General features: G+C 38.7%; 49 protein-coding genes (1 of these 49 running past the window's edge). 25 read left to right on the plus strand and 24 right to left on the minus strand.

The window, feature by feature from the left end; translation table 11 throughout:
• Window positions 1-194: 194 nt before the first annotated feature.
• Window positions 195-890 (minus strand): hypothetical protein, encoded by a 696-nt coding sequence (locus OOZ15_RS12555; protein ID WP_265956766.1) that lies wholly within the window; start codon window positions 888-890, stop codon window positions 195-197.
• Between the two features lie 96 nt (window positions 891-986).
• A complete protein-coding gene (locus OOZ15_RS12560; RefSeq protein WP_265956767.1) occupies window positions 987-1,193 on the minus strand; it encodes a hypothetical protein in 207 nt (68 codons plus the stop codon).
• Between the two features lie 281 nt (window positions 1,194-1,474).
• On the opposite strand from OOZ15_RS12560, the gene pheT reads away from it, so the two are divergent.
• Both pheT and lpdA read left to right on the plus strand, forming a co-directional pair.
• Entirely contained in the window at window positions 1,475-3,901 is a 2,427-nt protein-coding gene (gene pheT, locus OOZ15_RS12565) for a phenylalanine--tRNA ligase subunit beta (protein WP_265956768.1), read from the plus strand.
• A gap of 168 nt (window positions 3,902-4,069) precedes the next feature.
• A complete protein-coding gene (gene lpdA, locus OOZ15_RS12570) occupies window positions 4,070-5,461 on the plus strand; it encodes a dihydrolipoyl dehydrogenase (protein WP_265956769.1) in 1,392 nt (463 codons plus the stop codon).
• Between the two features lie 102 nt (window positions 5,462-5,563).
• On the opposite strand, the gene OOZ15_RS12575 is transcribed toward lpdA, so the two are convergent.
• The 12 genes from OOZ15_RS12575 to OOZ15_RS12630 form a co-directional block, all read right to left on the minus strand.
• A complete protein-coding gene (locus OOZ15_RS12575) occupies window positions 5,564-6,379 on the minus strand; it encodes a prohibitin family protein (RefSeq protein ID WP_265956770.1) in 816 nt (271 codons plus the stop codon).
• Between the two features lie 16 nt (window positions 6,380-6,395).
• Complete coding sequence (locus tag OOZ15_RS12580) at window positions 6,396-8,450, minus strand: VWA domain-containing protein (RefSeq protein ID WP_265956771.1); 2,055 nt, start codon at window positions 8,448-8,450, stop codon at window positions 6,396-6,398.
• 196 nt (window positions 8,451-8,646) lie between these two features.
• Window positions 8,647-9,393, minus strand: a complete 747-nt coding sequence (fabG, locus tag OOZ15_RS12585; protein ID WP_265956772.1) for a 3-oxoacyl-[acyl-carrier-protein] reductase — start codon at window positions 9,391-9,393, stop codon at window positions 8,647-8,649.
• Between the two features lie 272 nt (window positions 9,394-9,665).
• Window positions 9,666-12,629: a M16 family metallopeptidase gene (locus OOZ15_RS12590; protein WP_265956773.1), complete on the minus strand. Its 2,964-nt coding sequence runs from the start codon at window positions 12,627-12,629 to the stop codon at window positions 9,666-9,668.
• 95 nt (window positions 12,630-12,724) lie between these two features.
• Window positions 12,725-13,597: a succinate--CoA ligase subunit alpha gene (sucD, locus tag OOZ15_RS12595; protein WP_265956774.1), complete on the minus strand. Its 873-nt coding sequence runs from the start codon at window positions 13,595-13,597 to the stop codon at window positions 12,725-12,727.
• Between the two features lie 95 nt (window positions 13,598-13,692).
• The gene (locus tag OOZ15_RS12600; RefSeq protein WP_265956775.1) at window positions 13,693-14,112 is read right to left on the minus strand and encodes a nuclear transport factor 2 family protein; all 420 of its coding nucleotides are present in this window, start codon (window positions 14,110-14,112) and stop codon (window positions 13,693-13,695) included.
• 4 nt (window positions 14,113-14,116) lie between these two features.
• Entirely contained in the window at window positions 14,117-15,046 is a 930-nt protein-coding gene (locus tag OOZ15_RS12605) for a UDP-3-O-(3-hydroxymyristoyl)glucosamine N-acyltransferase (protein ID WP_265956776.1), read from the minus strand.
• Between the two features lie 87 nt (window positions 15,047-15,133).
• Window positions 15,134-15,700: an elongation factor P gene (gene efp, locus OOZ15_RS12610; RefSeq protein WP_265956777.1), complete on the minus strand. Its 567-nt coding sequence runs from the start codon at window positions 15,698-15,700 to the stop codon at window positions 15,134-15,136.
• Between the two features lie 9 nt (window positions 15,701-15,709).
• A complete protein-coding gene (lpxA, locus tag OOZ15_RS12615; protein WP_265956778.1) occupies window positions 15,710-16,498 on the minus strand; it encodes an acyl-ACP--UDP-N-acetylglucosamine O-acyltransferase in 789 nt (262 codons plus the stop codon).
• A gap of 4 nt (window positions 16,499-16,502) precedes the next feature.
• Complete coding sequence (locus tag OOZ15_RS12620) at window positions 16,503-17,915, minus strand: bifunctional UDP-3-O-[3-hydroxymyristoyl] N-acetylglucosamine deacetylase/3-hydroxyacyl-ACP dehydratase (protein WP_265956779.1); 1,413 nt, start codon at window positions 17,913-17,915, stop codon at window positions 16,503-16,505.
• Window positions 17,916-18,037: 122 nt separating this feature from the next.
• Complete coding sequence (gene lpxD, locus OOZ15_RS12625) at window positions 18,038-19,057, minus strand: UDP-3-O-(3-hydroxymyristoyl)glucosamine N-acyltransferase (protein WP_265956780.1); 1,020 nt, start codon at window positions 19,055-19,057, stop codon at window positions 18,038-18,040.
• Window positions 19,058-19,087: 30 nt separating this feature from the next.
• Complete coding sequence (locus OOZ15_RS12630) at window positions 19,088-20,311, minus strand: HD domain-containing protein (protein ID WP_265956781.1); 1,224 nt, start codon at window positions 20,309-20,311, stop codon at window positions 19,088-19,090.
• Between the two features lie 44 nt (window positions 20,312-20,355).
• Between OOZ15_RS12630 and porX the strand changes: the two genes are divergently transcribed.
• From porX to OOZ15_RS12665, 7 genes are all read left to right on the plus strand, one after another.
• A complete protein-coding gene (gene porX, locus OOZ15_RS12635) occupies window positions 20,356-21,903 on the plus strand; it encodes a T9SS response regulator signal transducer PorX (RefSeq protein WP_265956782.1) in 1,548 nt (515 codons plus the stop codon).
• Window positions 21,904-22,307: 404 nt separating this feature from the next.
• Window positions 22,308-22,703, plus strand: a complete 396-nt coding sequence (locus tag OOZ15_RS12640) for a hypothetical protein (RefSeq protein ID WP_265956783.1) — start codon at window positions 22,308-22,310, stop codon at window positions 22,701-22,703.
• A gap of 139 nt (window positions 22,704-22,842) precedes the next feature.
• On the plus strand, window positions 22,843-23,250 hold the full coding sequence (gene tsaE / locus OOZ15_RS12645; RefSeq protein WP_265956784.1) for a tRNA (adenosine(37)-N6)-threonylcarbamoyltransferase complex ATPase subunit type 1 TsaE: 408 nt from the start codon (window positions 22,843-22,845) through the stop codon (window positions 23,248-23,250).
• A gap of 149 nt (window positions 23,251-23,399) precedes the next feature.
• On the plus strand, window positions 23,400-23,558 hold the full coding sequence (locus OOZ15_RS12650) for a hypothetical protein (protein WP_265956785.1): 159 nt from the start codon (window positions 23,400-23,402) through the stop codon (window positions 23,556-23,558).
• 299 nt (window positions 23,559-23,857) lie between these two features.
• Complete coding sequence (locus tag OOZ15_RS12655; protein WP_265956786.1) at window positions 23,858-24,346, plus strand: hypothetical protein; 489 nt, start codon at window positions 23,858-23,860, stop codon at window positions 24,344-24,346.
• A gap of 58 nt (window positions 24,347-24,404) precedes the next feature.
• The gene (locus tag OOZ15_RS12660; RefSeq protein WP_265956787.1) at window positions 24,405-25,604 is read left to right on the plus strand and encodes an alanine dehydrogenase; all 1,200 of its coding nucleotides are present in this window, start codon (window positions 24,405-24,407) and stop codon (window positions 25,602-25,604) included.
• A 6-nt stretch (window positions 25,605-25,610) separates the two neighbouring features.
• Window positions 25,611-26,003, plus strand: a complete 393-nt coding sequence (locus OOZ15_RS12665) for a DUF4258 domain-containing protein (protein WP_265956788.1) — start codon at window positions 25,611-25,613, stop codon at window positions 26,001-26,003.
• 7 nt (window positions 26,004-26,010) lie between these two features.
• Here the strand turns inward: OOZ15_RS12665 and OOZ15_RS12670 are convergent, their stop codons facing one another.
• Window positions 26,011-27,177, minus strand: a complete 1,167-nt coding sequence (locus OOZ15_RS12670; protein WP_265956789.1) for a proline dehydrogenase family protein — start codon at window positions 27,175-27,177, stop codon at window positions 26,011-26,013.
• Between the two features lie 108 nt (window positions 27,178-27,285).
• Between OOZ15_RS12670 and aroB the strand changes: the two genes are divergently transcribed.
• The 5 genes from aroB to OOZ15_RS12695 all read left to right on the plus strand — a co-directional run bounded on the left by aroB (window position 27,286) and on the right by OOZ15_RS12695 (window position 32,525).
• Complete coding sequence (gene aroB / locus OOZ15_RS12675; protein ID WP_265956790.1) at window positions 27,286-28,356, plus strand: 3-dehydroquinate synthase; 1,071 nt, start codon at window positions 27,286-27,288, stop codon at window positions 28,354-28,356.
• 293 nt (window positions 28,357-28,649) lie between these two features.
• Window positions 28,650-30,086 (plus strand): type III PLP-dependent enzyme domain-containing protein, encoded by a 1,437-nt coding sequence (locus OOZ15_RS12680; RefSeq protein WP_265956791.1) that lies wholly within the window; start codon window positions 28,650-28,652, stop codon window positions 30,084-30,086.
• A 55-nt stretch (window positions 30,087-30,141) separates the two neighbouring features.
• Complete coding sequence (speB, locus tag OOZ15_RS12685) at window positions 30,142-31,029, plus strand: agmatinase (protein WP_265956792.1); 888 nt, start codon at window positions 30,142-30,144, stop codon at window positions 31,027-31,029.
• Window positions 31,016-31,993, plus strand: coding sequence for a deoxyhypusine synthase family protein (locus OOZ15_RS12690; RefSeq protein ID WP_265956793.1), 978 nt, complete (start codon window positions 31,016-31,018; stop codon window positions 31,991-31,993). The genes speB and OOZ15_RS12690 overlap by 14 nt, the downstream gene beginning before the upstream one ends.
• 235 nt (window positions 31,994-32,228) lie before the next feature.
• Window positions 32,229-32,525 (plus strand): hypothetical protein, encoded by a 297-nt coding sequence (locus OOZ15_RS12695; RefSeq protein WP_265956794.1) that lies wholly within the window; start codon window positions 32,229-32,231, stop codon window positions 32,523-32,525.
• Between the two features lie 37 nt (window positions 32,526-32,562).
• Here OOZ15_RS12695 and OOZ15_RS12700 read toward each other — a convergent pair whose 3' ends face one another.
• Complete coding sequence (locus tag OOZ15_RS12700; protein WP_265956795.1) at window positions 32,563-33,084, minus strand: DinB family protein; 522 nt, start codon at window positions 33,082-33,084, stop codon at window positions 32,563-32,565.
• A 169-nt stretch (window positions 33,085-33,253) separates the two neighbouring features.
• Between OOZ15_RS12700 and OOZ15_RS12705 the strand changes: the two genes are divergently transcribed.
• The 4 genes from OOZ15_RS12705 (at window position 33,254) to OOZ15_RS12720 (ending at window position 40,382) form a co-directional block, all read left to right on the plus strand.
• Complete coding sequence (locus OOZ15_RS12705) at window positions 33,254-36,082, plus strand: gluzincin family metallopeptidase (RefSeq protein ID WP_265956796.1); 2,829 nt, start codon at window positions 33,254-33,256, stop codon at window positions 36,080-36,082.
• A 212-nt stretch (window positions 36,083-36,294) separates the two neighbouring features.
• The gene (locus OOZ15_RS12710) at window positions 36,295-38,706 is read left to right on the plus strand and encodes an alpha-ketoacid dehydrogenase subunit alpha/beta (protein ID WP_265956797.1); all 2,412 of its coding nucleotides are present in this window, start codon (window positions 36,295-36,297) and stop codon (window positions 38,704-38,706) included.
• Between the two features lie 215 nt (window positions 38,707-38,921).
• Complete coding sequence (locus tag OOZ15_RS12715; RefSeq protein ID WP_265956798.1) at window positions 38,922-39,959, plus strand: GMP reductase; 1,038 nt, start codon at window positions 38,922-38,924, stop codon at window positions 39,957-39,959.
• 63 nt (window positions 39,960-40,022) lie between these two features.
• Window positions 40,023-40,382, plus strand: a complete 360-nt coding sequence (locus OOZ15_RS12720; RefSeq protein WP_265956799.1) for an MmcQ/YjbR family DNA-binding protein — start codon at window positions 40,023-40,025, stop codon at window positions 40,380-40,382.
• Window positions 40,383-40,418: 36 nt separating this feature from the next.
• Here OOZ15_RS12720 and holA read toward each other — a convergent pair whose 3' ends face one another.
• Window positions 40,419-41,423, minus strand: coding sequence for a DNA polymerase III subunit delta (holA, locus tag OOZ15_RS12725; RefSeq protein ID WP_265956800.1), 1,005 nt, complete (start codon window positions 41,421-41,423; stop codon window positions 40,419-40,421).
• 59 nt (window positions 41,424-41,482) lie between these two features.
• Here holA and OOZ15_RS12730 point away from each other — a divergent pair, with 59 nt between their 5' ends.
• The 4 genes from OOZ15_RS12730 to OOZ15_RS12745 all read left to right on the plus strand — a co-directional run bounded on the left by OOZ15_RS12730 (window position 41,483) and on the right by OOZ15_RS12745 (window position 44,336).
• Entirely contained in the window at window positions 41,483-41,929 is a 447-nt protein-coding gene (locus OOZ15_RS12730; RefSeq protein ID WP_265956801.1) for a type I restriction enzyme HsdR N-terminal domain-containing protein, read from the plus strand.
• 104 nt (window positions 41,930-42,033) lie between these two features.
• Window positions 42,034-43,032, plus strand: coding sequence for a glycosyltransferase family 2 protein (locus tag OOZ15_RS12735; RefSeq protein WP_265956802.1), 999 nt, complete (start codon window positions 42,034-42,036; stop codon window positions 43,030-43,032).
• A 127-nt stretch (window positions 43,033-43,159) separates the two neighbouring features.
• Window positions 43,160-43,999, plus strand: a complete 840-nt coding sequence (locus tag OOZ15_RS12740) for an OmpA/MotB family protein (protein ID WP_265956803.1) — start codon at window positions 43,160-43,162, stop codon at window positions 43,997-43,999.
• Window positions 44,000-44,126: 127 nt separating this feature from the next.
• Window positions 44,127-44,336, plus strand: coding sequence for a (4Fe-4S)-binding protein (locus OOZ15_RS12745; protein ID WP_265956804.1), 210 nt, complete (start codon window positions 44,127-44,129; stop codon window positions 44,334-44,336).
• Between the two features lie 52 nt (window positions 44,337-44,388).
• Here the strand turns inward: OOZ15_RS12745 and glyA are convergent, their stop codons facing one another.
• Window positions 44,389-45,663, minus strand: a complete 1,275-nt coding sequence (gene glyA / locus OOZ15_RS12750; RefSeq protein ID WP_265956805.1) for a serine hydroxymethyltransferase — start codon at window positions 45,661-45,663, stop codon at window positions 44,389-44,391.
• A gap of 110 nt (window positions 45,664-45,773) precedes the next feature.
• Here glyA and fahA point away from each other — a divergent pair, with 110 nt between their 5' ends.
• Window positions 45,774-47,069, plus strand: a complete 1,296-nt coding sequence (gene fahA, locus OOZ15_RS12755; protein ID WP_265956806.1) for a fumarylacetoacetase — start codon at window positions 45,774-45,776, stop codon at window positions 47,067-47,069.
• Between the two features lie 78 nt (window positions 47,070-47,147).
• Here the strand turns inward: fahA and OOZ15_RS12760 are convergent, their stop codons facing one another.
• The 3 genes from OOZ15_RS12760 to ytxJ form a co-directional block, all read right to left on the minus strand.
• Window positions 47,148-49,655: a bifunctional glycoside hydrolase family 9 protein/polysaccharide deacetylase gene (locus OOZ15_RS12760; protein ID WP_265956807.1), complete on the minus strand. Its 2,508-nt coding sequence runs from the start codon at window positions 49,653-49,655 to the stop codon at window positions 47,148-47,150.
• 68 nt (window positions 49,656-49,723) lie between these two features.
• On the minus strand, window positions 49,724-50,173 hold the full coding sequence (locus OOZ15_RS12765; protein ID WP_265956808.1) for a GNAT family N-acetyltransferase: 450 nt from the start codon (window positions 50,171-50,173) through the stop codon (window positions 49,724-49,726).
• An 8-nt stretch (window positions 50,174-50,181) separates the two neighbouring features.
• Complete coding sequence (gene ytxJ, locus OOZ15_RS12770) at window positions 50,182-50,568, minus strand: bacillithiol system redox-active protein YtxJ (protein ID WP_265956809.1); 387 nt, start codon at window positions 50,566-50,568, stop codon at window positions 50,182-50,184.
• A gap of 152 nt (window positions 50,569-50,720) precedes the next feature.
• On the opposite strand from ytxJ, the gene clpB reads away from it, so the two are divergent.
• Together clpB and OOZ15_RS12780 are read left to right on the plus strand one after the other, a co-directional pair.
• Entirely contained in the window at window positions 50,721-53,327 is a 2,607-nt protein-coding gene (clpB, locus tag OOZ15_RS12775; protein WP_265956810.1) for an ATP-dependent chaperone ClpB, read from the plus strand.
• A 438-nt stretch (window positions 53,328-53,765) separates the two neighbouring features.
• Complete coding sequence (locus tag OOZ15_RS12780) at window positions 53,766-54,446, plus strand: TetR/AcrR family transcriptional regulator (protein WP_265956811.1); 681 nt, start codon at window positions 53,766-53,768, stop codon at window positions 54,444-54,446.
• Here the strand turns inward: OOZ15_RS12780 and OOZ15_RS12785 are convergent.
• The 3 genes from OOZ15_RS12785 to OOZ15_RS12795 form a co-directional block, all read right to left on the minus strand.
• On the minus strand, window positions 54,439-55,746 hold the full coding sequence (locus tag OOZ15_RS12785) for an MFS transporter (RefSeq protein WP_265956812.1): 1,308 nt from the start codon (window positions 55,744-55,746) through the stop codon (window positions 54,439-54,441). The two genes, OOZ15_RS12780 and OOZ15_RS12785, sit on opposite strands and share 8 nt — an antisense overlap.
• A gap of 92 nt (window positions 55,747-55,838) precedes the next feature.
• A complete protein-coding gene (locus OOZ15_RS12790) occupies window positions 55,839-56,648 on the minus strand; it encodes a M48 family metallopeptidase (protein ID WP_265956813.1) in 810 nt (269 codons plus the stop codon).
• Window positions 56,649-56,729: 81 nt separating this feature from the next.
• Window positions 56,730-57,671: the 3' portion of a glycoside hydrolase family 31 protein gene (locus OOZ15_RS12795; protein WP_265956814.1), read on the minus strand. 1,458 nt of this gene lie beyond the right edge of the window; only the last 942 of its 2,400 coding nucleotides appear in the window; the start codon falls outside the window, past its right edge; the stop codon is at window positions 56,730-56,732.

The following is a 57,671-nucleotide window of genomic DNA, read 5'->3' on the forward strand; positions in this document are numbered from 1 at the left end:
ATATTTGGCCATGAGAGAGGCAACCAAAAAATGGTCCATGCCAGTTAGGAACTGGGGCATTATTTTAAATCAGTTCCTCACAATCTATGAAAAAAGGGTCAGAATCTAATTAAGAATCCAACCCTCGATATTTTTACTTACACACTTTTTGGGATAGTGTCTGTTTTTTCAATTTTGCGTTTTTTGAAGCTTATTTATTCTCCTTCTTCTGGAAGAACAACACTCTCAAGTCTTTCACGCTCCTGCTTTACTCGCTCACGACCTTTTCTGATAGTCCCTTCAAGCTCATCAAGCTTCTCTTCAGCCTTGCTGACTTTACCCTCGCGTACTTGAATTTCTTCTTCAGAATACTCTTTTTCTTCTTTGGCTTTATTAAGATGCTCTTTCGCCTCTTTTACTTTTTGCCTTCCATTTTTAAGCTGAGATTCCTTTTCTGCCAGCATTTTTTCGTGAGAATCCAATCTGTTTTTAGCATCCTCAGCACGAGCCTGTCCAAATTCCCTTCCGGTCATGTCACCTTTGTTTTGTCCAAAGGCATTTGCAGAAGCCTCATCCATTTTCTCTTTGGACTTCTCTTTTGCTTTTTCAGCTTCATCCTTAGCTTTCTCTTTACCTTTTTCTGCCTTGTCCTTAGCTTTTTCCTTGGCCTTTTCAGCTTTGTCTTTAACCTTGTCCTTTTCCTGTTTAGCCATTTCTTTCATCTCTTCGGTTTTAGCTTCAGCATCTTTTTCTGCCTTTTCAGCTTTAACCTGAGCATCTTTTTCTGCTTTTTCAACCTTGGCTTGTGCCTTTTCTTTCATTTCTTCAGATTTTTCCTGAGCCATAACAGACTGGCTTCCTAGGAATAATCCCAAAACGAATACCATTGTAATTAATTTGTATGCTTTCATGTGCTTTAAATTTTAGTTTTTAAATAATCATTTCACTATTGAGATGATATCTTTAATTGAAATAGAAATAAAGGTGAAGTAAAAATTGGCATTACTTTAGATACTATCCAATTCCTTTATTGCTGCTTTAGCATCTTCAGATACTTCTTCAACATTTTCTGCAGATTCGTTTATCGCCGTTTCAACAGAATCAATTGTCTTTACAGCTTTTTCAACTTGTTCTTGCTCTTTTTTGGTGTCTTTACAGCTAACGACAGCTAATAAAATAACTGCTACCATTGCTAAAAAATTGAATTTTTTCATTTTAAAAAATTTATATTCAAAAGTTATTTGTTCATTGTAATATACGTTACAGAACCTATTTTAGATGTTTTATCCCCTTAAAATAACATGGTTTGTTTGAGAACTACCGCCATTCATTTATCTTTGCGCCTTGTAAATTACCTCGGGAGATTCCGATAGCTATCAAGATCAAATCTCACTTAGTGAATAAAGCCTGCTATGGGTGGAATTTGTACATTTGCAGGAAAAACCGCGGGGATTTTTATCAAAAACGAAAACTACAAGATCATAATAAGCAATACATGAAAATATCATACAACTGGCTAAAGCAATTTATTCAACTTGATTGGGAAACAGATAAAACAGCCGAACTTTTAACCGACCTGGGGTTGGAAGTGGAAGGTGTAGAAAATTATGAATCGGTTAAAGGCGGACTCAAAGGTGTTGTGGTTGGTCATGTTCTTGAATGTGTAAAACACCCGAATGCAGATCGGTTGAAACTGACAAAAGTTGATATTGGAGAAGACGAACCTGCTCAGATTATTTGCGGGGCTCCAAATGTGGATCAAGGGCAAAAAGTACCGGTGGCAACCATTGGCACTACCCTATATGATGACAAAGGCGAGACTTGGAAAATCAAAAAAGGGAAAATAAGAGGTGAAACTTCTTTTGGAATGATCTGTGCCGAAGACGAACTCGGATTAGGGGAAAGTCACGACGGAATTATGATCCTCGACGATGCGTTAGTCCCCGGAACGCCTTGTTCTGAAGTTTTTGAGATAGAAACTGATGCCGTTTTTGAAATCGGACTTACGCCCAATCGCGCCGATGCCATGAGTCACCACGGTGTGGCCCGCGACCTCAAAGCCGGATTACTTCAAAAAGATATCAGTCTGGAACTCATCACACCATCAGTAAGTAGTTTTCACGTAGATAACAGAACCCTCCGTATGGAAGTGGATGTTGAAGATAAAGAACTTTGTCCGCGTTACTGCGGAGTGACTATTTCAGGGATAAAAGTGACCGAGTCTCCCGATTGGATAAAAAACAGGTTGAAATCCATCGGTTTGACGCCAAAAAACAATGTTGTCGATATCACCAACTATGTACTTCACGAATTGGGACAGCCGTTACATGCTTTTGATGCGGCCAAGATCAGCGGAAACAAGATCATTGTAAAAACACTGGAAAAAGGAACAAGATTCACTACGCTGGACGATGTTGAAAGGGAATTGCACGAAGATGATCTCATGATCTGTGATGCTGAAAAACCGCTTTGTATTGCCGGCGTTTTTGGCGGGGAAGGTTCCGGAGTCACCGAGTCTACTTCTCAGATTTTCCTTGAAAGTGCCTATTTCAATCCGGTTTCCGTAAGAAAAACAGCCAAGCGACATGCTTTGAATACTGATGCTTCGTTCAGGTTTGAACGCGGAATTGATATTAACAATACAAAATATGCGCTGCTACGTGCCGCCCTCTTGATCAAAGAAATTGCCGGCGGAACTATCTCCAGCGATCCGGAAGATTTTTATCCGAAGAAATTTGAAGACTTCCAAGTGTTCCTGACCTTCGAAAAGATAAATTCGCTTATCGGACAGAACATTTCAACAGATACTATCAAATCCATTTTAAGTTCGTTGGATATCAAGATCAATAATGTTACCGAAACCGGTATTGGACTGACTATTCCTTCTTACCGTGTGGATGTACAGCGGGAAGTGGACGTTATTGAAGAAATCTTACGTGTGTATGGATACAACAATATAGAATTCACACAAAAACTAAATGCTTCTATTGCCTCCGTTTCAAGATTTGAAGACTACAAACTTCAAAATGTCGTAGGAGAGCAACTGGCTGCCATAGGTTTTTATGAGATTTTAGCTAACTCCCTTACCACTCCAAAGTACATGGAATTGTCTGGTAAGCACAAGGAAGAACACAATGTAGAAATGTTAAACCCGTTGAGTAGCGAACTTTCTGTGATGCGCCAATCCATGCTTTTCAGCGGATTGGAAGCTTTGAGCTATAACATCAATCGAAAAAGTAGTAATCTTAAGTTCTTTGAATTCGGAAAAACGTATCACCACTATGAAAGCGGCAGGGTTGAAAATAAACACCTTAGCCTTTTAATTACCGGAGACCAAAATGCCGAAAGCTGGAGAGTCCGCACAGAAGAAAGTGATTTCTTCTATCTGAAAGGTGTTATCGACACCATTTTAGAGCGTTTGGGAATATCAACACCAAAGTCCGAACCAATTGATTCTGATGTTTTTTCTGAAGGGCTCCACTACAAGGTAGGAAAAAGTAAAATTGTTTCTTTTGGATTGATCAGCAAGCGTATTTTAAAGCACTTCGATATTAAACAAGAGGTTTTGTATGCTGATTTTGAATGGGATAAGGTCATTGAATTGGTTGAAAAACAGCAAATCTCCTTTACTCCGATTCCAAAATATCCTGAAGTTAAACGCGACCTCGCCTTGTTGATTGATGACAAAGTAAGTTTTGCAGACATCTACAACATTGCAAAGAACAGTGAGCGCAAGCTGTTGAAAGACATCAATTTGTTTGACGTTTATGAAGGGAAAAACCTTCCGAAAGGGAAAAAATCGTATGCAGTAAGTTTCACCTTATTGGATGAAAACAAAACCCTTACCGACAAACAAATTGATAAGGTGATGAAAAAACTTCAGGGAGGTTTTGAAAGACAATTAGGCGCTACTTTGCGGTAATAATAATCAACGAATTGGGAGTTAACACTATAGGTAGTGTGATAAATTCTTTTGCCAAATAAAAGATTGTGATACATGGTCTGAATCGGCAAAAAAATTTACCCTTTAGAAAGTTATTCCTTAACTTCGTATCCGCAAAAATTTATTGATAAATAAAAAAACTACGATATGAGTAAATATGACGTAATCGTTTTAGGAAGCGGCCCGGGCGGATATGTAACTGCCATCAGAGCGTCACAACTTGGTTTTAAAACTGCTGTTGTTGAAAAAGAAAGTCTTGGCGGTGTATGTTTGAACTGGGGATGTATTCCCACCAAAGCCTTGTTAAAATCGGCTCAGGTTTTTGAATACTTAAAACATGCCGGCGATTACGGCTTAACCGTGAAAGAATATGATAAAGATTTTGATGCCGTTGTAAAAAGAAGTCGTGGTGTTGCTGATGGAATGAGCAAAGGTGTTCAATTCTTGATGAAAAAGAACAAAATTGATGTTATTGAAGGTTTTGGAAAACTAAAACCCGGAAAAAAACTAGATGTAAAGGATAAAGACGGAAAAACAACCGAATACAGTGCCGATCATATTATTATTGCTACCGGTGCACGCTCACGTGAATTGCCAAGTTTACCACAAGACGGTAAAAAGGTGATTGGTTATCGTGAAGCCATGACGCTACCTAAGCAACCTAAAAAAATGATTGTTGTTGGTAGTGGTGCAATCGGAGTAGAATTTGCTTATTTCTATCACTCCATGGGAACCGAAGTTACGGTTGTTGAGTTTTTACCGAATGTAGTTCCTGTAGAAGACGAAGACATCTCTAAGCAATTGGAACGCAGCTTTAAAAAGGCAGGTATCAAAGTGATGACTTCTTCTGAAGTGACTAAAATAGATATTTCAGGTAAAGGAGTTAAAGCTACCGTAAAAACCAAAAAAGGTGAAGAAGTTCTTGAAGCTGATGTTATTCTTTCTGCTGTAGGTATCAAGAGTAATATTGAAAATATCGGATTGGAAGACGTTGGTATTGCAACCGACCGCGATAAAATTTTGGTAAACGATTACTACCAAACCAATATCCCCGGATATTATGCCATAGGAGATGTGGTTCCGGGGCAAGCACTAGCCCACGTAGCCAGTGCCGAAGGTATCCTTTGTATTGAAAAGATAAAAGGAATGCATGTTGAAGCTTTAGACTATGGAAACATCCCCGGATGTACATACTGTACCCCTGAAGTTGCTTCGGTTGGTCTGACTGAAAAAGCAGCTAAGGAAAAAGGATACGACATTAAAGTTGGTAAATTCCCGTTTACTGCCAGCGGTAAGGCAAAAGCTGCCGGTACTCCTGAAGGATTCGTAAAAGTTATCTTTGATGCCAAATACGGAGAATGGCTGGGTTGCCACATGATTGGTGCCGGGGTTACTGATATGATTGCAGAAGCCGTAGTAGCACGTAAACTGGAAACAACCGGGCACGAAGTACTAAAAGCCGTTCACCCACACCCCACCATGAGTGAGGCTGTGATGGAAGCTGTAGCTGCTGCTTATGATGAAGTGATTCATATTTAGTATTGAGATATTAGTATTAAGTACTGAGTACAAAGTATTAAGATAAAAAAACGAGGGCGGTTGCCCTCGTTTTTATTTTGTGTTTAAAATTTATTTATGTCTTTACTGATTCCCCAGAATGATAGGCATTCCTTCATCACCACTTCCGATAACAATCACTTTAGAATTAGGGGACTCCGACAGTTTTACTGTAGCGTCAATACCTTTATCCCTTAATATTTCATCGGATAGTGAGGCGCTTAAGATTTCATTGGCATCTGCTTTACCTTGAGCTTCGATTCGCTGTTTCTGTGCTTCTTTTTCTGCTTTTTCAAGACGGAATTCATATTCCAAAGACTCCTGCTCCTGCCCCAATTTTCTTTCTATTGCATCTTTGATTGTTGGCGGAAGCACAACATCACGCACCAAGACTTCGTTCAATTGCACGTATTGATTACTCAAAAGCTTCCCGGTTTCTGTGTAAATCTCTTCCTGAATAACGTCTCTTTTACTGGAATACAATTGTTCCGGTGTATATCGGCCAACTACACTTCTAGTTGCTGAACGAACAGCTGGTTGCAATACCCTAGTCACATAATCAATCCCTCTTTCCTGATGTAGAAATCCTAACTTTGCATATTCAGGTTGAAACCAAATAGACGCTTCTAACTTAATTTGCAATCCATTTGATGACAATACTTGCATTTCTTCACGTATTTCCTGTTGCCTCACTTCATATACAAAGACCTTATTCCAAGGTGCTACAATGTGAAAACCTTCATTAAGTGGCGGTTTATCTGTCACTACCCCATCACTAAAGGTTTTAAACAAAACCCCGGCTTCTCCGGAAGAAATGGTTATAGTTGATTTTGCCACAAAAATGATCAATGCTATCGCGATTATAATAATAGGTATTCCAATTTTAGGTAATTTGTCCATGTTCACTATTTAATATTTAAATTAATCCGTTGTATTTCCTTATAAACCATTCGGTTGCCAATGCTACAACAATAACGATGAGCAACCATTTCCAATTGACTAAAGGTACAACATTTTCTTTACTTTTTTGAATGGATTGAAACCTAATATCGGCCATTAATTCTTCTTTTAACGCTGATAATCCTGAAGCTAAGGACTCAGGCAGCCCGGAGAAAAACAAAACCCCACCGGTATTTTCTGAAAGTGACCTCAGTCGGTCAATATCTGCATTCAAAAATTGTTTTTCCACATCGTATTCCAAAATCGTAAAACTACCCGACCTCGATAAATTAGCCGACAGCACCCTGACTGTAAAATCATAAGCTGAAGCTCCAAACGAACTTAGATCAACTTCATAATTATTTCCCTTCAACAGCATGGGGATAATTTTTGTTTCTCCTGTTGTTTTGTTTTTAATCACTATTTCAAGCGATGCATTGGGATCAAAAACAAAATTTTTATCAAAATAGGCTGCTGAAATTACTACAGTACTATTTCCATAATAAAACGATTCGTGATTTATGCTAAGTCGCTCGCGCTTTTCCGTTGAAGATAAATATTGTATCAATTTTCCAAAATAAGCATCAAAGTCCTCTGTATTTTTGTCCTCCAAAAAACTAACCGATCGCCATTTCCAAATTCCTTCCCCTGCCAGCAGCGCACTTTTTGTTCCATTATCTTCCATGACTGCCAAAAGTGGAGTCTCTGTGGAAACATTTCCTATTCGCTGATATAAAAGCGTGTGGTATGACATCAAAAAATCAATATCCCCTATACTTTTTGTCAAAGGTGGAAAGTTTTCAAAGTCAATATCATCAACTTGATAAACAGAAAAATTCGGGTTGAAACCCGGCAGGATTTCTTCTTCACTTCTTCCGAATTGTTTTAAATACCCTAACTCCATTTTATTGAGGAAATTCCAGTCAGTATCGACTCCGGAAATCACCCAATAACTACTTTTTTGCTTTAATAGTTCTTGAAAAACATCACTAAACAAGTGATTTGGTTGATACAATATAAATAATTGAAAATCAGTTGATTTTAAATTTCCATCCCTTACATTTTCAATCGTAGCTTTTCTATATTCGTTACTTTCAACAATCTTCTTCAACACACCAATATCCGGATGACGAACATCGGTAACGATAGCTACATCGGTCTTTTGATCGATCACCTCTACGGCAAACAATTTTGAGTTGTTGTCTTTGTTCTTTTCCTGATCCAAAGGCGTAATCTCTGCCCTATAGGTTTGCACTCCAACAGCTTTGGCAGGAAGTTCAATATTGAGCACTTGGGTGTTTTTTTCCGGTGAAAAATTTAATCGTTTCGAATAAACAGTAGCTCTTCCCTGATAGATACTGAACACAGAACTATGCTGCTCCTCCCCTTCATAATTCAGAAAAACCTCAACAGGAAACTCATTTTTCAAATAAGCATATTTATTGACATTGAGTTGTGCTACTTTTAAATCATTGTACTGCGTTGAATCGCCTAAAACAATCGGAAAAACAGGTTTTTTATAATTTCGGGAGCTGTATTGATAATCCGATCCATAGGTTTGATTTCCATCAGTCAATAAAAGCACCGCTCCGTTGTCCTCATTGTCTATGCTTTCGAGTGATTGCAAGGCTTTAGCAATATTGGTTTGGGGTTCAGAAAAATTAAGGTTATCCGCAGCCTTAATATCTCCTCCAAAGGAAAGTGTTTTGATATCAAAGCGATCGTTCAGTTCATCATCGCCTTCAATAGTGCGGATAATATCTTTTACAATACTGTCGTAGCCTAAATATCTAATAGAAGATGAATTATCAGCCAATATGGTAAGTCCGGGTTTTTCAGTATAATAGGTTTTTTTGTTATACTTCGGACTAATTAACAGCAGGAGAATGGTAAAGACGCTTAAAAAGCGAAGAAAAGCCAAGATTCGATACACTACCGACTTCCTCAATTGCTTTCTGTACTGAAAAAAAGCAATAAGAAGCGCTATAACTGCTGCCAAAACAGCATATAAAATCATATGGTTTTCAAGCATTGATCGTTTTCTTTACCTTTTGATGTGAATGATGAAGAGACTGTCTAAAAAGTTATAAAAGCGGAATTTGTCAGGTTGAGCGCAGTCGAAACCTATTGAATTTCAATAGTTATTTAGTTCTCGACTGCGCTCGAACTGACACTAAACAACCTTTTTAGACAGTCTCTTCTATTCCAAAATTACGATATTCCTTTCCTTATGTAAGCATCCCCCCGTCAACGTTCAACACCTGTCCGGTAACATAAGCGGAAAGATCTGAAGCTAGGAAAACACAAGTATTAGCAACATCTTCCGGTGTTCCTCCCCTTTTTAATGGAATAGCATCTCTCCAACCTTGTACTGTTTTCTCATCCAATTTAGCGGTCATTTCAGTTTCGATAAATCCAGGGGCAATCACGTTGCTTCGGATATTTCTCGATCCGAGTTCAAGGGCAACCGACTTAGAAAAACCGATGATCCCCGCCTTGGAAGCTGCATAGTTTGTCTGTCCGGCATTTCCTTTTATCCCCACTACCGAACTCATATTGATAATCGATCCTTTACGTTGTTTCAACATGGTTCGCTGTACTGCTTTGGTCATGTTGAAAACCGATTTCAAATTGACTTCAATAACCTTATCAAAATCTTCTTCAGAGATACGCATTAAAAGGTTGTCTTTGGTAATTCCGGCGTTGTTTATCAGTATATCGATAGCGCCAAATTCCTTTGCTACCTCTCCCACCAATTCCTGAGCTTCCGAAAAGCTGGCTGCATCACTTTTATACGCTTTTGCTTTTACGCCTTTTCCTATAAGTTCTTTTTCCAATTCTTTGGCCGGCCCTTCAGACGAGCTGTATGTAAATGCTACATTAGCTCCTTGTTCAGCAAACACCAAAGCGATACCTTTCCCTATTCCTCGACTCGCTCCGGTGATGATGGCGGTCTTACCTTCTAAAAGTTTCATGTATTTATGTTTATTGTTTTTTCAATGGTTACATGCCTGTCTGCCGACAAGGCAGGGAACATCCTAAATAATTATTCTTCTGTGTGTTTAAAAATTAATCAATGGATGTTTCATCTATTATAATTTGAATTTAGTCATTAGAAGTGATTTAAACTTTTCTCGATTAGTTAAATCACTTCGTAAACCAAATATAGCAAATCCAAGATTTAACCAACAAAAAACCCCACTAAAATAGCAGGGTTTTATATGAACTCATTCAAACTTTTTTCAAGTTATGGTTTCAATGGTTTCGGTTTTTCATAATTAAACAGATAATCGAGGTCGATTTCTTCTACTTCACCCAGCTTCTTTAGAGCTTCCATATCAACGTCATTTTTGTTTCCAACAACCATCACGTCATAGGTTTCTCCTTTGATGTTTTCGTTGAAGAAGGTTTGAAGATCTTCAAAAGTCATTTTTTTGATCTCATCATACATCGCCTGTCTATTGTCTTCTGTAAGTCCTCTTTTCTTTAAACTTTCGTATTGCCAGAAGATACGTTGTCTGTTAATCCGGTCAGCAGCCAATTTCTTTAAGGTAGATTCTTTTGCCGCTTCAAACTGTTCTTGAGCTTCCGGCATATTAGTCATCAGTTCCATCATCGCTTCAACCGCCTGAGGCATTTTATTGGCCTGGGTACCGATATAGGCATAAGTATAATTTGGTTTTCTTTCTTCTGACGCATTACTGTATGCTGCAAAAGCAGAATAGGCCAAGGACTTTGACTCTCTGATTTCTTGGAATACTATGGATGAAAGTCCACTCCCGAAATAAGTATTAAATAAAGAAGATGCTGCCATTTTTTTAGGATCGAAGGTTTCTCCTTTGGCCAGAAATAACATCTCTGACTGCACCATGTCGTAATCGACAAAATAAACGTGTCCGCCGGTTTCTTTTTCAAGATACACTTTGTTTTCCGGGTATTCTACTAATTCTTCCTGAATATTATGTTTTTCATCAAGTGCTGCAACAGCGCCTTCCAGATCATTTCCGTAATAGAAAATGCGCTGTTTATAATTCTTCAGGTCCTTGAAGATATCCACCAATTCCTGTGGATCGATTGCCTTGAGCTCTTCAATGGTAAAGATATCCCTAAGCCTTGAATTTTCACCATATTGTCCATAGCTCATCAATCCACTCCAAAGAATCCTGGACTTACTGGCTTTAGTGTCTTCTCTTCTTTTTCCAATGTTTTGCACGTATTTATCATAAGTTTCCTGATCGGCTACGGCATTGCTCCACAAATGTTCAAGAAGTGCTAAGCCTTTGTCCAAGTTCTCACTCAATCCACTAACATAAACATAAGAACGATCATTACCAGTTCTCACTCCGTAATTCACTCCAAGTTTGTAAAATTCTTTTTTAAGCTCATCCGGTGCATATTTATCGGTTCCCATATATTCCATATACCCAATGGCGTGTTCCAATTTCTTGTCGTTGTCTTTTCCCATATCAAAAATGATATTGAGTTCTGCCAAATCATTGATCTCATTTTCAATATATGACACTTCAAGACCGGCATTTGTTTTTGTTTCTTTAATCGCCTCCTCATAATCAATATGCTGCGGTTTGAGATTCGGGATTTCAATTTCGTTAAAGGCCTGTATAAATTCCGATTGTTTATCCCTGTTCAATTGAATGGGTGTAATCTTCGGATTCTCTACTTTTACCAAATTTTTGGCCTCTCCTTGTCTTTTATACACAACAGCGTAGTTGTCTTTATAAAACTCATTAGCATAGTTTACAAGCTCCTGTTTGCTTATTTTTCGCAACTCATCAAGTTTTTTTACTTCCTCACCCCAATCCTGAAAATGCACAAAAGCATTTACATAAGCATAGGCCACAGCAGAAGCATTTTCGTATTGCCTTATCTGGGACAATTTAAGGTCATTGATCACCGCATCAAGCATCCATTCATCAAACTCTCCTTTTTTTACCTTCTCTATCTGTCCCAACAACAACTCTTTCACTTCTTCCAAAGACTGATCTGATTTAGGGTATCCGTAGAACCTGTGATATCCGTAGTCGTTTTGAAATGTAGGAGAACAGCCAGCACGTTGCAACTTTTGCTGCTGATTCAAATTCAAATCTATCAATCCGGCCTCACTGTTGTTCAGGATCATATCGATTAAAGTGATATACTTCTCACCTTCCGTTCCTATCCCCGGGGTTCTGTATGCCAAGCTAACGCGAGCGGCTTCGGGTCCAAAGACTTCATTTTCAACCGGAGCCGTAATAGAATCTTCCTTCGGTCTTTCAGGGTAAGTAACTTCCTTAGGTTTGAAATCCCCAAAAGCATCGTTTACTTTCTTGATCGTTTCATCAAATTCAAGGTCACCAACAAGGACCACTGCCATATTGTTGGGCACATAATATGTATTGAAATAATCGTGAATGGCTTCCATGGAAGGGTTTTTAAGATGTTCTGAAACCCCTATCGTTGGCTGTTGTCCGTATGGATGCTTTGGAAACAGGAGTCTAAACAACTCGTAATATTCTTTTCTGCTATCACTATCCTGTGCTCTGTTAAATTCCTCGTAAACCGCTTCCAGTTCCGTATGGAACAATCGCAGCACAAGTTGACTGAAACGCTCACTTTCCAGTCTCAACCATTTATCCAAGCCATTGGAAGGTATTTTGTTGACATAAACAGTTTCTTCGTTCCAAGTCCACGCGTTGGTACCTTCAGCTCCCAAAGAACTCACCATTTTATCATATTCATTAGCAATCGATATTTTTGATGCTTCTTGGGAAACACTGTCTATTTTTCTGTAGATAGCTCTTTTCTTAACAGAGTCTGTTTCTTTTTTGTGTGCTTCATACAAGTCTGATATTTCTTGCAACAACACTTTTTCCTTTTCCCAATCCTGCGTTCCTATTTCATCGGTCCCTTTAAAAACCATATGTTCTAAATAGTGCGCCAAGCCTGTATTGTCTGCCGGATCGTAAACCGAACCTGCACGAACAGGAATAAACGTCTGAATCTTCGGCTCATCCGTATTTCTACTCAGGTATACTTTTAGTCCGTTGTCTAATGTGTACAAACGCAATCCGGTTGGATCGTTTGTTACGGTTTCATACGTAAACCCATTTGGGTCGGTATGTGTTTCTGTGGTTACCGTGGAATCATTTCCTTTTTTACAAGCCGAAACGACGAGTAATAACAGAAGGAAATAGGTAAGTTTAGTGTATTTCATCGTTATTAATATTAATTATTATTCATAAAAAAATCCATCCCCTGAATACTCAAGAGATGGATAAATATATCGATAATAATTTATAATTCTGTTATCTAAGCGACAACTTCTGCTACTTTCTTACCTATTTCAGCAGGAGAATCCACTACGTGAATCCCACATTCGCCCATGATACGTTTTTTAGCTTCCGCTGTATCTTCAGTCCCGCCAACAATGGCTCCGGCGTGTCCCATCGTTCTTCCTTTTGGTGCTGTTTCTCCTGCAATAAAACCGACAACAGGTTTTTTATTTCCGTTTTCTTTTACCCAATGGGCAGCATCAGCTTCCAATTGTCCGCCGATCTCACCGATCATAACAATACATTCGGTTTCAGGATCGTTCATCAACAATTCTACAGCTTCTTTTGTTGTTGTCCCGATAATCGGGTCTCCACCAATACCGATCGCTGTTGTGATTCCAAGACCTTGTTTTACCACTTGGTCGGCCGCTTCATAAGTCAAGGTTCCTGATTTTGATACAATCCCTACCTTTCCTTTTTTGAAAACAAATCCGGGCATGATCCCCACTTTTGCTTCCCCCGGAGTGATCACTCCGGGACAGTTAGGACCGATCAAACGACAATCTTTATCTTTTATATAATCTGCTGCTTTGATCATATCTGCAACAGGAATACCTTCTGTAATAGTAATGATAACTTTAATACCCGCATCGGCAGCTTCCATAATAGCATCAGCAGCAAAAGCCGGCGGAACAAAAATAATAGACACATCTGCCCCTGCCTTCTCTACAGCTTCTTTTACGGTGTTAAAAACAGGTTTTTCCAAATGCTCTTGTCCTCCTTTACCCGGAGTCACACCACCAACTACATTGGTTCCGTATTCTATCATTTGTTGTGCGTGAAAAGTACCTTCACTACCTGTAAATCCTTGCACTATTATTTTCGAATCTTTATTTACTAATACACTCATTAGGGTTGTTTTTTATTTTAAAGCTATGCAAAAATAGTTTTTTGGGGATGAAAAGAGAAATCTCCTCAAAAAAATAATTAATTATTTTACTTCTGTTATTTTTTCTTATTTATCGGGATAAAAGATTTTAGATTAACAGGGTTCTCATCTGCCAATTGACTGATCTCATATCCTCTGAACATTTTCTTGTCCTTAAACTCCCAAATTGTTATAAAATGTGCCAATGGCTGTTCCTCTTCAGGATTTTCTATCGCTTTTACGTGATAGGTGTAACGCACCGTTACAAAATTGCCTTCTTTTATTATATGGCTCACTTCTGTTCTGATGGAGTGATAGGCTTCCGACATGTTTTTGGCAAGCTCAATGAGTTGTTTCTTGTTCAACTTTGTAAATCCCTTACTACTGTTCCAGAAAAGTTCGCAATCATCATGCAAATAAACATGCATCAATATATGTATCTCTGCGGTTTCTAATTCATAAAAATTTTTTACAATCTTTTTGATCGATTGAGCCATATTGTTATCCTAATTTTTTGATAATTGATGGTATCTGCCGTATAGAAGCTAATTCTTTGAATTTCTTATTAGCCTCTTCTGCCGGAGAACCAAAATAGCTTTTATGAGGTTCCAGCGATTTCCCTACACCTGATTGCGCATACAAAACAGCTTTTGTTCCTATACGAATCGCACTGGCAATCCCTACCTGTCCCCAAATGGTAACTTCATCTTCAATAATAACACAACCGGCAATTCCAACTTGTGAAGCGATCAAACATTTTTTACCGATTATCGTATCGTGACCTACATGTACATTATTATCCAGCTTAGAACCTTCGCCAATTGTGGTGTCTCCCGTAACACCTTTATCAATAGTACAAAGCGCTCCCAAATCCACATGATCTTCTATGACCACCCGACCTCCTGAGAGGAGTTTGTCAAAACCTTCCGGTCTGTTTTTGTAATAAAAAGCATCAGCTCCAAGTACAACCCCCGCATGGATGGTCACATGATCACCAATAACACAACCATCATAGATACTCACATTGGCGTGGATCAGGCAATTCTTACCGATAACCACATCATTACCAATAAATGCACCAGGTTGAATAACCGTACCCTCTCCTATTTTTGCTGAAGGCGCTATAGCTGCCTCTGCTTTTTGAAAAGGTTTAAAAAAATTGGTAAGTGTATTAAAATCCCTAAAAGGATCGTCGGAGACCAACAAAGCCTTTCCTTTAGGGCATTCCACTTTTTTGTTGATCAAAACTATGGTTGCCGCAGATTGCAAAGCTTTATCGTAATACTTAGGATGATCCACAAAAACAATATCTCCCGGTTCCACAACATGTATTTCGTTCATTCCGTAAACAGGAAAATCTTCATCACCTACAAAATCGCAACTCAATATGGTTGCTATTTGCTTTAAGGTATGTTTTTGAGGAAACTTCATCTATTTAGTTGTAAGGTTGTAAGGTTGTAAGTAATCAAAGTCACTCTTCTTAATACTTCGTACTCAATACTTGATACTTCGTACTATTTATTCCTTAGCGCGTTCCATATATGCGCCTTTCTCAGTATCGATCTTTATTTTGTCACCTTCATTGATAAACAAAGGAACATTGATGGTCGCTCCGGTTTCAACAGTAGCCGGTTTGGTTGCATTGGTTGCTGTATTTCCTTTTACACCCGGTTCTGTATGTGTGACTTCCAAAATCACATGTGCCGGAAGGTCTACAGAAAGCGGCATACTGTCTTCTGTATTAAACAAAATCGTAACCACTTCTCCTTCTTTCAATAAATCCGGCGAGTCCAAAGTCTCTTTCTGAAGTGCGATTTGATTGTAGTCATCCGTATTCATAAAGTGATAAGTATCCCCTTCAGCATACAAAAACTGATATGATCGGGTTTCTACGCGAACATCTTCAATTTTGTGTCCGGCTGAAAAAGTATTATCCAACACTTTTCCAGTGGTTACGCTTTTTAGTTTTGTTCTTACAAAAGCAGGTCCTTTTCCGGGTTTTACATGTAAAAACTCAATAATTTTATATATATCGTTGTTGTAACGAATGCATAATCCTTTTCTAATATCTGATGTAGATGCCATATTGTATTTTTAACTGTTTGAACTAAAATATCCTTTCATAATCCCGCGCTGAGAGTCTTTGATAAACTGAAGGATTTCATCGCGCTCCGGAGTCGCTTCCATTTCAGCTTCTATAATTTCTACAGCTTGAGAGTTGTTGTAATTTTTCTGATATAGGATACGATAAATATCTTGTATTTCCCTGATTTTATCGGTGGAATACCCTCTACGTCGCAGACCAACGGAATTAATCCCAACATAGGACAAAGGTTCCCTTGCCGCCTTGGCATATGGTGGCACGTCTTTACGCACCAATGAACCTCCTGTCACAAAAGCATGGTTTCCTATGGAACAGAATTGATGTACGGCGGTCATTCCGGCCAACACCACATGATCTCCTACCGTTATATGTCCGGCCAGGGTACTGTTATTGGAAAAAATACAGTGATCGCCTACAATACAATCGTGTGCGATATGACTATAGGCCATAATCCAACAATTCTTTCCGATAACAGTTTTCATCCTGTCCTTGGTCCCTCTGTTGATGGTCACACACTCACGGATAGTTGTATTATCACCTATCTCAGCCGTAGTATCTTCATCGTTGAACTTCAAATCCTGAGGAATGGCAGAAATCACTGCTCCTGGAAAAATATTACAATTCTTCCCTATCCGGGCTCCTTCCATGATAGTCACATTACTTCCTATCCAGGTGCCCTCACCTATTACTACATTATTATTGATCGTTGCGAAAGGTTCTATCACAACATTCTTTGCGATTTTTGCACCGGGATGCACATATGCTAGTGGCTGATTCATTCTCTTAAGATTCTTTTTCTTTTACTTTAACAATTTGAGCCATTAGCTCTGCTTCTGTGGCCAGTTTTCCGTTGGTATAGGCATAGGCCTGCATGTGGCATATCCCTCTTCGTATAGGAGATATCAACTCCATTTTAAAAATAAGAGTGTCGCCCGGTTGTACCTGTTGTTTAAACTTCACATTGTCTATCTTCATGAAGTAGGTCAGGTAATTTTCCGGATCCGGCACAGTATTCAAAACTAAAATACCTCCTGTTTGTGCCATAGCTTCAACTTGTAAAACCCCCGGCATAACAGGTGCTCCTGGAAAGTGTCCCACAAAGAATGGCTCGTTCATCGTAACATTCTTCACCCCTACCACATGACGGTCTGAAAGTTCTAATATTTTATCAACCAACAAGAAAGGAGGCCTGTGTGGCAACATTTTCATGATTTGGGTGATATCCATCAATGGCGGTTGGTTCAAATCGAACTTTGGAACTTTATTTCGTTTTTCGATCTTGATGATCTTCGATAATTTTTTGGCAAACTGAGTGTTTACAAAATGTCCGGGTTTATTGGCGATAACCTTTCCGCGAATGCGTGTTCCCACCAAAGCTAAATCACCTATGACATCGAGTAGTTTATGCCGTGCCGCTTCATTAGGGTGGTGCAATGTAAGATTATCCAAAATCCCATTTGGTTTTACCGAGATAGAGTCTTTTTTAAAGGCCACCTTCAATTTTTCCATGGTATCCTGAGATAATTCCTTATCCACATACACTATGGCGTTGTTCAGATCCCCTCCTTTTATCAGACCGTGTTCCAGTAAAGTTTCAATTTCATGCAAGAAACTAAACGTACGGGAATCGGCTATTTCGGTTTCAAAATCGGACAAATGTTTTAAGGTCGCATTTTGAGTTCCCAACACTTTAGTCCCAAAATCTACCATAGCTGTCACTTGATATTCTTCTGAAGGAATCACAGTAATCTCACTACCGGTTTCTTCATCAGTATAAGAAATAACATCCTTAACGACAAACTCTTCCCTTTCACCCTCTTGTTCTACTAGACCGGCTTTTTTCAGGGATTCAACAAAATATTTGGAAGAACCGTCCATAATAGGGGGTTCCGGCGCGTCGAGTTCGATCAAGATATTATCGATCTCCAAACCAACCAAAGCAGCCAATACATGCTCTGAGGTTTGAATTTTAACTCCATTTTTTTCCAAGTTGGTCCCTCTTTGTGTGTTTACCACATAATTGGCATCTGCCTCGATAACAGGATGCCCCTCAAGGTCTACTCGTTTAAATGCGTAGCCATAATTTTCCACTGCCGGCTTAAAAGTCATGGTGACTTCCATTCCGGTGTGTAAGCCGACACCTTTAAGCGACACTTCTTTTGCTATGGTACGTTGTTTTTTAACCTGATTATTCATTACTTATATCTTCTTTTTCTCACTAAGTGAGATTTAATCCCGATAACTATCGGGAGATCCAACGCATGCGTCGAAATCTTTTTTTTAAGTTTTACACTTAACGCCTCACCTTCCGAGGTGATTTATTTCTTATTTTTTTCCAACTGATCGATCTTATCTACCAGCTTAGGTAAATTTTTAAAATGAACATATGACTTGTTGTAGTCGCCATAATTTAGGGCGGGAGAACCTTGAAGTATTTCGTCGTCTTTGACGTTTCTTCCAATACCGGATTGTGCTTGAATGCGCACCCGATCTCCTATCGTAATATGACCAACAATTCCTACTTGTCCTCCTATCATACAATTTTTACCAATCTTAGTAGAACCCGCAATTCCTGTTTGAGCGGCAATAACAGTATTTTCTCCTATCTCTACATTGTGTGCAATCTGAATCTGATTGTCTAGTTTAACTCCTTTTTTAATGACGGTAGAGCCCAAAGTCGCACGATCTATGGTAGTTCCTGCTCCCACATCTACATCATCTTCCAAAATCACATTACCAGTTTGTGGCACTTTTTGGAATTCGCCATTCTCATCAGGGGAAAATCCGAAACCATCTGCTCCTATAATTGATCCGCTGTGGATCACACAATTATTTCCCACGATCGATTCTGAATAGATCTTCGCTCCGGAAAAAACGACCACATTGTCTGCGATCTTTACATTATCCCCTATATAAACGTTAGGGTAAATTTTTACATTATTCCCTATAATCACATTATCACCCACATAAGTAAAGGCACCCATATAGATGTCGTCACCATAGCTGGCGGACTCCGATAGGTAAACCGGTTGTTCAATACCCGTTTTGTTGAATCTTACCTGATTGTAATATTCTAACAACTTAGAAAATGATTTGTAGGCGTCATCCACTTTTATAAGGGTTGTACTTACTTCGTTATCCAGATCAAAAGATTTATTGACAATGGTTATCGATGCTTTCGTTGTGTAGATATGAGGCTTGTATTTAGGGTTTGCTAAAAACGTTAGAGAACCTGTTGTCCCCTCCTCTATTTTAGAAAGCTTGGAAACTTCAACCTCGGGATTCCCCACGATTTCGCCTTCTAAAATTCCTGCTATTTGAGTTGCTGTAAATTTCATTTCCCCGCAAAAGTATGAAAAAAGTCCTATTTATTTTTTAGGATAACACAGGTAATATTTTGTTACTGGTTTTGACAGTGCTTTTATATTGAATTGATCTGATGCTTTGGCAACGTCAACTATCTTTCCTGATTTCATTAAAATATGTATGTTTTGTTTATCTATAGAGTAGGCCTGATTCTCTATTAACCCACTGAAAACGAAAAAACCAGCCTCTTCTTCAGAGACTCCGTGCTTCTCCATAAAAGATGTGATACGGGTTTCTATTTTTTCTTTTTTTATCGACTTTCTTTTGATTTTTACCTTCAAAAGATCTCTGTTCAACAACATTTGGCACAAATTAGACAACACAAAATCATCATTAAATTGCCATTCTTTCATGGCCGAAAGAATATCTACATCGTCCAAACGGGAAAATATCTCCAATATTTCCTTGTTGAATTTTTCTTTTCCCACTTCGTTATCCAGAAAAAATAACAACGATCTGCTCGCCTCCAAACGTTTTCCTTTATGGTGCAATTGTTTTGCTCTTTGCAATATCTTGATCAACAACTGCTCGGCCGCCAAACTGGTTTTATGCAGATAGACCTGCCAGTACATCAATCTTCGGGCCACCAAAAATTTTTCTACTGAATAGATTCCCTTTTCTTCCACCACAAGTTGATCGTCAACCACGTTTAACATGGAAATGATCCGCTCCGAATTAATATTCCCCTCAGAAACCCCGGTATAAAAACTATCGCGTTTCAGGTAATCGGTTCTATCCATATCCAATTGTCCGGAAATAAGCTGATTCATAAACTTACGCGGATATTCTCCTTTAAAAATCTGAATGGCCAGCGTTAAAGTTCCGTTAAACTCTTCATTCAGCATTTCCATAAATTGAAGCGAAATGTACTCATGGGAAATTCCATCTACTATACTGTGTTCCATCGCATGAGAGAACGGCCCGTGTCCGATATCGTGCAGTAAAATAGCCGCCAACAAAGCCTCTTCTTCCTCTTTTGAAATTTCAACTCCCTTAAAGCGAAGTGTTTGCACAGCCTTCCTCATTAAATGCATACAACCTATTGCGTGATGAAAACGGGTGTGATGTGCTCCGGGATAAACCAAATATGACAATCCCATTTGGGAAATTCTTCGCAATCGCTGAAAATATTTATGAGCGATTAAATCGAAGATCTGTTCGTTAGGGATGGTAATAAATCCGTAAATTGGATCGTTAAATATTTTTAGTTTGTTTGCAGTGTTCAAACTTGTTAAATTGTAAAGATTACATACAAATATACATCAATAGAATGAATGAAATAAAGATACTTTGGGTAGATGATGAAATAGAGCTTTTAAAACCACATATTTTATTCCTTGAAAAGAAAAATTACATGGTGAGTACTTGTCAAAGTGGCAATGAAGCTATTGAAGAAGCAAGGGACCATAATTTTGATATTGTTTTCCTGGATGAGAATATGCCCGGGCTTACAGGACTGGAAACCCTATCAGAAATAAAAAGCATAAAACCAACCCTTCCTGTGGTGATGATCACCAAAAGTGAAGAAGAATATATTATGGAAGAAGCTATTGGTTCTAAAATAGCCGATTATCTCATAAAGCCCGTCAATCCCAACCAGATTTTACTCAGTCTGAAAAAAAACCTGGACCATTCCAGACTGGTTTCAGAAAAGACCACTTCAAACTACCAACAGGAGTTCAGAAAAATAGCGATGGACCTGACTATGGTCAACTCCTACGAAGAGTGGATCGAGCTTTACAGAAAATTGATCTATTGGGAAATCGAACTGGAAAACATCGAAGACTCCGGAATGACCGAGATATTGGAATCTCAAAAATCAGAAGCGAATAGTCAGTTTGGGAAATTCATTGAAAAAAATTATGCCGGTTGGGTCAATGGTGATGATGCTCCTGTAATGTCCCACACCTTGTTCAAAGAACTCATTTCAAAAGAAATTGACAAAAAAGTGCCAACATTATTGGTTGTGATCGATAATTTGCGGTATGACCAATGGAAAGCTTTTGAGGGAACGGTGACCAATTATTATAAAAAAAGAACGGAGACACCATATATAAGCATCCTTCCCACAGCTACCCAATATGCCCGAAATGCCATTTTTTCGGGGCTAATGCCTTCTGAAATGGAGCGGATGCATCCCAAATTATGGAAAAACGATACCGACTCCGGTGGGAAAAATTTGCATGAAGCAGATTTTCTGAAAGATCAAATACGCCGATTGGGACTCAGCATTAATTGGGAATATCACAAAATATCCAATTTAAAATCGGGAAAACAGTTGGCGCAAAATTTTAAATCACAAAAGGACAACGATCTCACCGTGGTGGTCTATAATTTTGTAGATATGCTCTCCCACTCCAAAACAGAAATGGAAGTTGTAAAGGAATTGGCGTCCAACGACAAAGCCTATCGTTCGCTTACGCTAAGCTGGTTTAAAAATTCACCCTTATTGGACATTATCCAGCAAGCACAGCAACTGGGGTTTAAACTTATCATCACGACAGATCACGGTACCATTAATGTAAAAAACCCGTCAAAAGTTATAGGCGACAGGGATACAAGCCTGAATCTGCGATACAAAACCGGAAGAAGCCTTTCTTTTAACGAAAAAGAAGTGTATAGCGAGCGTAATCCAAAAGAAATACACTTGCCGACTATCAGCATGAGCAGTTCTTTTATTTTTGCTAAAAATGATCATTTCTTTGCCTACCCTAACAATTACAACCATTATGTGAGTTATTATAAAAACTCCTATCAGCACGGAGGGGTTTCGCTTGAAGAAATGATTATACCATATATAGTATTAACACCTAAATAGTGTATCCGCAACATTAATAAAGCGAAAACATCTATATTCTTTAATCTGTCGACTATACAATATGAACAAACTTATTACGATATAATGTCAATATTGTCAATAAGTTATGACTTGAAAATCAAGCTGCCCCTTCCGTTAACATGTACCATATAGATTTTCATACCTGTATTTCCCATCCAGAATACAGTTTAATATGTTGAATCAGCACACTGTAAGATTTTCAAAGACAAAACCCTCATAAAAACCTAAATAAGTAACTAAACGAAATTAGATAATCGGTAAAAAGTTAACATACAACGAAAAAACAAGTTATTTTGTTAAGATTTCATAAAAAAATTAAAATTCATTATGTTATACGTAGTTTTTTTTCTATTTTTGAATAACCCTCAAAAAAATAACACAAAATGACTAAAGCAATTGACAGAATTCACACAATTATTAAATCCTTAGGGATGAGCGCGAGGCAGTTTGACATGTCTATAGGTGCGTCTAATGGTTACACACTACGAATGAAAAAGAACAAAGCTTCTGTTGGAAGTGATGTACTTGAAAGAATCGTAGATAAGTACCCCTTCGTCAACATTACCTGGGTAGTAACCGGAAAAGGCACCATGTTTGGTCCGGAAGCTGAAGATGCAGGTGTTTATGAAAATGAAGACTTGGACAAAACACTTACCTATCGAGAGGTAGAAGCTATCGTTGAGCACAAAATAAGAGTGTATCAAGAAAGCCAAATGGAAAATTTGGTGAACAGAATCAAAAGTGAATTGAACGCAGCAGAAGAATCTTCAGAAGCTTAAAGAACTTTTTTCAAAAATCACAAAAAAAAGAGCACTCGTTTAGGCGAGTGCTTTTTGTATTACATATATCCACCTCATGTCTACGTTATTTATATATTGCATATTTAATTAGTTAATTCTGCAATAATAACACATCAACATGACCAATATCACATACAGCCTGAATGAAATCGACAAGGCAGCAAAAGAGATCATTCAAAAAGCCGGTAGCAAAATTTTGCTTTTCTATGGAGAAATGGGAGTAGGAAAGACTACATTGATCAAAGAAATTATAAAACAATTGGGCAGCACAGACAACATTTCCAGTCCCACTTATTCGTTGGTAAACGAATACAAAGGAACAAACGGTCCTATATTTCATTTTGACTTTTACAGAATCAATACTATTGATGAAGCTTTCGACATCGGCGTTGAAGACTATCTATACAGCAATGAATGGTGCCTGATTGAATGGCCGGAAAAAATAGAAGAGTTGCTACCTAATAATGCAACTGTTATCGATATAATAATACAGTTAGACGGAAAAAGATCGATGAACGTCAACTAATATATTATATTTACTTTTACATAGTAAATACGGAACCTGTTGTATATTAAAAACTTACTAATATACGACAAAGGTTTTTATTATCCGCGTCCTTTTTTTTGGTACGTTTGTAGTAACAAAAACAACTAGTAACCAAAAAATAAACTATTATGTCATTCAAAAAAATTATTTCCGCAGTATTTGCCATCGCTCTATTAGCTGTTTCAGCAGTCTCATGTTCTCCAAACAGTGTAGCCGACGAGGATAGTCTCTATGATAACCACCAAGGTGTTGAAAAAGCAAAAATCGTAATGCCTTCAAACGGATAAGATTTTCCTTTACATAACAATTCCATTACCAGATTTGTAAAGCATTACCTTAATTGCACAGCATTAAGTGTGATGTTTTTACTTTTTGGGAAAATGTTAGGGTAACATATATAGCTATAGGTTATTTAATTACACTTCCTCATAATCAAATCTGGTAGATCAACGGATTGTTCATTCAGTTCATAGATATAAATCACCTATCTGAAACATATATTTGTTTATATTTTTCAGATTCGTTTAATTTGCGTTTAGCATCCAAATCTAAACACAAGGTGAATCAAGAGTCAAATGACAACGTTATGCAGGAGAAAAAAAAGAAAGCCCGACTATTGGTCTTAGGATCCATAGTAGCCTTTATTATCGCTATTTCTCCTTACATCTTTTATTTATATGAAAGTTTTCCTCAGGAACAAACTTGGGAAACTTGGCTGTTTACATTTCGCTCTACATATTACCCTACTTTGTATATGGCTGCTTGGAACTTCATGAACAAGTTTGTACCGTTGTTATTGCTTATTATATGGTTTTTCACTTGTAAGCACTGGTGGTATCACGTAATTTTGATTCCCATAAGTATGTTCATATTCCAGTTATTCAGTTCATTGAATGATGATGCACAATTCGTCGACGAATTTGAGATCTACTATATTATTCCGGTAATGATGATCGTCATTCCTATTGTGTACTTAATCAGACTTAAATTGTTTGATAAGCTAGTACATGGAATAGACCTTGATAAAATCGATAAGGAATTAAAGGAATATGAGGAAAAAGAGAAAGGTATTTAAAAACTAATTCTGCTAGACTTAAAAAGTTTATTTACCTTTGGTTTTTTAAGTGTAAAGCATGGCTTATCCCAACACCCCCTTTACTGAACAGGAATTGATTCCGCAGGAAGAGACCCTTGAATTGTTAAAACAAAAGGGGGAACTGTTTATTGGGATCCCGAAAGAAGTTTCCTATCAGGAGAACAGGGTATGCCTTACACCGGATGCCGTAAACGCGCTTACCTCACATGGTCATAGGGTTATTATAGAGTCTGATGCAGGCTTGCATGCCAACTATTCGGATAAAGAATACAGTGAAGCCGGTGCTGAAATTACGACAGACACAAAAAAAGTCTTTTCCTGTCCTATTATCCTAAAAGTAGAGCCTCCTTCTTTAAAGGAGTTAGAGCTTATCAATCCGCAGTCTATTCTCATATCTGCCCTGCAGATAAAAACCCGTAGCAAAAAATACTTTGAAATGCTCGCCAATAAGCGCATTACTGCTTTGGCCTTCGAATTTATAAAAGACGAAGACGGAAACTATCCGGCTGTTCGTGCACTCAGTGAGATTGCAGGAACCGCCTCTGTTTTGATCGCTGCAGAACTCATGACCAACACCAACAGCGGTAACGGACTCATGTTTGGGAATATTTCGGGAGTACCTCCTGTAGATGTCGTGATCATCGGAGCCGGAACCGTTGGTGAATTTGCCGCCCGATCAGCTATCGGACTTGGGGCCAATATCAAAATATTTGATAACTCCATAACCCGATTGCGTTCTATTCAAACCAATCTCGGTCGTCCATTACACACATCAACCTTGCAACCTAAAAACCTTTTGAAAGCCTTAAAACGCTGTGATGTGCTCATTGGAGCGGTAAGAGGAAGTGACAGGGCACCTATTGTAGTCACAGAAACCATGGTAGAAAACATGAAAAATGATGCTGTCATTATTGATGTCAGTATCGATATGGGAGGCTGTATCGAAACCAGTGAAGTTACCTCTCATGATGAGCCTATCATAGTAAAACACGGTGTTATACATTATGGAGTTCCCAATATTCCTGCGAGATATGCCAGGACTGCTTCTGTTTCCATAAGCAACATCTTTACACCATATCTTCTGAAAATAGGGGAAGATGGCGGATTGGAGCAATCATTGCGATTTGACAGAGGCCTGAGAAACGGATTGTATTTTTATCACGGTATCCTCACAAGTAAATCGGTAGCAGAATGGTTTGACCTCTCTTACCGGGATATAAACCTTTTGATATTCTAAAAACCTATGCCATTATTAAAAAGAATTGGATTTTTTCTTATAGGAGTTTCTATCGGAATTGTTTTTCTCGCTTATTTCTTTAGGGAAAAAAGAGCAGAGTTTTGCTACTTACCCAATTGCAGGACACTGAAAACCATTCGCACGCAGGATGTTGTTAATTACAGTCCGAAAATGCAGCAACTCATCGATAACAATACAGTTACTTTAGAGCAGATCGATTCTGTTTTAACTTTTGGCGATGTCAATTTCTCAAAAAGTGATATCGCAAGAAAAAGAGATACCAAAGGTGAAAAATGCAGTACATACTATATCGACGGAAACATCAACAACAAGCCCATAGAACTTGTTGTTGAAAATTGTGATACCGTTGCTGAAATTGCCCAGATTACAATTAAATAAGCGTTTTTTACAGCTTTCTTCGTTTGCGTTCAGCAGATAAAAGACTTAACTCACGCGTGGTTTGTCCCGCTACTGAAGTATTCTCCTCTGCCCTACGGATCAAATAAGGCATCACATCCCTTACCGGACCAAAAGGCAGGTATTTCGCCACGTTGTATTCCCGAGCGGCAAGGTTATAACTGATATGATCGCTCATTCCGTATAATTGTCCGAACCAAATCCTTGGATCGTTGATCGAAATCCCTTTTTCTTCCATCAAAGACAAAACCAACAAAGTACTTTCTTCATTATGGGTTCCTAAAAACAAGCTCAAATCATCCAGGTGATCCATCATGTAGCGAACCGTTTTATTGTAATTGTCGTCTGTATCTTTTTTTGAAGCACAGATAGGCGTTTCATAACCCAATTCTTCTGCCCTTTCATTTTCTTTTTCCATATAAGCCCCACGAACCAACTTCATCCCTACAATAAAACCGTCTTTTTTGGCTCGGTCGTGCAATCCCTTCAAATAATCAAAACGATCCCAACGGTATAATTGTAAAGTATTAAAGACAATCGCTTTTTCCTTGTTGTATTTTCGCATCATCTCTTCAATGATACTATCCGCCGCATCCTGCATCCAACTTTCTTCAGCATCAATAAGCAAAGCGACATTCAGGTCGTGTGCTCTTTTTGAAACGGTGTCAAACCTCAGTTTAACACGATCCCACTCCTCTTGTTCTTCAGCGGTGAGTTTTTTTCCTTCCCCAACTTTTACATACAAATCAAATCGTCCCATAGCTGTAGGTTTGAATACAGCAAAAGGAATCGCCTCTTTTTCCTTGACAAAATCAAGCAATTTAAGCGTTCGGGCTACAACCGAATCAAATTCTTCTTCGGTTTCGTTACCCTCTACGGAATAATCCAAGACCGAACAAACCCCGGCTTTATGAATGGCATCAACCGTTTTCATACAGTCGAGTTCATTCACCCCGCCACAAAAATGATCAAAAACAGTCGCCCTGATCAACCCTTCAACAGGTAAATGTGCCCTGATAGCAAAATTGGTAACTGCCGTCCCTATTCGCACCAGTGGCTGATGAGCAATCATTTTAAACAAAAAGAAAGCTCTTTCGAGCTCAGAGTCACTTTTCATCCTAAAAGCAATCTCTGTATTATCAAAAAAATTTTTCATTCACATAAAAATCGCTATATATTTTTGCAAATATAATATTAGAAAATCTACATATTTACACGAAAAACCCGTTATTTTGTTTTTAAATTAAATTTATATCAAATTACCATGCTCAATTCCATATCCAGCAACGGTTGCGACATCCATTTTAACGACAAAGCCTATACTGAATTAAATCATTGGTTGACCGAGAAAAACTACTCCAAAATCTTTGTGTTGGTCGATGAAAAAACCCACGCCAAATGTCTTCCCACCTTTCTTGGAAAACTGAACAAGGCTTATGATATGGAGGTTATTGAGATAGAAGCCGGGGAACAACACAAGCAGATCGAAACCTGTAGCGAAGTGTGGAAAATCATTTCTGATCTTGGTGGGGATCGAAAATCGCTACTTATCAATCTCGGTGGTGGTGTGGTAACCGACCTTGGAGGCTTTGTAGGTGCCACCTACATGAGGGGCATCGATTTCTTAAACATCCCCACTACCCTGCTTGCCATGGTTGATGCTTCTGTTGGTGGAAAAACAGGGGTTGACCTAGGGCCATTGAAAAACCAGGTTGGGGTTATCATCAATCCGGTAATGGTGCTTATCGATATCGAATATCTGGGCACACTTCCGAAAAGTCAACTGCGAAGTGGATTGGCAGAAATGTTGAAACACGGACTCATTTATGATGAAAAATATTGGAATCAACTTCGCCAATTGGATGATTTATCGCTGGACGACCTCGATGCTTTGATCCACCGCTCTGTTGTCATAAAAAATGAAGTGGTTACTGAAGACCCAAGGGAAGTCGGGCTGCGTAAAATTTTAAATTTCGGACATACCCTGGGGCATGCCATTGAATCTTTTTTTCTTGAAAATCCGAATAAAAAGACATTGCTACACGGTGAAGCTATCGCCATCGGGATGATTATGGAAACCTATTTGTCTACACAGCTTACGGACTTCCCCGAAAACAAACTAGAGGAGATTAAGCATACCTTCTTAAATTATTTTGAAAAAGTCGATATCGAAGAAAACGATATCCCCGAGATTATAAAACTGATGCGTTTTGATAAAAAAAATGCACACGGAAATATAAATTTTGTACTTTTAAAAAGCATCTCAAAACCTGTTTTGGATGTGACAGTTAACAATGATTTAATAATCAGTGCTTTAGAATATTACAAAAAATAATTTTTTTTGTTGTTTCTTAGAAAAAAATAAAGATTTTTGTGTCCGGTTTTATCGAACTTTAATGAGATGTTTTTTAATCTCCGTGTGTGTAAATATCAGGAAGTCATATTTACATGTATCTCGTAAAACGAGGTCTCGGTTCATAGATTTTACTTCCGCCAAACATATCGTTATAAAAAATACTGTATATACAGCTACTCTCCCTGCCTATCTACGCATTTGATAGTAATTTTACTTTGTAACTAAGAATCAATCGGTTAAAAAAGTTTAAACTATTACATAAAAAAGCGACTATGAAGACGAAGTACTTAGATCTTATAGATCAAACGTATTACTTTCCGCAGGAAGAATTTACTTTAGACGACAATCAATTAAGATTTCACAATATAGATTTGATGAAATTGATTGAAGAGTATGGTGCGCCTTTGAAGTTCACCTACTTGCCTCAAATTTCAAACAACATAAAAAGAGCTGAATATTGGTTTAAAAAGGCTATTGAAAAACATGACTATAAGGGCAGTTATCACTATTGCTATTGTACCAAAAGCTCGCATTTCAGTCATGTGCTCAGCGAAGCCCTCAAAAACGACATCCACATCGAAACTTCATCAGCTTTTGACATTGATATTGTGAAAAACCTGGTTGCTAAAGGAAAGCTATCAAAAGATAATTATGTGTTGTGCAACGGTTTTAAAAGAGATCAATATATTGAAAACATAGCCGACCTGATCAACAGTTCGCACAAAAAATGCATTCCCATTATCGATAATTATGAAGAAGTAAACTTGTTGAATGAAGCCATTCACGATCCATACGATATTGGGATTAGAATTGCTTCTGAAGAAGAGCCAAAGTTTGAGTTTTATACCAGCAGATTGGGTATTGGTTATAAGAATATCGTTCCTTTTTACAACAAGGAAATAAAAGACGACGAAAAGGTAAACCTCAAGATGTTACATTTTTTCATCAATACCGGGATTCGCGATACGGCCTATTATTGGAACGAACTTTTAAAATGCTTGAAGGTTTATACACAACTACGAAAAGTATGTCCGACTTTGGATTCCTTGAATATCGGTGGCGGATTCCCTATTAAAAACTCCTTGGCTTTTGAATATGACTACGAATATATCGTAGATGAGATCATCAATCAGGTTAAAACCGCATGTGATGAAGCCGGTGTTCCGGTGCCGAACATCTTTACCGAATTTGGAAGTTTTACTGTGGGGGAAAGTGGCGGAGCCATATACGAAATCCTTTATCAGAAACAACAGAACGACCGGGAAAAATGGAATATGATCAATTCGTCTTTCATCACCACCCTACCCGACAGTTGGGCCATCAGCAAGCGATTTATCATGCTGGCCATAAACCGTTGGAACGATGAGTATGAACGTGTTTTATTGGGTGGATTGACCTGCGATAGCGATGATTATTACAATTCTGAACAGAACCTGAACGCCATTTATCTGCCAAAGTACAGCAAATCGAAACCGCTGTACATCGGTTTTTTCAACACCGGGGCTTATCAAGAAACTGTTGGTGGTTTTGGCGGACTTCAACACTGCTTGATCCCCTCTCCAAAACACATCCTGATTGATAAGGATGAAGAAGGAAACATAACGACAAAATTATTTTCAGAACAACAAACAGCAAACGACTTTTTAAAAATATTAGGCTACGATGAAACCGGCATGACTAAAACAATTATTAAACACACAAAGCAATGATTGTTTTAGTCATCAAAGGTTACATGTGACCGTTAAAAATAATAAAAACAAACACATGAATAAGAAGAATTACGCCGGAATCCCTGAAAAATATGCACGCCTGGACGATGCCAAAGTGGTATTGATCCCTGTGCCATATGATGGGACAAGCACATGGCAAAAAGGAGCCGACAAAGGGCCCGAAGCTTTTTTGCACGCTTCGGAAAATATGGAATTATACGACATCGAAACCCAAAGCGAGCCTTATAAAAAAGGAATTTACCTCGCTCCACCGGTTACAGAGAACAGTTCGCCCGAAAAAATGGTGGATACAGTGCATAAAACTGCCAAAAATTATATTAAACAGAATAAGTTTGTTACTCTTTTTGGAGGGGAGCATTCTATTTCCATCGGTTCTATACGTGCTTTTAATGAATCCTTCGATGACCTGACGGTATTGCAAATAGACGCTCATGCCGATCTTAGGGAAGAATATGAAGGAAGCAAATGTAATCACGCTTGTGCTGTTTATGAAGCCAGTCAGAACACAAAACTGATACAAGTTGGTATTCGAAGTATGGATATTAGTGAAGTTGATAATATGCTCGAAGAGCAAACCTATTTTGCCCATAATATTGTTCAGGAAGACGACTGGATAGACGATTCCATCAGTCAAATGACTGAAAATGTGTTTATCACCATCGATTTGGATGCTTTTGACCCCTCTATCCTTCCTTCAACGGGAACTCCCGAACCGGGCGGACTTCTGTGGTATGAAACATTGGATTACTTGAAAGAAGTTTTCAAAAAGAAAAATGTAGTGGGCTTTGATATTGTAGAACTGTGCCCTAATCCACAGGACAAATCTTCAGACTTTTTAGCCGCAAAGTTGTATTATAAAATGTTAGCCTATAAATTTAAATACACAAACACTAAAAATCTAAACGACGATGACGAAGCATAAAGGAGCTATCTCCAACTTTATAGAAAAATATTATTTGCATTTCAATGCAGCCGCTTTGGTGGATGCTGCCAAGGCCTATGAAGAGCAGCTCGACAAAGGAGCAAAAATGATGGTTACCCTTGCCGGAGCCATGAGCACGGGTGAATTGGGTAAGATCTTTGCTGAAATGATTCGCAGGGATAAGGTACAAATCATCTCCTGTACCGGCGCCAATCTGGAAGAGGATATTATGAACCTGGTGGCACACTCCCACTACAAACGAGTACCCAATTATCGGGATCTTACCCCAAAAGAAGAATGGGAACTATTGGAAAAAGGGTTAAACAGGGTTACCGACACCTGTATCCCGGAGGAAGAAGCTTTCCGAAGACTTCAGAAACATGTTTTTAAAATATGGAAAGATGCCGAGGACAAAGGGGAACGCTATTTTCCACATGAATTTATGTATAAAATGCTCTTATCGGGTGTTTTGGAAGAATATTACGAGATTGATCTGAAAGATTCATGGATGTATGCCGCAGCAGAAAAGAACCTGCCCATCGTTGTTCCCGGTTGGGAAGACAGCACCATGGGCAATATCTTTGCTTCGTATGTGATGAAAGGCGAACTCAAAGCATCTACTGTGAAAAGTGGTATTGAATACATGACCTATTTGGCAGATTGGTATACTGAAAATTCCGATAATGGTGTAGGTTTCTTCCAAATTGGTGGAGGTATTGCTGGAGATTTTCCCATATGTGTTGTACCGATGTTGTATCAGGATATGGAAATGGAAAACACCCCGTTTTGGAGTTATTTTTGTCAAATTTCCGACTCGACAACCAGTTATGGTTCTTATTCCGGAGCAGTTCCTAACGAAAAGATAACATGGGGGAAATTGGACATCAATACGCCCAAATTCATTGTAGAGTCTGACGCTACCATCGTTGCACCCCTCATTTTCGGGTATATTTTAGACATGTAATTTGTTAAAAAAATGTTGTTTGGAAAAATATTTTTCATTTACATTTACAACATACTTAACCAGTATTAATTATTAGCCAGATGAAACGAACATTAATAAATTTTAAAAATAAATTCACAAAAGGGAATGTTTAAGAGAGCGAGGGCAGCGAGCGCCTGCTTGCGGCAAGCAGGGTTGCATACGCTCTCAATTTTTTAATTGATTTGTTATTAAGTGATTACAAAATTTAAAACGTATGAAACGTGTCATTGTAGATTACAAAAAGTTAACTAACGATATCTTGTCGATGCTCGTAGAAAGATATCCGGACGGATATGACGACGACGATATCATAAAATTTAAAAATGCCAACAACGAGACTGTTGAAGCTGTTGAAGTCCGCACAGAAGATACAGTATACCTCGTTAAGGTAAGCACCCGTCTTGCCAATACCATGGAAAAATTTGATGATGACGACGACGATTTTAATAGTGAAGCATCATTGGAAACTGAAAATATCGAGATCCCTGAAGATGAAAGGGATGATGATTAGATCAATTAGATGGTTTACATCCTTGGTACAAATCCACCTACACCTTCAGGTATTTTTCCTTAATCACTTTTTCATGATGTTTTTGGTGACCACTAATGATAAAACCAATGGCGCGAACAGACATAGGATGTCCGCTCACCACCCCTGTTTCTTGTACAACTTCTGCTGGAAAAGAAGTAAACAAAGCCACAGAACTGTCCCTCACTATTGAAAACTCATCTATCAAACTCTTTTTGGAGCGCTCACCTGCCTTTGAATGCTGCACATAATGATCCTGTTCAAATCCGGGAAAGTTGGTTTTATCTCCTCTGGCAATACACAATGCCCTATACTGAAAGACTCTTTCCGCATCGATCATATGCAATAACAATTCCTTGATCGACCACTTTCCTTCAGCATAAGAAAAACCAAATTGAAATTTATTTACACCCTCCAATAAAGTGAGCATGGCTTTTTTACGACGGATCATTTCATCCAAAAGTTCTACTTCTCCTAAAACCTCAATATAGCCCCTATAAAAATCATGGTATTCTGTATGTTTTACTGCTGAAATATTCATAATTTCCTCATTTACGTTGTTATTGCTAATTTAAAGGCATATTTTTTCTTAAGCCATAGAATTCTTAATTTTTTTACATAATATTGTGCATCCCAATATGAAAAAGAATGACAATCAGGTTCAACTTTAACCAACCATATAAAATATTATTCATTTATTATAAAAGTTAATGTTGAAACCATTCAGCACATATTTATTACTCACAATCGTTTTTTGTGGACTAAAATCCTTTTCACAAAGTAGCCAGAAGATCGATGCTACTTTGCTCCCAAACACGCGTCAACTTCATATCCAGCAAGAGATCATTTTCCACAATACCACAAACGACACCTTAAACGCTTTGTATTTATACGACTGGAACCATGCATATTCCAGTAAAAACACCGCATTGGCTACTCGTTTTGGAGAAGAGTTTAACAAAAGCCTACACCTTGCAAAAAGAGAAGACCGTGGCCATACCGAAATTTTATCCTTAACCGATAAGAATTTCGATTTTTTAGACTGGAAACGCACCGAAAAAAGTGACATTATTAGGGTACAACTGAAATTCCCCATCTATCCGGACAAATATTATTCGCTCAAGCTTTCTTACAAGGTAAAATTACCCAGTGCACAGTTTACCGGTTATGGATTTACGAATGAAAATAATTATCACCTCAGGTATTGGCACATTAGTCCGGCCATATACGATGGAAATGGCTGGCGTATGTACAGCAATAAAAACCTGAACGACCTGAATAGTCTTATCAACGATATTGAAATCAAATTGACCTATCCGGGGATTTATACATTGATTTCCGATCTGGATATTGTAAAAAACAACACAGAGGCACTACATACAAAAACCATTTTATACGGGGAAAACAGAAGTGATGTCAGACTCTATTTTGTGAAAAATAAAGATGCTTTTTTTATTTACAAAAATGACGGATTAGGATTCATTACCAATATTGAAAGTAAAGATCTGAATGATTCTACTAAAATTGCTTCCGTTAGACGTGTTGTCAATTTTATCAAAAACAACTTAGGAAGGTATCCACACAATAAGATTCTTGTTACTGAAGATGATTATAAAAGAAATCCGCTCTATGGATTCAACCAGCTTCCCTCTTTTTTACGTCCGTTTCCTGAAGAGTTCCAATACGAACTAAAACTCTTGAAAACAGCTCTGGGTACCTATTTGGACAATAGTCTTTTTATGGACAACAGAAGTGAATATTGGGTAAAGGACGGTATCCAGTCCTATTTGATGATGAAATATACCGATACTTTTTATCAGGACATGAAAGTATTAGGGAAACTCTCCAAAATATGGGGTGTTCGTACTTTTCATCTAGCCCAGATGGATTTTAATGACAAATACCCGTATTTATACATGATGATGGCCCGAAGATATTCAGATCAATCTTTGACCACTCCCCGGGATTCCCTTATAAAATTCAACGAAAGAATAGCCAATAAGTCTAAATCGGGTATTGGTTTGGCCTATCTCAACGATTATTTGGACAACAACTATATCGACCGTAAAATAAAGGAATACTACAACTCCCTAAAAACAAAAAAGAGTAAAGCCGAGAATTTTGAATCTATCCTAAAAAAAGATGCCCCCAAAGACATTGATTGGTTTTTTTCAACCTATGTGGACTCCAATAAAAAGATCGATTATAAAATCCAAAAACATAAAAAAACAGACGATTCCCTTATCGTCACGCTACAAAACAAAAGAGGCACCACTGCCCCCATTACCATGTTTGGGATTGATAAAAACGACTCAATTCTGTTCAAAAACTGGTATACAGACATTTCAAAAACAAAAGAGGTGACCGTTCCCCGAAAAGATGTAAAACGTCTGGTACTTAATTATGACAGGGTTATCCCGGAATTTAACGAACGGGACAACTGGAAATCGGTCAACGGGTTTTTCTCAACCAACAGAAAATTAAAATTTCAGTTTTTCAAGGACATCGAAGACCCTTATTACAACCAGATTTTCTATGTCCCTGTATTCAGATTTAATATCTACGACGGTATCACACCGGGGATACGTCTCTACAATAAGACATTTTTGAATCGTCCGTTTATCTACGACTTGCAGCCCTCCTATGCTTTTGGAGAAAAAGCTCTGGTAGGTTCAGGATCCTTCCGCTACCGTAAATATATGGAACGTGGTAATATGTACAGGATTGACGCATATATGGCCGGATCGTCCTACCACTATGCCGACGGATTGCGATACAGCACCATCACTCCTTCCCTTAGTTTTCTGTTTAGGGATAACAACAACCTTCGTTCCAACGAGCGAGAGGTTTTAAACATGCGTTTTGTCAACGTAATCCGTGATTTTTCACCAACTATCGACACAGATCCGGACTATAGTGTTTTTAACGTACGCTACGCCTATGGCAACAACGGAATTATTGACTACAAATCCTGGTTTGCAGACGTTCAAGTGGCAAGGGATTTTGCCAAAGTAGCAGTTAATTGGGAATACCGAAAGCTTTTTCAAAGCAACCGTCAGCTGAATTTACGTTTTTTTGCAGGTAAATTCATCTATAACGAAACCAACTCAGATTATTTCAGCTTTGCGCTAGACCGACCAACAGATTATTTGTTTGATTATGATTATTTGGGTCGTTCAGAAGATACCGGACTCTTCAGTCAGCAGCTTATCATTGCTGAAGGTGGTTTTAAATCTAAATTACCCCACCCCTTCGCCAATGATTGGATCGTGACTTCCAACGCAAGTATCAATCTTTGGCGATGGATAGAAGTGTATGGCGACATGGGAATGATCAGAAATAAAGGTAGAGATCCCCGTTTTGTATACGATTCCGGTATCCGACTCAATTTGGTAACCGATTACTTCGAACTCTACTTCCCTGTTTATTCCAACAATGGTTGGGAGGTCGCGCAACCTCAATACGATGAAAAAATCAGGTTCATCGTAACCTTAAGTCCGAAAACCCTTATCGGACTCTTTACAAGGAAATGGTTCTAGTGTTTTTAACTGAAAAACAGTTGTTGAATAGTCTTATGCAGCCTTATCATTTTATTGAAAATAATTCAATGAAAAATAGATAATCGTTTGTTTTGTTAAATAAAATTCAATTTTAACATTCTTATTTATAAAATCCTCATTATAAAGGCGTTTCTTTTAATTGCAAAAACCATTCTTTTTAGCTATTTTTGCTTGCGTCTCATAAAAATAATATGCAAACAAAACCTTTTACCCAACAAGACATTTCTTTTGATGATTTCAGAAGTCAAATCCTAGACGACTACAAAATTGCTGTTACCAGCAGAGAATGTAGTTTGTTAGGAAGAAGGGAGGTCTTGACCGGAAAAGCAAAGTTTGGAATTTTTGGCGACGGAAAGGAAGTGCCACAACTGGCCATGGCAAAGGCTTTTAAAAAAGGCGACTTCAGAAGTGGGTATTACCGCGACCAAACTTTTATGATGGCAATCGGCGAGCTCAGTATAAAAAACTTTTTTGCCGGACTTTATGCCCATACCGATATTGAAAAAGAACCCATGAGTGCCGGAAGGCAAATGGGAGGGCATTTTTTAACGAGAAGTAACAATCCCGATGGTTCGTGGGTAGACCTCACCGCACAAAAAAACAGTAGTTCAGACGTTTCTACCACCGGAGGGCAAATGCCCAGATTGTTAGGTTTGGCACAAGCTTCAAAAATCTATCGCCATGTTAAGGAAGTAAATGCCGAAGGATTTTCTGTAAACGGAAATGAAGTAGCATGGGGAACTATAGGAAACGCGAGTACAAGTGAAGGTATTTTCTTTGAAACCCTCAATGCAGCAGGTGTAATGCAAGTTCCTATGGTGATCAGTATTTGGGATGATGACTACGGTATTTCGGTGCACGCAAAAGATCAAACGACCAAAGAAAATATTTCTGAAATATTAAAAGGTTTTCAGCGGAATGAAGATGAAGAAGGTGTTGAGATCATTGTGGTAAAAGGATGGGACTATCCTGCATTGATCGAGGCTTTTGATAAAGCAGGGAAAATTGCCCGTGAAGAACATGTTCCTGTACTTATTCACGTGACAGACCTCACACAACCGCAAGGGCACTCCACATCAGGATCGCACGAGAGGTACAAGTCTGAAGAAAGACTGATATGGGAAAAGGAACACGACTGCAACCTCAAACTAAGAGAGTGGATCATTGCTAATAAACTGGCTACCGACGAAGAGTTGGGTCAGCTTGAAAAACAGATCAAAAAAGAAGTCCGGGACGGTAAAAAGGATGCATGGAGGGAGTTTATAACTCCTATCAAAGCGGATAAAAAACAAGTGATTGCGCTCCTGACCGATTTGGCAAACAGCAGTAGCAACAAAAGTTTTATCAACAGGCTCAAAAATGATCTTATTTCCATAGAAGATCCTTCAAAACGCAATGTGATTTCCACCGCAAGAAAAGCACTTCGCTATGTGGCGCATGAGGAATCACCCGCAAAAGAATCTCTACAATCTTGGATCAATTCTTTTTACACCCATACACAACCGGAGTACAGTTCGCATCTCTATAGCGAAACTAAAAACAACGCAACCAATGTTGCAGAAATCCTACCGGAATACAGTGAGAACAGTAAATTGGTAGACGGACGCATTGTTTTACGGGACAATTTTGACAAACTGTTTGAAAACAATTCCAATGCTTTGGTCTTTGGAGAAGACAGTGGAAATATAGGTGATGTAAACCAAGGACTGGAAGGACTTCAAAAAAAATACGGAAAATTACGTGTAGCTGATGTCGGTATACGTGAAGCTTCCATCGTTGGTCAGGGTATCGGGATGGCATTAAGAGGCTTGCGCCCCATTGCAGAAATACAATACCTCGATTATATCTTTTATGCACTTTATGTGTTGAGTGACGATTTGGCCTCCCTGCTCTATCGTACTGTCGGGAAACAAAAGGCTCCGATGATCGTAAGAACACGCGGGCATCGTTTGGAAGGGATTTGGCATGCCGGGTCGCCTATGGGTGGACTCATACATCTTTTAAGGGGGATGTATATCCTTACCCCTCGAAATATGACCAAGGCCGCAGGGTTCTACAACACCTTGATGCAAAGTGAAGAACCGGCGCTTGTTATTGAAAGCCTGAACGGATATCGGTTGAAAGAACAACTTCCTGACAACATAGGTGAATTCCGCACCCCGATCGGTGTAGTGGAAACTGTAATAGAAGGAACCGATATCACATTGGTTTCATATGGTTCTACCCTAAGGATCGTAGAACAAGCTGCTAAAGAATTGTTGGAAGTTGACATCAATGCTGAAGTGATTGATGCACAAACACTACTCCCGTTTGACATCAACCACGACACGGTAAAAAGCGTGAAGAAAACCAATCGTTTATTGGTTATTGATGAAGATGTTCCCGGAGGATGTTCAGCATATTTGATCCAGGAGATCGTAGAAAACCAAGGCGCTTACCGATATTTAGACAGTGCTCCGCAAACACTAACTTCCAAAGCACACAGACCTGCCTATGCCAGTGACGGCGACTATTTCTCAAAACCCAATGCGGAAGATATTTTTGAAAAAGTCTACAGTATTATGCACGAAACTAATCCGGCGAAATTTCCTGAGCTGAGATAGATGTTTATTATCACACTGAGCAATGTTCATACTGAGCCTGTCAAAGCACAGTCGAAGTGTTTTTGGTCAGCTCTGATGAATCTTAGGTAAATTTAGATTTACAAACGATTAAAATCGCCTCTTCAAACCACTCTATTTTGCTTTTATTTCCTAAATTTCCTCTGTAAAAAACTAAAAATTATGTACTTTTCATTTCAAAAATAATAGTCAAGACTATGAGAATTGAAAATGAAGTAAAATTAGGTTTTAAAGATGTAATGATTCGTCCCAAACGCTCTACATTACGATCGCGAAACGATGTGACTTTGGAACGGGAATTTAAACTCAAACACAGTGCACATATCTGGAAGGGGATTCCCATCATTGCTGCCAACATGGATACGGTAGGTACTTTTGAAACGGCCAATGTGCTTTCTTCACAACAAATCATAACTGCCATACACAAGCACTACACCATAGACCAATGGAGCAATTTTTTAAGTGATAAAAGTGATGATGTCTATGATTACATTGCCGTAAGCACCGGCACAGGAAAACAAGACGCCAAAAAATTAAAGGAAATTATTGACCGCCATCCCCAGATAAAACTGATCTGTATTGATGTCGCCAATGGCTATTCTGAACATTTTGTTGATTTTGTAAGACAAACCCGTGACACTTATTCGGATAAGATTATCATGGCTGGAAATGTCGTTACCGGAGAAATGGTAGAAGAGCTCATTCTTTCCGGGGCAGATATCATCAAAGTAGGTATTGGTCCCGGAAGTGTGTGTACCACCCGTGTAAAAACAGGAGTGGGTTATCCACAGCTATCTGCTATTATTGAATGTGCTGATGCTGCTCACGGATTGGGCGGACAAATCATTTCAGATGGTGGGTGTAAAACCCCAGGGGATATCGCCAAAGCTTTTGGTGGTGGTGCCGATTTTGTTATGCTGGGTGGAATGCTCGCCGGACATACCGAAAGTGGTGGCGAGATCATTACCAAAAACGGGGAAAAGTTTAAGTCTTTCTACGGAATGAGTTCTGAAACGGCCATGAAAAAACATGCCGGTGGTATAGCAGAATACCGTGCCAGCGAAGGAAAAGCTGTTGAAATTCCATATCGGGGCGATGTGATCAATACGATTCAGGATATTTTGGGAAGTCTGCGCTCTACCTGTACTTATGTTGGTGCCGGAAGATTAAAAGAATTGACCAAACGTACTACCTTTATCCGGGTTGAGGAACAACACAACGAGGTTTTTTCGTAACGATTTTGCAAGACAATAGACTACTATTATAAAATCAATTCACCAACCGAAGCATTAAATAAAATGAATATTGAAGAATACCGGGATTATTGTATTCAAAAAAAGGGCGTTACCGAATCATTTCCTTTCCCCAAAAACTTACCCAATGTTTTAGTGTTCAAAGTTGGTGAGAAGATGTTTACAGCAACAGACATTTCAACTTATGCAAGTATTACGGTGAAATGCAATCCTGAAAAAGTAGATGAACTGAGAGCAAAATATCCCGCTGTTACACCACCCGTATATATGAGCAAAAAGCATTGGAATAGTGTTGTGATGGATAACTCAATTCCAGATTCGCTACTCTACCAATGGATTGATGATTCTTATGATCTGGTCGTAAAGAAATTGACAAAAAAAATTCGTTTAGAGTTAGGAATTTGATGTTTTCTAATTCTCAGTTTACTAATCCAACTCACATTATCCAAAAATGGTTGTCAGCAATTCTTTTAAAAGGTCAGCTTGAGAAATACTTGCAGCTCCTACCCCTTTACTTTTTACATCGACATCCCGCAAATGTGCAATAATCCTACTGCTTTGTTTCATGGGGTAATTTCGTGCAGCAGTTTGATATTCCCCAACAAAATAAGGGTTGATCTTCAGTGCTGATGCCACACTACTTTTAGAATGATCTTTTAGTCCGTGATATTGCAATAGTTGTGAAAAGAAATTATATAACAACGAAACCGTAACCACCAACGGATTATCCTTCGGATTCTGGGCAAAATAGTTCACTATACGGGTCGCTTTAACCACATTGCGCTCCCCTATGGCTTTACGGAGTTCGAAATTGTTATAATCCTTGCTGATTCCTATATTCTCCTCGATGTGTTGAGGCGTGATTTCTTGTCCCTGCGGAATAATGAGTTGTAGTTTTTCCAGTTCATTATTGATTTTCCCAAGGTCAGTCCCCAAAAATTCAACCAACATTTGCGCTGCTTTAGGGCTGATGGTGTATTTTCTTCCGGCCAACACGCGACGTATCCAATCCCCTACCTGATTTTCATATAATTTCTTACTCTCATAAATTAATCCTGTTTTTGAGATCGCTTTATAGAGTTTTTTTCGCTTATCTATTTTTTTGTATTTATAGCAGATCACCAAAACTGTTGTAGGCTGTGGCTGCAACGCATAAGCCTCAAGTTTCTCTATGGTTCGTGAAAGGTGTTGTGCTTCTTTTACAATAACCACCTGTCGTTCTGCCATCATGGGGTAACGTTTGGCGTTTGACACTATTTCGTCTATCGAAACATCCCTACCATAAAGCACCATCTGATTAAAACCCTTTTCTTCCTCAGACAACACCGATTGTTCCATATATTCAGCTATTTTATCAATATAATAAGGCTCATCCCCCATTAAAAAATAAATTGGCTTGATATTGCCTGCTTTTATATCGCTTACTATCTGTTTAATTTCATCCATAAAGAATAAGTGCTTTAATACGCTTTATTTAGTCTGCTATATTTCTGATATTTGCTATTATGCAAAAGTTGAATTTTCCGGAATACACATTCCGATTCAAAAATAGGGAAAATAAAATCCACATTTTTGATGAAGTCCGCAAAAAATTTGTGCAATTACAACCTGAGGAATGGGTAAGGCAGCACGTCGTAAAATTTTTAACTGACGAAAAGAAATTCCCCAAATCCCTTATCAATATTGAAAAAGAGCTGCTTGTCAATTCCCTTAAAAAGCGATATGACATTTTGGTGTATAAGCCAGATGGAAAAATCAAGCTCGTTGTGGAGTGCAAAGCTCCTTCAGTAAAAATCACCCAAAACACTTTCGATCAGATTGCCCGTTATAATCTTTCGCTTCAATCAGAATATTTAATGGTCACTAACGGATTGGATCATTATTTTTGTCAAATGGACTACCAGCAAGAAAAGTATGCTTTTCTCAAGGATATTCCGTCATATATACTTTAATTTGCAGACTTTCCCCTCATTAAGGGATTTGGCATAGCTAAGGTTATCGCTCTACCAAAAGAAACGAATAAAGCCTTATTTATGTTTAATATTGATCAAAATATATGAAAATAGCCGTTGTTATACTGAATTGGAATGGCAAGGATCTTCTGGAAAAGTTCCTTCCTTCGGTTATCAAGTTTTCTCCTGATGCAAATATCTATGTGGTCGATAACGCATCTACAGACCATTCGGTTGATTTTGTCAAGGAGCACTACCCAACCGTTCAGATTATTCAGAATGAGGTGAATGGTGGTTTTGCCAAAGGATATAACGATGCCCTGAAAAATATAGAAGAAGATGTTTTTTGTTTACTGAATTCAGATATCGAAGTCACCAAAGACTGGCTGACACCTATAGAAGATACTTTCAAAAAAAATCGTGAGATTGCGATCATTCAGCCAAAAATATTAGACTACAAGGATAAAACCAGTTTTGAATACGCAGGAGCAGCAGGAGGTTATATCGACCGTTTGGGTTATCCTTTTTGCAGGGGAAGGGTTTTTCAGACTATGGAAAAGGACCAAGGGCAATACGACGATATAAAAGAAATTTTCTGGGCTACCGGAGCCTGTATGTTTATAAAAAAAGAGGTTTTTAATGCCTTGGGCGGCTTTGACGAAGATTACTTTGCCCATCAGGAAGAAATAGACCTCTGTTGGCGGGCTCAAAACCGAGGTTATAAAATTGTGTATACCGGAGCTTCAAAGGTATATCATGTTGGAGGAGCCACATTGAATAATATGAATCCGAAAAAAACATTTTTAAATTTCAGGAATTCATTATTCTCTATCACAAAAAACCTTCCCCTGCGCAAGGTCATACCACTAATTGTCGCCAGATTGTTTTTAGACGGAATCGCCGGAATTCGCTTTTTATTCCAATTAAAATTCTTACATTTATTGGCAATAATAAAAGCACATTTTAGTTATTACTACTATTTTGTGAAAATTATAAATAAACGCGGGCAAATAAAGGATCTTAAGTATTTTTCATGCTCCTCTGTTGTAGTTGATTACTTTATAAAACAGAAACGTTATTATCGTGAAATCGTTAAGGAATAACAGTCTAAAATATGATAAAATCAACGCTGATTTAAGAGAAAATTAACGGAAAACGGCATACGAGCATTTGCTTTTTATCTATTTTTGCCTTAAAATGTTAAAACGTTAATTAAGTAAATCCATAATTATGAAAAAAATTTTTTTACTGGGCGCACTAGGCGCTATCTTTTTAACTTCTTGTGTTTCTTCCAAAAAGTATGCTGAATTGGAAGCCAAACAAAAGGAAACTGAAGATTTGTTGAATTCAGCCACTGTTAAGCTGAATACATGTCTTTCAGAAAAAGAAAGTTTGAAAGATCAAAACGCAATGCTGAAATCAAGCAATCAGGATTTGATCAACAATATGGGTAATTTAACTACCCTGACTGCTAAGGGAGCAGATAACCTTGAAAAATCCCTTGAAAGCTTGAGAGAAAAAGATCTTACGATCAGAAAACTTCAAAATGCAGTTACTCGAAGAGACTCTGTTAACTTGGCCTTGGTTCAAAGTTTAAAAGGAGTGTTGGGTAATTTAGATGATGAAGACATTAACATCAGCGTAGAAAAAGGAGTTGTTTATGTAAACATTTCTGATAAACTACTATTCTCTAGCGGAAGTACTACTGTAACCTCTAAAGCTAAAGCTGTTTTAGGAAAAGTAGCTACCGTAGTGAAAAACAAGCCTGATTTTGAATTTATGGTAGAAGGACACACCGATACTGTGCCGATTAAAACTGCTGCCATAAAAGACAACTGGGATCTGAGTGTTTTAAGAGCAACTGCCGTTGTTAGAATCCTTCAGAATGAATTTGGAGTATCACCAGCTAGAATGACTGCATCCGGTAGAGGTGAGTACATTCCTGTGGCATCCAACGATACTACTGAAGGGAAATCTAAAAACCGTAGAACCAGAATTGTTGTATTGCCTAAACTTGACCAATTCTACAGCATGATTGAAGAAGGAATGAAAGACCCTGCTATCAACTAAGGGATTTCATTTGATATATATTTTAAAAAGCACTCTTTTCAAAAGGGTGCTTTTTTTTATTATATTTAATAGCATGATGTCGCCTCCAACATCAAAGAAACCTATTGTTCAATAAAAACTGATACACATGAAAACTTATCCAAAAGAAAACCTATCGATCGTCTGGGAGGCTGAAAAGTGTCAACACTCCGGTATTTGTATAAAATTATTGCCGAAAGTCTACAATCCAAGAGAACGCCCGTGGATAAAGCAAGAAAACGCCACAGAGGAGGAGATTATCAAGCAGGTAAAACAATGTCCTTCGGGCGCACTATCAATCAAGTACCACGAAAAATAAAAAGCCCCAATCCGTAAGAATCAGGGCTTTTTTTATATTTATTTTGATTTTCTTATGACTTGAACAACGGTCTGTGTTCCATAAGTTCGTTCACTTGCTTTTTGATGGCTTCAACTTTGGCATCGTCATTTCGGTTGACTAGCACATCGTCTATCAAGTTTACAATGGTTTCCATATCTTCTTCAACCAAACCACGGGAGGTGATTGCTGCCGTTCCTATTCTGATTCCGCTTGTTACAAACGGACTCTTATCATCAAAAGGAACCATATTTTTGTTTACCGTAATATCAGCCCTGCCCAAAGCTTCTTCACCTTCTTTTCCTGAAATATCCTTGTTTCTGAGGTCGATCAACATCATATGATTATCCGTTCCATCAGAAATAATGTTGTATCCCCTATCGACAAATGCTTTGGCCATCGCAGCCGCATTTTTCTTCACGCGAATAATATAGTGTAAGAAATCCTCGCTTAATGCCTCTGCAAAAGCAATTGCTTTAGCAGCAATAATGTGTTCCAAAGGTCCGCCTTGATTTCCAGGGAAAACAGCACTGTCAAGCAATGAAGACATCTTTCTTAACTTTCCACTCTTCAATTTTATTCCAAATGGGTTATCAAAATCCTCTCCCATCAATATAAGTCCGCCACGAGGTCCTCTCAAGGTCTTATGGGTTGTAGTCGTCACAATATGACAGTGAGGAATCGGGTCGTTAAGCACACCTTTAGCGATCAATCCTGCAGGGTGAGAAACATCGGCCATTAAAATAGCGCCAACACTATCGGCGATTTCCCTGAATTTTGCAAAATCAATATCCCTTGAATATGCAGATGCTCCGGCGATGATCAATTTTGGCTGTTCTTTTTCTGCCACTTCTGCTATATGGTCGTAATTCAAACGTCCGGTCTCCTTCTCTACTCCATAAAACACCGGGTTGTATAATTTACCTGAAAAATTAACCGGAGAGCCGTGTGTAAGATGCCCTCCATGAGAAAGGTCGAATCCTAATATCTTATCCCCCGGTTTTAAGCAAGCTGCAAAAACCGCTGTGTTGGCCTGTGAACCACTGTGCGGTTGAACATTGGCCCAAACAGCTCCAAATAGCTCTTTTGCACGCTCTATGGCAATGCTCTCTACCTGATCAACTACTTCACAGCCTCCGTAATAGCGCTTTCCGGGATATCCTTCCGCATATTTATTGGTTAAAACAGAACCGGCAGCTTCCATAACTTGTTCGCTTACAAAATTTTCTGAAGCGATTAGTTCAATTCCTTCTAATTGGCGTTTTTTCTCAGCCTCAATAAGATCAAAAATTTGTTTATCTCTTTCCATTTTGGAGTATTTGTTAAAGAATGGACAAAAATATAAAATAGATTCGGTAAATTGATAGAAATTAATACCTTTAAATCCAATTTTATCAAACAATAATCAAGAATTTTGTCATGTCTGATACAGCAAACAACCCAAACAGAAAATCGTGGATTCCAGTTGAAAAAGATTCAGATTTTCCCATTCAGAATATTCCTTTTGGTGTCTTTTTAACCCGTGACGATGTGATTACCATTGGTACCCGCATCGGAAATACCGCCATCGACCTTGGCGCTCTACACCAATTAGGGTATTTTAATGATATTCCTCTTACTGACGATATCTTTTTACAAGATACCCTGAACGATTTTATATCAGACGGAAAAAAAACATGGAGACTAGTAAGAAATCGGATTGCCAAAATTTTTGATGAAAAGAACGAAAGCTTAAAAAATAATAAAGAACACCGCAAAATTGTTCTTTTTACTTTGGATGAGATCGAGATGCAACTTCCGGTTCAGATCGGGGATTATACCGATTTTTACAGCAGTAAGGAACATGCAACCAATGTTGGGACTATGTTCCGCGATCCGGACAATGCGTTGCTTCCCAACTGGCTTCATATTCCGGTGGGCTACCATGGAAGGAGTTCTACCATAGTTCCAAGTGAAATTCCAATTCGCCGTCCGATGGGACAAACCATGCCCGCAGGGGCAAGCGAACCTGTTTTCGGTTCGTCAAAATTGGTTGATTTTGAACTGGAAATGGCTTTCATCACCACCGACGCCAATCTCATGGGAGAACCCATCCCAATCGAAGAAGCTGAAGAATATATATTTGGACTCGTCCTTTTTAACGATTGGAGTGCGCGTGACATTCAAAAATGGGAATATGTGCCCCTTGGACCATTCCTAGCAAAGAATTTTGCTTCGTCCATTTCCCCATGGATTGTTACGTTGGATGCTTTGGAACCGTTTAGGGTTGAAAGTCCAAAACAAGATCCGGAACCACTTCCCTACTTGAAATATGAAGGCAAAAAGAGTTTTGACATTCATTTGGAGGTCGATTTGGCTCCCGAAAATGGTACGCCACAGACCATCACTAAAAGTAATTTCAAGTATATGTACTGGAATATGGCACAACAACTGGCACACCACACCATAAACGGCTGTAAGGTGAACAGTGGGGATATGATGGGAAGCGGAACGATTTCCGGTCCCACCCCCGATTCCTATGGTTCGATGCTCGAACTGACATGGAGAGGTGAAAAACCACTTAAAATGAATGACGGCAGTGAACGAAAATTCATCAATGATGGCGACACTGTTAGCATGCGAGGATATTGTGAAAATGATCAGGTAAGAATTGGTTTTGGGGAGGTCTCAAACAAGCTCTTGCCTCCTTTCAATCCGAAGAAAAACAAAAAATAGGGCCATAATCATTTCGACCAAAAGGAGAGGTCTTATCTTTTAAATGTCAACATGGCTTTATTCAGATAAGATTTCTCTCTACATATGGAATTCAAGTAGTTCTGGCAATGATACAAAATCATAACCTCGTTGTTGCAGCGAAACAATCAATGTCTCTAAAGAATCATAAAATTTATCTGTTCTGTCTGGATGTGTGCCTATATGGCTCAACAAAATAAAACCGTTTAATCCATTCTGCGATTCATGCTCCAGTATTGAATTAAAAATTTTTTTACTGGTTCTGTATTGTTTTGAATCGGGAGTAGTATAATCGGCATGCGACAATGTTCCCTGCGTAAAGTTAATAAGCTTAATATCCTGTTGATAAGCCCATTGCGTAATGATATTGTTATTCCATTCGTAAGGTGGTAAAAAATAAGGGGCATCGTTTTTAGAAATACCAAACTTCTCCATTTCAGCATAATTAGCCAATAAGTCGTTCGTGAAATCGTCATGGGAAATCAATAACTTTTTCGCCTCAGTCCAGTCGTTATATTGTAAGTGTTTGTCAGAATGCGCTCCAAGATAATGCCCCGCTTTTGTAGCTTCTTTAATAAACGGTTTAAAGTTTTCGTTTCTATAAAAATCACCTGTAAGAAAAAACGAAGCTGTTAAATCATGCTTTTTTAATGTTTTTAATATGGTTTGCGCTCCATCTGCAAACTTGTGACCGCTAAAAATCAAAGTTAGTTTCTTTTCTTCCTTATCACCTCCAACAATTGCCCCGGTATTGTCGAATGCAAGTTGTTGTTTTCTCTTTTTACCCTTTCTACCCTTTTTCTCAAGTGACGATAAATAATACACCAAACTGGCTGTACCGTCCATGGTTGGTTCGTTCGTGGAATAATCCCCGGCATCGTCATGATACACCGCTATATCTGATTGAAATTCGGCATAGACATCAGCATCATATAATTCCAGACCGATTAGGCTATTAAAAATTGAGCCGTAAACAGGCCCATCAACCAATCCCCCATACGTTTGATAATTATTCAACACCTTTAAAGAGGAATGTGGGTTTACAGGCGAGTCTGCGTTATCAGGAAGCCCTACAATCATAGTGGTTCCCCAAGGATTACAACCAAAAAGCCAATCTCTTAATCCGGCTTCCATTTCCATATAGGTCTCATCTCCCGTTAATTTTCTGTACAAAGAGCATTGGGTTACTGCTGCAGTAACAAAATTATTAGAACACCAAACAAAAGGCGTTCCTATAAAAAACGGATTCTCTTTCCCTCTTTGATGCAATAAATCGAGCCCTTTGTTATAAAAATCACTCAACTCTGCTTCCTCTTTACCTTTCAAGTTTGAGGCTAATTCGTAATGACCGGCATTCAAAAACGGATAATATTGATAGTGCCTTATGGTATCCCGCCCCATCCACGGAGAAACAGGCTCATCTCTAGCATATTTTATACCTTCGGTTTTATAAATTGTATCTCCTGTAAGTCTGTATAAACTACTTGCCGCCAACTCCATATCATCTTTCCAGTTCTCCTCCTCATAAAAATAAGGTCCTTTACAGGGAGCAGTTTGACTAACACCGGGATGCGCCTTACCAAACTTATAGGCATTTACGGAACGATTTGTAAGGTCTTCAGCATATGCTGGGTAGAATTCTGAAAGTACTTCGGCGCCAATGGCAAAAGAGGAAGCGTATTTCTCGGCAGTAGAAGCCACTCCGGTCGATCTGTTCTTGTATTTTTTCAAGCCTTGTTTTTCAGCTGATGCTAAATAAACAGGCCTTCCTTTATAATTTTTGTTATACACTACCGTATCTTTATTCGGCAAGCGGTAACCTGCATGATCCCTGTCGTCTGCAATCTGATTATAAAACTCATCATGTGATGGATTCATCTTCTTGAGCCAATCCATCCCAAATTTTGCCTCGTCTACAACATCGGGAATTCCGTTCGGTCCCGGCAAACCATTTGCTTGGTGCGTATCGCCAAAAGCCTCGGGGTTTTCACGGTAAGCAAACAGTAACTGAAATACCGCATTGGCCGAAGTTGTTGTATACTGCAAATAATCGGTAGCGTCGTGCCAACCGCCACGCACATCAATCCGCTGTCCGGTTTTTGTTGGATGATAAATAATATAGCCATCGTTTACATGGCATGAATCGGTTAAAAACGGGTTATAACCGCACCGTTGTTGCCGCATGTACTTTAAAAGAAAATCGGCTGCATGATCGTAAACATTATTATCAATTTTAAATTTTGGAGATTTGGTTTTTCCAACTTTTAGATAATATGTTCCGGGAGTTTTAAAGTCGGAAAAGTCAAGTCGAAACGATGATTTAAAAGGCCCGTAAGCTCCTTTTTCTTTTATTTTTCCTGAAGTATATACAACAGAATCTTTATACGCATCAATAATAGAAAAATCATCTACTTCTGGAGTCTCTTTCGATCCTAAAACGGCTACTTTTATACTTTCCGGTTGATATCCAAGGTTATTTATTCGTATCCATGATTTTTCAGGTTGCTGTTTGCAACTCATAAATGTAAGTAACGCAAGTATTGTATAGGCAAATGATTTAAAGCTCATAAGGCTTGGTGGTTAACTCTCTAGCTTTTACAAAAAACTATATGTGAATTGTAAATATAATGAATCGCTTATAAATGCTTTTCAAAACAAATACTGGTCTCCACCCCTGCGTATTGTCCGTAATTTGGGATTACTGTATAACCATTTTTTTTGTAGAGGTGAATGGCGACTTCGTTTTCCGTTCCGGTTTCTATGATGTATTTATGTGCTGATAATTCTTGTGCCCAATCTTCTAAAGCAACAAGTATCTTTACCCCAATGCCTTTTCCCCTACTTTCTGGTTTTACATACATCCGTTTTACCTCCATGACTCCTTTTTCATATTCTTTAATAGAACCACAAGCAACCGGAGAACCATCATCATAGGTCACAATTACATGTTTTATCTTATCCAGTTTGTTGAACTGATCATAAAAAGCATGGTTCACTCCATCTACTTTAGCCATATGAATGTCCAATAACTCCACTAAAGCGACAAAATCTTCATTTCTTGCATCGGTTCTTTGCAAACGAATCATGGTACAAACTATATATATTCAGCGATTTTTTCGGCATCAATCTGTCCGTGGGAAACATCATAAACAACCTTTCCTTCTTTAATTACCAACAATTGCGGACTTTCATGATAAATACCATATTTTTCGGCTATGGCGTTGGAGATCTCCCTGTTGCCCAGGATATCCAGAAAATAAAGTTTAGCGGAATCTTCCGGTAAAGCATATTGATTTTCAAAGTTGCTGAGGGAAAACCGGCTTATTCCACAGCGTGTACTATGCTTGAAAACAACCACAGTAGTCGACATCGATTCTGCATCAATGGTTTTAAGTTGTGAAACAGTGGTTAATTCATTCCAAGGAAACGATATAGACTCATTTTCCTTACTTCCGCTGAAAATAGATTTTAAAAAATTCATAACTTTATAGTAGCTCCTTTTCCATTATCCTTACATCTAAAAAAAAGACAAAATGTCATTTTAATTTAGAAAAAATACGCCATTTTGACATTTTTAATAATTGGAACATAAATTGACCAACAAAGATCGATAATAAACACCAGATAAAATATATGAACTTAAACAATTTTACCATAAAATCACAGGAAGCCATACAACAAGCGCAACAAATAGCGCAAGGGTATGGCCATCAGCAGATAGAGAACGAACACATTTTTAAAGCCCTTTTTGAAGTGGATCAAAATGTGCTCCCTTTCCTTCTTAAAAAATTGGATGTAAACGTCAACCTGCTGAAACAGGTTTTAGACAGTACGCTAAACAGTTTTTCAAAAGTTGAAGGAGGCGAATTGATGTTGTCTAGGGATGCAGGAAGCGCCCTGAACGAAGCCAGTATCATCGCCAAGAAAATGAAAGATGAATTTGTTTCGGTGGAACACCTGATTCTTGCCATCTTCAAATCAAAAAGCAAAATAGCCCAAATATTAAAAGATCAAGGTGTAACAGAAAAAGCCTTGAAAGTGGCCATCGAAGAACTGAGAAAAGGAGACCGGGTTACTTCCGCCAGTGCAGAAGACACTTACAATTCCTTGAATAAATATGCGAAAAACCTGAATCAGCTCGCTAATGACGGGAAATTGGATCCTGTTATCGGTCGGGATGAAGAAATACGTCGTGTGTTACAGATCCTTTCCCGAAGAACCAAAAACAATCCCATGTTGGTCGGTGAACCCGGAGTGGGTAAAACAGCCATCGCTGAAGGTCTTGCTCATAGGATCATTCAGGGGGATATCCCGGAAAACCTAAAAGACAAACAGATATTCTCCTTAGATATGGGGGCGTTGATTGCCGGAGCCAAATATAAAGGTGAGTTTGAAGAACGCCTGAAAGCCGTGATTAAAGAAGTTACTACTTCCGATGGCGATATCGTGCTCTTTATAGACGAGATACACACCTTGGTAGGTGCAGGTGGCGGACAAGGCGCTATGGACGCAGCAAACATCTTAAAACCTGCATTGGCGAGAGGTGAATTGCGCGCTATTGGCGCGACTACCCTTGATGAGTATCAAAAATACTTTGAAAAGGACAAAGCTTTGGAGCGTAGGTTTCAAAAAGTTGTCGTCGCCGAACCGGATACAGAAAGTGCAATTTCCATACTAAGGGGAATCAAGGAAAAATATGAAACGCACCATAAAGTCCGTATCAAAGATGAAGCTATTATCGCGGCGGTGGAATTATCCCAACGTTATATCACCAATCGATTTTTGCCCGACAAGGCGATTGATTTGATGGACGAAGCCGCTTCTAAACTCCGTATGGAGATCAACTCCAAACCGGAGGAGCTCGACGTACTAGACAGAAAGATCATGCAATTGGAGATTGAAATTGAAGCGATTAAAAGGGAAGATGACGAATTGAAGTTGAAATCCTTAAACTCCGATCTTGCCAATCTGAAAGAAGAGCGCAACGAAGTTTTTGCCAAGTGGAAAAGTGAGAAAGATATCGTGGATGAAATTCAATCTACCAAAGAAAGTGTAGAGCAATTCAAACTGGAAGCCGAACGTGCCGAACGCGATGGCGATTACGGAAAAGTAGCGGAAATCCGATACGGGAAAATAAAAGAAGCCCAAGAAAAATTGGAAACGCTACAAAACAAGCTTGAAGAAGAGCAAGCCAATGGTAGCAACCTTATCAAAGAAGAAGTAACCAATGACGATATTGCCGAAGTTGTAGCCAAATGGACCGGGATTCCGATAACCAAAATGTTGCAAAGCGAACGCGAAAAACTGTTGAAGCTTGAAGAAGTTCTCCACAAAAGAGTGGTCGGACAAGAGGAAGCCATTCAGTCGGTTTCTGATGCGATCAGAAGGAGTCGGGCAGGTTTACAAGACGCCAATCGTCCTATTGGGTCGTTCCTTTTTTTGGGAACCACTGGAGTGGGTAAAACCGAACTTGCTAAAGCCTTAGCTGAATACCTTTTTGACGATGAAGCTGCAATGACCCGTATTGACATGAGCGAATATCAAGAACGGCATTCGGTAAGTAGATTGGTAGGGGCACCTCCGGGATATGTTGGTTATGATGAAGGTGGACAACTTACGGAAGCTGTAAGACGCAGACCTTATTCGGTGGTCTTGTTGGATGAAGTTGAAAAAGCGCATCCTGATACTTTCAATATTCTTTTACAGGTATTGGATGAAGGAAGGTTGACCGACAACAAAGGTCGCTTGGCCGATTTCAAGAATACTATCATTATCATGACCAGTAATATTGGAAGTCACATTATTCAGGAAAAATTTGTAGCCGTAAAAGATATTGAAAGTGCGATGGAATCCGCTAAAGTAGAAGTTCTGGGCTTATTGAAACAAAGTGTTCGACCGGAGTTTCTAAACCGCATAGATGATATCGTTATGTTTACCCCGCTTAACCCTGATGACATCAAAAAAATTGTTAAACTACAGTTAAAAGGAGTCACCAAAATGGTAGCGAAACAGAACATAACGCTCGATGCTACGGAAGAGGCTATTGCATACCTGACCAGAATTGGATACGATCCACAATACGGGGCAAGACCTGTAAAAAGGGTTATTCAGAAAGAAGTATTAAACAACCTTTCCAAAGAAATTTTAAGTGGAAAAGTCAATGCTGAAAGCATTATTCTTCTAGATGAATTTGACGGTAAGTTGGTTTTCAGAAACCAAACAAATTTAATAGAAAATTAACAGTTTCAGGCTGTAAGTTTAAATCAAAATAAGCGACTGATTCTGTGTAAGTTAAAGACATTAAAGTAAAGTTAGGTAGTTCGTTTGAATTATTTAGTTTTAAGTTGGTTGGTTAGTTAAGGCACCCGTGATTTCATCACGGGTGTTTTTTTATGCCCCACCCAGAATTGCTAAAAAAAAGCAATTCTGATCCGCTTTAGGCGGAGGAGGTAAATTCGTAAGCCCCAAGGCATCCCGTCCCGATAATTATCGGGAGCTATCGGGGTCGAGAAATCCCTTTGGATTAAACCTATGTGGAATTGAAATGTCAGGGATCCATTATGCAATCAAATGTCGTACCTACAGGGTTATAACAATCTCTCCATCTAAAAATCTGCAAATATTTTAACCCTGTAGGGGCGATATATTCAATCATACAAAAAATTTTTGCTTATAAAAATGATACGTTTTCCTGAATTGAATTACCATAAAATACCTTTCAGTATTTTTTTATTATATTTGAAACTCAATAAGCCTAAACTAAAAATGACCACCAAAGCTGAAAAAACCACCCGGTTTATCGTTAAAACAGTTGCCCCTATCTTCAACAAGCAAGGTTATGCAGGCACCAGTTTGTCAGATATCACCAAAGCTACGGGCTTAACCAAAGGAGCTATTTACGGTAATTTTGAAAACAAAGACACCCTTTCTTTACACGCATTTGACTACAATGTCAACACAATACTTTCCAAGATCGAGCAATACATGGAAAAAGGAAATTCCCCGCTGGAAAAACTCATGTATTTTATCAAATTCTATAAAAACTATTACGGTTTTACGAAAGATTTTGGAGGTTGCCCTATTATTAACACCGGGGTTGATGCTAACAACATGTATCCTGAATTATTGGAAAAAGTCCGGGAAACAATTGCTAAAATAGAATCCTATATATCCGATCAAATAGAAGAAGGGAAAAGGATAGGTGAAATCAGAAAGGCAATAACAGGCCCAGTCTATGCAAAGCGATTTTACAGTTTAATTCAGGGAGCTGTCTTTATGAGTCAGACTACAGCTGATGAATCCTATATTATTGATTGCACAAACGTTATTATTGATACTATAAACCAAAGGTTTAAGTAGTTTTTCGAGGCACTTTCAGCAAAAGAAATACCCCTGCCAGAAAAATCACTCCCAGAATCACGATTGAACTTCGCATGCTTCCGGTAAGCTGTGCTATGAATCCGTAAAGGAACATCCCGATAACAATCCCTATTTTTTCGGCCACATCATAAAAACTGAAAAAAGAAGCGGTATCCTTGGTCTCAGGTAAAAATTTGGAATACGTTGAACGCGACAAGGCCTGAATACCTCCCATCACCAAACCGACAATCGAAGCGGTTATATAGAATTGTTGCGGTGTAACCACAAAATAGGCATAGCAACACACCAACACCCAAATAATATTAATACCGATAAGGGTTTTTATATTCCCGAATTTAGCAGAAGCCTTTGAGGTTAATGTAGCTCCCAAAACGGCTACCAATTGAATCAGCAGAATACTGATTATTAACCCGGTCGTTCTCTGACTGTCACTTTCCCATGCCAATTCCTCTTCAGCAAAATAGGAAGCCACCAACATCACGGTCTGTACGCCCATGCTATACACAAAAAAAGCAACGAGATAACGCTTTAATCGAATGTTCTCCCTTAGCAAACCCCATACCTTTTTAAGCTCTTTGAATCCGTTGAACAGTACTTCTTTGCGTATCTTTTGCCTGTTATCGTTTCCTTTGGGGAGGTAATAGAACGAATACTGACTGAAAACTACCCACCAAATCCCAACAAGAATAAAGGAAATTTTGGTCGGCTCCCCTGCTCCACTAAAACCAAACCACTCATATTTCATGATCATAGCCAAATTCAGTAGTAAAAGAAGAACACTCCCGATATAACCCAAAGAATAGCCTTTGGCACTGATACTGTCTTGCTGTTCGGGGAAAGCGACATCCGGCAGATATGAATTGTAAAAGACCAAACTTCCCCAAAAACCGATCAATCCGAAGAAATAAACCAGCAAACTCGTATAGATATGCTCCAAGCTAAACCAATACAATCCGATACTGGAAAGTGCACCGAGATAACAGAAGAACTTCAGGAAAACCTTTTTATTTCCCACAAAATCAGCAATTCCGGAAAGTAATGGAGTTAAAACTGAAATGACCAAAAATGCTGCTGAAGTCACATAGGTAATCAAGGGTCCGCGGGCTATTTCACCACCAAACACCTCTATCTTCTCTATTCCGGCTTCCCTGAACAAAGCCCCGTAGAACAAAGGAAAAATAGCTGATGCGATCGTTAAACTGTAAACTGAATTTGCCCAATCGTAAAACGCCCAGGCGTTGAGTAGTTTTTTACTTCCTTTTTGTAGTAGTACTGCCATATCTAAAATTAAAAGGTTGCCGAAAAGCTTAGGTATTTTTCAGCAACCTTTCAAATATAGATAATTATTTTGTTATCGAGATTAAGAAATCATTATTGGAAAGAAGTCACCCCATATCGTGCAGCTTCTTCTTTAGCCGTCGGCACCAATTGTTTTAATTTGGCAATACGGGTTTGGCTAGAGGGGTGAGTACTAAGCATTTCAGGGGGTGCTTCCCCTCCTTGCGCACTCATACGCTCCCACAACCTAACAGCTTCTTCAGGATTGTAACCTGCAATGGCCATTAGCCTAATTCCGATGGCATCGGCTTCCGTTTCGTGACTTCTGCTAAAAGGCAACATCACACCTACCTGTGAGCCTATTCCATAAGCTTGTGTGAATATCTGTTGTGTTTGTGGATTCTTACTCAAGGCTACACTACCGGCTACCCCCACAAGTTGTTGAAGTGTACCCGCACTCATTCGTTGAGCTCCGTGATCAGCCAAAGCATGTGCCACTTCGTGGCCCATTACCACTGCAATTCCGGTATCTCCTTGGCAGATCGGCATGATTCCGTTATAAAAAACAATCTTACCTCCAGGCATACACCAAGCGTTTACGGCATCATCGTCCACTAAATTATACTCCCAACGGTAATCGTTCAAATAACCTTCATATCCATTGGCGTTAAACCAACGCTCTGCTGCATTGGCAATTCGCTGTCCTACTCTTTTGATAGCTGCAGCATCAGCAGTTCCGGTTATCACCTTGTTTTCTTTTAAAAATTGATCATATTGTGCAAACGAAGTTGGAAAAATTTGATCGTTCGACTGAAAATTCAGGGTGCTTTTACCAGTAAACGGGTTTGTCGAGCAGGAAATCACCAACAAAACAAAAACCGCTATAGATGCGTATTTTTTCATCTTTTTAAGTTTTTAATGTATTGAATAAAATAGTTAATAAGAAGTTAGACACTAGTTCTATATACTAAGATAATTAAAATATTACACTCCTTTAATATGGAGTTCTGTAAATTCTTTTTTAATGATCATATTGTTATCCCCATTCAGTTTAACTTCACTTATTGGGATTTCAACATTATCCAGCTGAATTGATTTCACTTCAAAAGGTAAACCGATCAAATTCATTTTAAAATTCTCATAGCTTGTTACATATTTCCCTTCCTTGAACTGCTGAATAATCAACTCGTTCTCCTTTCCGGTCAGCTTGAATGTCCGCAGGCTATACCTTCCCTTTTTATAATCGAATCCATCGCCGGCATCTTCAAACACCTGCGATTTTTCTTCTCCTAATTTATAAAAAACGTCCAGTGTCAGTTGATCTATTTCCTTTTCCCCTACATATTGTTGCACCGGGTACTTGGGAATAATAGCCCCCTCTTTGATAAAGATCGGAATTGTATCAATATCAGCCCCGACCCAACGCTCTCTTCCGCCTTTTACAAGTTTTCTACTCCAATAATCATACCATTTTCCTCGGGGGAAATACATTCGCCTTCCTTTGGAATTGGCTTCCAGGACAGGGCACACCAAGATATGATTACCAAAAACGAATTCATCGTTACGGTAATGTGTATGCGGATCATCCTGATCATAATACACCAAAGATTTCAACATCGGGATACCGTGTTGGCTATACTCCCAAAACATGGTGTAGAGATACGGAAGTAATTGATAGCGTATTTCAATAAATTTTCGTGTGATATCGGTCACCTCATCGCCAAAAGACCAAGGTTCCTGATTTCCATGGTCACCACTTGAATGCACCCTGCAAAACGGATGGAACACCCCTAATTGAATCCAACGGGCAAAAAGTTCGTCGTTAGGCTGTTCAGCAAATCCACCAATATCCGAGCCTACAAAAGACATTCCGCTCATACACAAACGTTGTACTTGGATATTGGCAACCCAAAGATGTTCCCAAGT

The sequence above is a fragment of the Galbibacter kalidii genome, assembly GCF_026241135.1.
Lineage (GTDB): Bacteria > Bacteroidota > Bacteroidia > Flavobacteriales > Flavobacteriaceae > Galbibacter.

Coding starts and splice junctions, on each gene's coding strand:
- OOZ15_RS12555 (WP_265956766.1), bottom strand. CDS start 890: ATGAAAGCATACAAATTAATTACAATGGTATTCGTTTTGGGATTATTC.
- OOZ15_RS12560 (WP_265956767.1), bottom strand. CDS start 1,193: ATGAAAAAATTCAATTTTTTAGCAATGGTAGCAGTTATTTTATTAGCT.
- pheT (WP_265956768.1), top strand. CDS start 1,475: ATGAAAATATCATACAACTGGCTAAAGCAATTTATTCAACTTGATTGG.
- lpdA (WP_265956769.1), top strand. CDS start 4,070: ATGAGTAAATATGACGTAATCGTTTTAGGAAGCGGCCCGGGCGGATAT.
- OOZ15_RS12575 (WP_265956770.1), bottom strand. CDS start 6,379: ATGGACAAATTACCTAAAATTGGAATACCTATTATTATAATCGCGATA.
- OOZ15_RS12580 (WP_265956771.1), bottom strand. CDS start 8,450: ATGCTTGAAAACCATATGATTTTATATGCTGTTTTGGCAGCAGTTATA.
- fabG (WP_265956772.1), bottom strand. CDS start 9,393: ATGAAACTTTTAGAAGGTAAGACCGCCATCATCACCGGAGCGAGTCGA.
- OOZ15_RS12590 (WP_265956773.1), bottom strand. CDS start 12,629: ATGAAATACACTAAACTTACCTATTTCCTTCTGTTATTACTCGTCGTT.
- sucD (WP_265956774.1), bottom strand. CDS start 13,597: ATGAGTGTATTAGTAAATAAAGATTCGAAAATAATAGTGCAAGGATTT.
- OOZ15_RS12600 (WP_265956775.1), bottom strand. CDS start 14,112: ATGGCTCAATCGATCAAAAAGATTGTAAAAAATTTTTATGAATTAGAA.
- OOZ15_RS12605 (WP_265956776.1), bottom strand. CDS start 15,046: ATGAAGTTTCCTCAAAAACATACCTTAAAGCAAATAGCAACCATATTG.
- efp (WP_265956777.1), bottom strand. CDS start 15,700: ATGGCATCTACATCAGATATTAGAAAAGGATTATGCATTCGTTACAAC.
- lpxA (WP_265956778.1), bottom strand. CDS start 16,498: ATGAATCAGCCACTAGCATATGTGCATCCCGGTGCAAAAATCGCAAAG.
- OOZ15_RS12620 (WP_265956779.1), bottom strand. CDS start 17,915: ATGAATAATCAGGTTAAAAAACAACGTACCATAGCAAAAGAAGTGTCG.
- lpxD (WP_265956780.1), bottom strand. CDS start 19,057: ATGAAATTTACAGCAACTCAAATAGCAGGAATTTTAGAAGGCGAAATC.
- porX (WP_265956782.1), top strand. CDS start 20,356: ATGAATGAAATAAAGATACTTTGGGTAGATGATGAAATAGAGCTTTTA.
- OOZ15_RS12640 (WP_265956783.1), top strand. CDS start 22,308: ATGACTAAAGCAATTGACAGAATTCACACAATTATTAAATCCTTAGGG.
- tsaE (WP_265956784.1), top strand. CDS start 22,843: ATGACCAATATCACATACAGCCTGAATGAAATCGACAAGGCAGCAAAA.
- OOZ15_RS12650 (WP_265956785.1), top strand. CDS start 23,400: ATGTCATTCAAAAAAATTATTTCCGCAGTATTTGCCATCGCTCTATTA.
- OOZ15_RS12655 (WP_265956786.1), top strand. CDS start 23,858: ATGCAGGAGAAAAAAAAGAAAGCCCGACTATTGGTCTTAGGATCCATA.
- OOZ15_RS12660 (WP_265956787.1), top strand. CDS start 24,405: ATGGCTTATCCCAACACCCCCTTTACTGAACAGGAATTGATTCCGCAG.
- OOZ15_RS12665 (WP_265956788.1), top strand. CDS start 25,611: ATGCCATTATTAAAAAGAATTGGATTTTTTCTTATAGGAGTTTCTATC.
- OOZ15_RS12670 (WP_265956789.1), bottom strand. CDS start 27,177: ATGAAAAATTTTTTTGATAATACAGAGATTGCTTTTAGGATGAAAAGT.
- aroB (WP_265956790.1), top strand. CDS start 27,286: ATGCTCAATTCCATATCCAGCAACGGTTGCGACATCCATTTTAACGAC.
- OOZ15_RS12680 (WP_265956791.1), top strand. CDS start 28,650: ATGAAGACGAAGTACTTAGATCTTATAGATCAAACGTATTACTTTCCG.
- speB (WP_265956792.1), top strand. CDS start 30,142: ATGAATAAGAAGAATTACGCCGGAATCCCTGAAAAATATGCACGCCTG.
- OOZ15_RS12690 (WP_265956793.1), top strand. CDS start 31,016: ATGACGAAGCATAAAGGAGCTATCTCCAACTTTATAGAAAAATATTAT.
- OOZ15_RS12695 (WP_265956794.1), top strand. CDS start 32,229: ATGAAACGTGTCATTGTAGATTACAAAAAGTTAACTAACGATATCTTG.
- OOZ15_RS12700 (WP_265956795.1), bottom strand. CDS start 33,084: ATGAATATTTCAGCAGTAAAACATACAGAATACCATGATTTTTATAGG.
- OOZ15_RS12705 (WP_265956796.1), top strand. CDS start 33,254: ATGTTGAAACCATTCAGCACATATTTATTACTCACAATCGTTTTTTGT.
- OOZ15_RS12710 (WP_265956797.1), top strand. CDS start 36,295: ATGCAAACAAAACCTTTTACCCAACAAGACATTTCTTTTGATGATTTC.
- OOZ15_RS12715 (WP_265956798.1), top strand. CDS start 38,922: ATGAGAATTGAAAATGAAGTAAAATTAGGTTTTAAAGATGTAATGATT.
- OOZ15_RS12720 (WP_265956799.1), top strand. CDS start 40,023: ATGAATATTGAAGAATACCGGGATTATTGTATTCAAAAAAAGGGCGTT.
- holA (WP_265956800.1), bottom strand. CDS start 41,423: ATGGATGAAATTAAACAGATAGTAAGCGATATAAAAGCAGGCAATATC.
- OOZ15_RS12730 (WP_265956801.1), top strand. CDS start 41,483: ATGCAAAAGTTGAATTTTCCGGAATACACATTCCGATTCAAAAATAGG.
- OOZ15_RS12735 (WP_265956802.1), top strand. CDS start 42,034: ATGAAAATAGCCGTTGTTATACTGAATTGGAATGGCAAGGATCTTCTG.
- OOZ15_RS12740 (WP_265956803.1), top strand. CDS start 43,160: ATGAAAAAAATTTTTTTACTGGGCGCACTAGGCGCTATCTTTTTAACT.
- OOZ15_RS12745 (WP_265956804.1), top strand. CDS start 44,127: ATGAAAACTTATCCAAAAGAAAACCTATCGATCGTCTGGGAGGCTGAA.
- glyA (WP_265956805.1), bottom strand. CDS start 45,663: ATGGAAAGAGATAAACAAATTTTTGATCTTATTGAGGCTGAGAAAAAA.
- fahA (WP_265956806.1), top strand. CDS start 45,774: ATGTCTGATACAGCAAACAACCCAAACAGAAAATCGTGGATTCCAGTT.
- OOZ15_RS12760 (WP_265956807.1), bottom strand. CDS start 49,655: ATGAGCTTTAAATCATTTGCCTATACAATACTTGCGTTACTTACATTT.
- OOZ15_RS12765 (WP_265956808.1), bottom strand. CDS start 50,173: ATGATTCGTTTGCAAAGAACCGATGCAAGAAATGAAGATTTTGTCGCT.
- ytxJ (WP_265956809.1), bottom strand. CDS start 50,568: ATGAATTTTTTAAAATCTATTTTCAGCGGAAGTAAGGAAAATGAGTCT.
- clpB (WP_265956810.1), top strand. CDS start 50,721: ATGAACTTAAACAATTTTACCATAAAATCACAGGAAGCCATACAACAA.
- OOZ15_RS12780 (WP_265956811.1), top strand. CDS start 53,766: ATGATACGTTTTCCTGAATTGAATTACCATAAAATACCTTTCAGTATT.
- OOZ15_RS12785 (WP_265956812.1), bottom strand. CDS start 55,746: ATGGCAGTACTACTACAAAAAGGAAGTAAAAAACTACTCAACGCCTGG.
- OOZ15_RS12790 (WP_265956813.1), bottom strand. CDS start 56,648: ATGAAAAAATACGCATCTATAGCGGTTTTTGTTTTGTTGGTGATTTCC.